Origin of the sequence: Proteus sp. G2618 (assembly GCF_009915995.1) — a bacterium.
In the GTDB taxonomy this organism is placed as follows: domain Bacteria; phylum Pseudomonadota; class Gammaproteobacteria; order Enterobacterales; family Enterobacteriaceae; genus Proteus; species Proteus terrae.
In genome coordinates this window covers 57,672-115,342 of record NZ_JAABNI010000005.1, presented here as the reverse complement: position 1 = coordinate 115,342, position 57,671 = coordinate 57,672, and the positions used below count along the sequence as shown (strand labels likewise).

The 57,671-nt window shown below is 38.8% G+C and carries 47 protein-coding genes, 1 tRNA gene and 1 pseudogene (2 of these 49 cut by a window edge); 17 read left to right on the top strand and 32 right to left on the bottom strand.

Features of this window, described 5'->3' with window-relative positions:
- Positions 1-430: the 5' portion of a two-component system response regulator BtsR gene (gene btsR / locus GWJ01_RS01770; RefSeq protein ID WP_023583566.1), read on the bottom strand. Its footprint begins 287 nt before the window's first position; only the first 430 of its 717 coding nucleotides appear in the window; it begins with the start codon at positions 428-430; its stop codon lies beyond the left edge, outside the window.
- 2 nt (positions 431-432) lie between these two features.
- Positions 433-2,136 carry a sensor histidine kinase gene (locus GWJ01_RS01765; protein WP_161710630.1) on the bottom strand — a complete coding sequence of 568 codons (1,704 nt, stop codon included), beginning with the start codon at positions 2,134-2,136 and terminating at the stop codon, positions 433-435.
- A 234-nt stretch (positions 2,137-2,370) separates the two neighbouring features.
- Here GWJ01_RS01765 and GWJ01_RS01760 point away from each other — a divergent pair, with 234 nt between their 5' ends.
- Genes GWJ01_RS01760 through GWJ01_RS01750 form a run of 3 tightly spaced genes read left to right on the top strand, consistent with a single transcriptional unit; the run spans position 2,371 to position 5,660 of the window.
- On the top strand, positions 2,371-3,342 hold the full coding sequence (locus tag GWJ01_RS01760; protein ID WP_075673615.1) for an HlyD family secretion protein: 972 nt from the start codon (positions 2,371-2,373) through the stop codon (positions 3,340-3,342).
- Between the two features lie 9 nt (positions 3,343-3,351).
- On the top strand, positions 3,352-4,497 hold the full coding sequence (locus GWJ01_RS01755) for an ABC transporter permease (RefSeq protein WP_109394652.1): 1,146 nt from the start codon (positions 3,352-3,354) through the stop codon (positions 4,495-4,497).
- Positions 4,497-5,660 (top strand): ABC transporter permease, encoded by a 1,164-nt coding sequence (locus tag GWJ01_RS01750; protein ID WP_109401971.1) that lies wholly within the window; start codon positions 4,497-4,499, stop codon positions 5,658-5,660. The genes GWJ01_RS01755 and GWJ01_RS01750 overlap by 1 nt, the downstream gene beginning before the upstream one ends.
- Positions 5,661-5,712: 52 nt before the next feature.
- Here the strand turns inward: GWJ01_RS01750 and GWJ01_RS01745 are convergent, their stop codons facing one another.
- On the bottom strand, positions 5,713-6,591 hold the full coding sequence (locus GWJ01_RS01745; RefSeq protein WP_109401970.1) for a U32 family peptidase: 879 nt from the start codon (positions 6,589-6,591) through the stop codon (positions 5,713-5,715).
- Positions 6,592-6,604: 13 nt separating this feature from the next.
- Positions 6,605-7,600: a ubiquinone anaerobic biosynthesis protein UbiU gene (ubiU, locus tag GWJ01_RS01740; protein WP_075673611.1), complete on the bottom strand. Its 996-nt coding sequence runs from the start codon at positions 7,598-7,600 to the stop codon at positions 6,605-6,607.
- A gap of 216 nt (positions 7,601-7,816) precedes the next feature.
- Here ubiU and ubiT point away from each other — a divergent pair, with 216 nt between their 5' ends.
- Positions 7,817-8,350, top strand: coding sequence for a ubiquinone anaerobic biosynthesis accessory factor UbiT (ubiT, locus tag GWJ01_RS01735; RefSeq protein ID WP_109401969.1), 534 nt, complete (start codon positions 7,817-7,819; stop codon positions 8,348-8,350).
- Positions 8,344-8,850, top strand: a complete 507-nt coding sequence (locus tag GWJ01_RS01730; protein ID WP_109401968.1) for a GNAT family N-acetyltransferase — start codon at positions 8,344-8,346, stop codon at positions 8,848-8,850. The genes ubiT and GWJ01_RS01730 overlap by 7 nt, the downstream gene beginning before the upstream one ends.
- 2 nt (positions 8,851-8,852) lie before the next feature.
- On the opposite strand, the gene GWJ01_RS01725 is transcribed toward GWJ01_RS01730, so the two are convergent.
- Positions 8,853-9,143 carry a GIY-YIG nuclease family protein gene (locus GWJ01_RS01725; RefSeq protein WP_109394644.1) on the bottom strand — a complete coding sequence of 97 codons (291 nt, stop codon included), beginning with the start codon at positions 9,141-9,143 and terminating at the stop codon, positions 8,853-8,855.
- Positions 9,144-9,429: 286 nt separating this feature from the next.
- Here GWJ01_RS01725 and GWJ01_RS01720 point away from each other — a divergent pair, with 286 nt between their 5' ends.
- Together GWJ01_RS01720 and GWJ01_RS01715 are read left to right on the top strand one after the other, a co-directional pair.
- Positions 9,430-9,681 carry a YdgH/BhsA/McbA-like domain containing protein gene (locus tag GWJ01_RS01720; protein ID WP_075673608.1) on the top strand — a complete coding sequence of 84 codons (252 nt, stop codon included), beginning with the start codon at positions 9,430-9,432 and terminating at the stop codon, positions 9,679-9,681.
- A gap of 114 nt (positions 9,682-9,795) precedes the next feature.
- Positions 9,796-10,236, top strand: coding sequence for a YhbP family protein (locus GWJ01_RS01715; protein ID WP_109394642.1), 441 nt, complete (start codon positions 9,796-9,798; stop codon positions 10,234-10,236).
- Between the two features lie 25 nt (positions 10,237-10,261).
- Here the strand turns inward: GWJ01_RS01715 and GWJ01_RS01710 are convergent, their stop codons facing one another.
- The 9 genes from GWJ01_RS01710 to argF form a co-directional block, all read right to left on the bottom strand.
- Entirely contained in the window at positions 10,262-10,624 is a 363-nt protein-coding gene (locus GWJ01_RS01710) for a membrane lipoprotein lipid attachment site-containing protein (RefSeq protein WP_109394640.1), read from the bottom strand.
- Between the two features lie 163 nt (positions 10,625-10,787).
- Positions 10,788-10,997, bottom strand: coding sequence for a hypothetical protein (locus tag GWJ01_RS01705; protein WP_075673606.1), 210 nt, complete (start codon positions 10,995-10,997; stop codon positions 10,788-10,790).
- 26 nt (positions 10,998-11,023) lie between these two features.
- Positions 11,024-11,488, bottom strand: a complete 465-nt coding sequence (gene nrdG, locus GWJ01_RS01700; protein WP_161710629.1) for an anaerobic ribonucleoside-triphosphate reductase-activating protein — start codon at positions 11,486-11,488, stop codon at positions 11,024-11,026.
- A 4-nt stretch (positions 11,489-11,492) separates the two neighbouring features.
- Positions 11,493-13,631 (bottom strand): anaerobic ribonucleoside-triphosphate reductase, encoded by a 2,139-nt coding sequence (nrdD, locus tag GWJ01_RS01695; protein WP_109401967.1) that lies wholly within the window; start codon positions 13,629-13,631, stop codon positions 11,493-11,495.
- A 344-nt stretch (positions 13,632-13,975) separates the two neighbouring features.
- The gene (locus tag GWJ01_RS01690; protein WP_006535650.1) at positions 13,976-14,362 is read right to left on the bottom strand and encodes a RidA family protein; all 387 of its coding nucleotides are present in this window, start codon (positions 14,360-14,362) and stop codon (positions 13,976-13,978) included.
- A gap of 500 nt (positions 14,363-14,862) precedes the next feature.
- The gene (pyrI, locus tag GWJ01_RS01685) at positions 14,863-15,321 is read right to left on the bottom strand and encodes an aspartate carbamoyltransferase regulatory subunit (RefSeq protein WP_006535648.1); all 459 of its coding nucleotides are present in this window, start codon (positions 15,319-15,321) and stop codon (positions 14,863-14,865) included.
- A 13-nt stretch (positions 15,322-15,334) separates the two neighbouring features.
- A complete protein-coding gene (gene pyrB / locus GWJ01_RS01680) occupies positions 15,335-16,270 on the bottom strand; it encodes an aspartate carbamoyltransferase (RefSeq protein WP_109401966.1) in 936 nt (311 codons plus the stop codon).
- Entirely contained in the window at positions 16,270-16,440 is a 171-nt protein-coding gene (locus GWJ01_RS18665; protein ID WP_162556530.1) for a hypothetical protein, read from the bottom strand. Before GWJ01_RS18665 ends, pyrB begins: the two co-directional genes overlap by 1 nt.
- 177 nt (positions 16,441-16,617) lie before the next feature.
- Positions 16,618-17,622, bottom strand: a complete 1,005-nt coding sequence (argF, locus tag GWJ01_RS01675; RefSeq protein ID WP_109401965.1) for an ornithine carbamoyltransferase — start codon at positions 17,620-17,622, stop codon at positions 16,618-16,620.
- Between the two features lie 183 nt (positions 17,623-17,805).
- Between argF and rraB the strand changes: the two genes are divergently transcribed.
- A complete protein-coding gene (gene rraB / locus GWJ01_RS01670) occupies positions 17,806-18,237 on the top strand; it encodes a ribonuclease E inhibitor RraB (RefSeq protein ID WP_109394630.1) in 432 nt (143 codons plus the stop codon).
- Positions 18,238-18,343: 106 nt separating this feature from the next.
- Here the strand turns inward: rraB and GWJ01_RS01665 are convergent, their stop codons facing one another.
- From GWJ01_RS01665 to pepA, 6 genes are all read right to left on the bottom strand, one after another.
- Positions 18,344-19,213, bottom strand: a complete 870-nt coding sequence (locus GWJ01_RS01665; protein ID WP_161710628.1) for a pirin family protein — start codon at positions 19,211-19,213, stop codon at positions 18,344-18,346.
- Between the two features lie 358 nt (positions 19,214-19,571).
- Positions 19,572-19,739: a YhfL family protein gene (locus tag GWJ01_RS01660; protein ID WP_036914671.1), complete on the bottom strand. Its 168-nt coding sequence runs from the start codon at positions 19,737-19,739 to the stop codon at positions 19,572-19,574.
- A gap of 422 nt (positions 19,740-20,161) precedes the next feature.
- A complete protein-coding gene (locus GWJ01_RS01655; RefSeq protein WP_109394761.1) occupies positions 20,162-20,671 on the bottom strand; it encodes a GNAT family N-acetyltransferase in 510 nt (169 codons plus the stop codon).
- A 376-nt stretch (positions 20,672-21,047) separates the two neighbouring features.
- The gene (locus tag GWJ01_RS01650; RefSeq protein ID WP_109394626.1) at positions 21,048-23,936 is read right to left on the bottom strand and encodes a valine--tRNA ligase; all 2,889 of its coding nucleotides are present in this window, start codon (positions 23,934-23,936) and stop codon (positions 21,048-21,050) included.
- Positions 23,937-23,949: 13 nt separating this feature from the next.
- Positions 23,950-24,399, bottom strand: coding sequence for a DNA polymerase III subunit chi (locus GWJ01_RS01645; protein WP_109401961.1), 450 nt, complete (start codon positions 24,397-24,399; stop codon positions 23,950-23,952).
- A 105-nt stretch (positions 24,400-24,504) separates the two neighbouring features.
- Entirely contained in the window at positions 24,505-26,013 is a 1,509-nt protein-coding gene (gene pepA / locus GWJ01_RS01640) for a leucyl aminopeptidase (RefSeq protein ID WP_088493953.1), read from the bottom strand.
- Positions 26,014-26,299: 286 nt separating this feature from the next.
- On the opposite strand from pepA, the gene lptF reads away from it, so the two are divergent.
- Together lptF and lptG are read left to right on the top strand one after the other, a co-directional pair.
- Entirely contained in the window at positions 26,300-27,397 is a 1,098-nt protein-coding gene (gene lptF / locus GWJ01_RS01635) for an LPS export ABC transporter permease LptF (protein WP_088493952.1), read from the top strand.
- Positions 27,397-28,476, top strand: a complete 1,080-nt coding sequence (gene lptG, locus GWJ01_RS01630) for an LPS export ABC transporter permease LptG (RefSeq protein WP_109394624.1) — start codon at positions 27,397-27,399, stop codon at positions 28,474-28,476. The genes lptF and lptG overlap by 1 nt, the downstream gene beginning before the upstream one ends.
- Positions 28,477-28,543: 67 nt before the next feature.
- On the opposite strand, the gene ampH is transcribed toward lptG, so the two are convergent.
- Positions 28,544-29,773, bottom strand: a complete 1,230-nt coding sequence (gene ampH / locus GWJ01_RS01625) for a D-alanyl-D-alanine-carboxypeptidase/endopeptidase AmpH (protein WP_161710627.1) — start codon at positions 29,771-29,773, stop codon at positions 28,544-28,546.
- Between the two features lie 1,509 nt (positions 29,774-31,282).
- Between ampH and GWJ01_RS01620 the strand changes: the two genes are divergently transcribed.
- From GWJ01_RS01620 to dptH, 5 genes and pseudogenes are all read left to right on the top strand, one after another.
- Positions 31,283-31,367 (top strand) — tRNA-Leu (locus GWJ01_RS01620).
- A gap of 182 nt (positions 31,368-31,549) precedes the next feature.
- Positions 31,550-32,693: pseudogene (locus GWJ01_RS01615) on the top strand (tyrosine-type recombinase/integrase); the annotation flags it as partial.
- A 126-nt stretch (positions 32,694-32,819) separates the two neighbouring features.
- Complete coding sequence (dptF, locus tag GWJ01_RS01610) at positions 32,820-34,418, top strand: DNA phosphorothioation-dependent restriction protein DptF (protein WP_161710626.1); 1,599 nt, start codon at positions 32,820-32,822, stop codon at positions 34,416-34,418.
- The gene (gene dptG, locus GWJ01_RS01605; RefSeq protein WP_161710625.1) at positions 34,418-35,773 is read left to right on the top strand and encodes a DNA phosphorothioation-dependent restriction protein DptG; all 1,356 of its coding nucleotides are present in this window, start codon (positions 34,418-34,420) and stop codon (positions 35,771-35,773) included. The genes dptF and dptG overlap by 1 nt, the downstream gene beginning before the upstream one ends.
- Positions 35,754-40,802: a DNA phosphorothioation-dependent restriction protein DptH gene (dptH, locus tag GWJ01_RS01600; RefSeq protein WP_161710624.1), complete on the top strand. Its 5,049-nt coding sequence runs from the start codon at positions 35,754-35,756 to the stop codon at positions 40,800-40,802. The genes dptG and dptH overlap by 20 nt, the downstream gene beginning before the upstream one ends.
- Before the next feature lie 433 nt (positions 40,803-41,235).
- On the opposite strand, the gene dndE is transcribed toward dptH, so the two are convergent.
- From dndE to GWJ01_RS01545, 11 genes are all read right to left on the bottom strand, one after another.
- Positions 41,236-41,589, bottom strand: coding sequence for a DNA sulfur modification protein DndE (gene dndE / locus GWJ01_RS01595; protein ID WP_161710623.1), 354 nt, complete (start codon positions 41,587-41,589; stop codon positions 41,236-41,238).
- Positions 41,589-43,589 carry a DNA sulfur modification protein DndD gene (dndD, locus tag GWJ01_RS01590; protein ID WP_161710622.1) on the bottom strand — a complete coding sequence of 667 codons (2,001 nt, stop codon included), beginning with the start codon at positions 43,587-43,589 and terminating at the stop codon, positions 41,589-41,591. Before dndD ends, dndE begins: the two co-directional genes overlap by 1 nt.
- The gene (dndC, locus tag GWJ01_RS01585) at positions 43,579-45,213 is read right to left on the bottom strand and encodes a DNA phosphorothioation system sulfurtransferase DndC (protein ID WP_161710621.1); all 1,635 of its coding nucleotides are present in this window, start codon (positions 45,211-45,213) and stop codon (positions 43,579-43,581) included. Before dndC ends, dndD begins: the two co-directional genes overlap by 11 nt.
- Positions 45,210-46,295: a DNA sulfur modification protein DndB gene (gene dndB / locus GWJ01_RS01580; RefSeq protein WP_161710620.1), complete on the bottom strand. Its 1,086-nt coding sequence runs from the start codon at positions 46,293-46,295 to the stop codon at positions 45,210-45,212. The genes dndC and dndB overlap by 4 nt, the downstream gene beginning before the upstream one ends.
- A 611-nt stretch (positions 46,296-46,906) precedes the next feature.
- Positions 46,907-47,182 carry a helix-turn-helix transcriptional regulator gene (locus GWJ01_RS01575; RefSeq protein WP_228766770.1) on the bottom strand — a complete coding sequence of 92 codons (276 nt, stop codon included), beginning with the start codon at positions 47,180-47,182 and terminating at the stop codon, positions 46,907-46,909.
- Between the two features lie 34 nt (positions 47,183-47,216).
- Positions 47,217-47,561, bottom strand: a complete 345-nt coding sequence (locus tag GWJ01_RS18760; RefSeq protein WP_157957600.1) for a cell envelope integrity TolA C-terminal domain-containing protein — start codon at positions 47,559-47,561, stop codon at positions 47,217-47,219.
- Positions 47,562-47,767: 206 nt separating this feature from the next.
- Positions 47,768-48,826 carry a fimbrial protein gene (locus tag GWJ01_RS01565; protein WP_109401941.1) on the bottom strand — a complete coding sequence of 353 codons (1,059 nt, stop codon included), beginning with the start codon at positions 48,824-48,826 and terminating at the stop codon, positions 47,768-47,770.
- A gap of 9 nt (positions 48,827-48,835) precedes the next feature.
- Positions 48,836-51,337 (bottom strand): fimbria/pilus outer membrane usher protein, encoded by a 2,502-nt coding sequence (locus tag GWJ01_RS01560; RefSeq protein ID WP_231135712.1) that lies wholly within the window; start codon positions 51,335-51,337, stop codon positions 48,836-48,838.
- A gap of 19 nt (positions 51,338-51,356) precedes the next feature.
- Positions 51,357-52,037, bottom strand: coding sequence for a fimbrial biogenesis chaperone (locus GWJ01_RS01555; RefSeq protein ID WP_109394612.1), 681 nt, complete (start codon positions 52,035-52,037; stop codon positions 51,357-51,359).
- 57 nt (positions 52,038-52,094) lie between these two features.
- Complete coding sequence (locus GWJ01_RS01550; protein WP_109401940.1) at positions 52,095-52,673, bottom strand: fimbrial protein; 579 nt, start codon at positions 52,671-52,673, stop codon at positions 52,095-52,097.
- 638 nt (positions 52,674-53,311) lie between these two features.
- Positions 53,312-55,120 carry a sigma-54 interaction domain-containing protein gene (locus tag GWJ01_RS01545; protein ID WP_272927634.1) on the bottom strand — a complete coding sequence of 603 codons (1,809 nt, stop codon included), beginning with the start codon at positions 55,118-55,120 and terminating at the stop codon, positions 53,312-53,314.
- 361 nt (positions 55,121-55,481) lie between these two features.
- Between GWJ01_RS01545 and dpaL the strand changes: the two genes are divergently transcribed.
- Together dpaL and GWJ01_RS01535 are read left to right on the top strand one after the other, a co-directional pair.
- On the top strand, positions 55,482-56,699 hold the full coding sequence (gene dpaL, locus GWJ01_RS01540) for a diaminopropionate ammonia-lyase (protein ID WP_109394606.1): 1,218 nt from the start codon (positions 55,482-55,484) through the stop codon (positions 56,697-56,699).
- A 30-nt stretch (positions 56,700-56,729) separates the two neighbouring features.
- On the top strand, positions 56,730-57,671 hold the 5' portion of the coding sequence (locus GWJ01_RS01535) for a YgeY family selenium metabolism-linked hydrolase (protein ID WP_161710619.1). It continues 243 nt past the right edge of the window; 942 of the gene's 1,185 nt are visible here — the first part of the coding sequence; its start codon is at positions 56,730-56,732; its stop codon lies beyond the right edge, outside the window.

Here is a 57,671-nt window from a genome sequence, read left to right as displayed (position 1 = left end):
AAATACGGCTATGCCCTGTACATGGAATGCACTTTAAACGCTCTTCAGGTGGTGTTAAGAGATCGATATTTTGCTTATTACCTTGGCGTAAGCGGTTTAATGTTTTTGTTAAACGCTCTTGCTCTAATGGCTTAAGTAAATAATCAAAAGCGTGTTCTTCAAAAGCTTGAATCGCATACTCTTCAAACGCGGTTAAAAAAACAATATAAGGGCGATGTTCAGGATCAAGCATAGTGACCATTTCAAGCCCTGTAATCCGAGGCATTTGGATATCAAGAAAAACAACATCAGGTTTTTTACGATGTATCTCGCCTATAGCTTCAATCGCATTACTGCATTCACCAACAATATGAATATCTTTTTCTACTTCAAGTAAACAACGTAAGTTTTCACGAGCTAATGGCTCATCATCAACGATTAATATATTCATTGTTAGGTAGCGTTATCCGTACTTTTTTCTAGAGGTAAGCAAATTTTCACTTTTGTGTATTCATCAGGTTGGCATTCGACTAAAACACCATAAAGTTCGCCATAGCGTAATTTTAATCGTTTATCCACCAGCCTCATTCCCAGCCCTAATTCATGTGATAGGCATTGAGGTCGATAGAGCCCAGCATTATCGCAAATTTCAACAATGATCAAATGATGCTCTTGATGCGCTCTAATTGTAATCTTTCCTGTGTCTAATAACTGTGATGTTCCATGTTTAATTGCATTTTCTACCATTGGCTGAAGCGAGAAAGCGGGTAAACGTGCATTTGCTAAGTTTTCAGGGATTTGAATATCAATCTGTAAATGTTCTTGAAAGCGCGCTTTTTCAATTTGTAAATAGGCATTCACATGTTCGATTTCATCACTTAATGTCACAACTGCTTCTGGTCTTTTTAAATTTTTACGGAAAAAGGTAGAGAGAAATTGCACTAATTGTTTCGCCTGTTCACTATCTCGGCGAATGACCGCTTGTAGTGTATTTAGTGCATTAAAAAGAAAGTGAGGATTAACCTGAGCATGTAAGAGTTTAATCTCTGATTCCAAAAGTGATTGCTTATTTCGCTCATATTGCCCTGCCAGAATTTGTGCAGATAATAGACTTGCAATCCCTTCCCCTAAAGTACGGTTAATAGAACTAAATAGGCGATTTTTAGCCTCATAAAGTTTTATTGTGCCAATAACTTGATTATTTTCACCTCTTAACGGAATAACTAAAGTTGAACCTAGTTTGCAATGAGGGGAAAGAGTGCAACGATAGGGCGTTTCATTACCATCAGCATAAACAACTTCATTATTATTAATGGCTTGTTTAGATTGATCCGATGAAATAGGTGTACCTGGTAAATGGTGATCAGCGCCGATGCCAATAAAGGCGAGTAGCTTTTCTCTATCTGTAATGGCAACTGCACTGACTCTTAATTCCTGATAAATTACTTTTGCTACACGGGTACTATTATCTTGGTTAAATCCTTTACGTAAAATACCTTCGGTACAAACGGCAATTTTTAATGCTTGTGCTGAGAAAGCGCTAGTGTATTTTTCAAATATTGCCCGTCTATCTTGTAATATTCGAATAAACATTGCCGCACCAATGGTGTTTGCGACAATCATTGGTGCAGCAATATCTTTAACTAAGGCAAGTGCTTCATTAAATGGTCGTGCTAATAATAAGATGATGCTCATTTGTATGATTTCGGCAAAGAAAGTCACAGATGCAGCAGTCCAAGGATTAAATATGCGGTGCATTTGTCCGCGTTTGACATAATAACGGTGAACTAATCCGCCAATTAATCCTTCTGCTATAGTTGACACCATACAGCTGAATGCGGTCATCCCACCAAGAGAATAACGGTGTAAGCCTCCCGTAAAGCCAACAAGAAAACCGACATAAGGGCCACCTAATAATCCGCCTAATACGGATCCAATAGCTCGCGTATTGGCAATAGAATCATTAATATGTAGCCCAAAATAGGTACCCATAATGCAGAAAATGGAGAATATGACATAGCACATCAACTTATGGGGAAGTTTTATTGTGACCTGTAAAAGTGGCGTAAATAGCGGTGTTTTGCTTAAAAACCAAGCAATAATTAAATAAACGCACATTTGCTGTAATAACAGCAAAATAAGATCAAATTCATACATAAGTATTGAGTACCGTTCTCTTTTCTATCTGAATAATATAAAAAGTTCAGATAAAACGGGGATATTAATTAGGCGATAAAGTTTGATATAAGAATAACTTAATCGCACTATCAAAGAAAATATTCCTTTGCGTCAGTGATCTAGCGCACAAAATTCTTAAAGAAATTCTGAGTTATTGTGTAATATAACTCTGTCAGTGAGTGTTCTACTTCACTATTAAGGTCTAATCGTTATATGAAAAAAAGAGCCATTTATCTTATTTTATTAATGCTAATACTAATTGCATTAGCCGTACTTTTCCGCGCGCATAATCAATATTTATTATTGCAAGGAGAAGTTGATGCTCCAGAAGTGATTGTTGCCTCTAAAGCCAAAGGCCGAGTTATTGAACGCCATATAGAGCGAGGTGATGATGTCAAAAAAGGGCAATTAATGATCACATTAGAAAGCCCTGAACTTAATGCGCAAGTTGCTGCACTTGAAGCCGCCAAAGCACAAGCTCAAGCTCAATTAGATTTGTCATTACATGGCACAAGAGAAGAGAGCATTCGGAATCTAGAAGCGGTTTTATCTCAAGCTAAAGTAGAAGCTGCAAATGCGGCAAGAGATTATCAGCGTATTAGCGCTGTGGCTAACCAAGGTTATGTCTCAGCAACCGAACTGGATAATGCGCGCCGTAGTCGTGATGTTGCATCACAACGTGTCAGAGGTGCTCAAGCCGAATTGGATGAAGCCAAAAATGGCGATCGCATTGAATTACGCCATAAATACACCGCAGCAGTGCAACAGGCTGAACAACAACTTATTGAGTTGAAGATCCAACAAAACGACTTACAAGTTAAAGCACCAGTAGATGGTGAAGTCGGTCCTATTCCTGCGGAAATAGGTGAACTTTTTAATGCCAATAGTCCACTTGCTACCCTTATTCGTATTCCTGATGCTTATTTTGTTTATAACCTTCGTGAAGACATCTTAGCGGATATTCGCAAAGGTGATCGTATTACTATCACGGTTCCTGCATTAGGTAATAAAGAGGTAGAAGCTGAAATTCGCTATATCGCTCCAATGGGTGACTACGCAACAAAAAGAGCGACAAGAGCAACGGGTGATTTCGATTTAAAAACGTTTGAGATCCGACTGTATCCTGTGACGCCAATTGAAGGGCTTCGCCCCGGTATGAGTGCATTATGGCGTTGGGATAAATAAGGACAAACAATGAGAGTAAAGGCAGCTTGGCGTGGCTTTAGTAGCGCATTTTCACGAGAAACTCATATGGCAGTACGTAGCCCCGTTTTTCACTGGCTAAGCTGGCTATTTCCATTGATGTTGTTCACGTTAATTAGTGCTAACTTTTCTGAAGGTACACTGCTGAATTTACCCGTTTCGGTGATCAATAACGATAATAGCCCGTTATCAAGAACACTGATCAGAGACTTAAATGCAGGCTCTCATGCGCAATTAAATACGTTAGATGGTAATCCTCGAACAGCAATGGAACGGCTTGGTAGTGCAAAAGATTATGCGATACTCACCATTCCTCGACACTTTGAAAGCAAGGTATTAGCAGGAAAGCAACCTACCACACGTATGTATTACAACGGGTTGTATTATGCAGCAGGAAGTTATGCAATACAGGATTTTAGTGGATTAATTGCAGAGCTTAATGCGCAATATCGCACTGTTTTAGCTCAAGAGATGAATAAACCTGTTCCTCCATTGGCAAAAGTGACGCTCTCTTATGACAGCTTGTTTAATGCCAGTGGCAGCTATATTTATTATCAGCAATTTGCAGCTACTATTCATATGCTCCAGCTATTTGTCGTGACTTGTACGATTTATTCGTTATCACGCGGTAATATGCTATTGAATATTAAGCCTTTCACCTGTGCCCTTATTGGTAAACTCAGCCCTTACACCTTGTTTTTCTTAACCTTGTTAATTGTTGAATTGGCGGCATTAGTACATTTTTCGGGGGCGAAGGTGAACGGTAATCCGCTATATATGGTGTTGGTGGGGTTCTTCTATATTATTGCAGCTCAAAGTGTGGGGTTACTGCTCTTTGCATTTACCAATAGTGCAATAACAGCATACAGTATGATAGGTATGTTGGTGAGTATTGCATTGGCATTTTCAGGTATGGCTGTACCTGAGCTTTCAATGATCTTACCTGCACAGATTATTTCTAATTTAGAGCCATTAACTCACGCCTTAAATGCCATGTTTGATATCTTCTTAAGAGAAGTATCACTACAAGGTATTTTATATGTTTGTTCGCTCTTGCTGATTTATCCTTTTGCCATCGCCTTCTTAGTTCGCAAACGTATTTTTAAACGATTGGAATTACAGGTAGGTGTTGCATGATGCAGATGTATTTCCAAACTTTTAAGCGCGTTCTACTGGGGATGTTAGAAAAACCGATGTGGATGCTACTTATCGTTTCCCTATGTATTATGAGTTTGGTGTATGCCAAACCAGTTCTATGGGATTTACCTGTGGCAGTGATTAATCAAGATCATAGCCCTGCAAGTTATTCACTTATTCGGGCATTAAATTCCACACCTAAATTAAGCATTAAAAATTACGATAATTTAGATGAAGCTCGTCACGATATGATTATGCGTGAGCTTTTTGCCATCATTATTGTTCCAACTGATTTCGAGAAGAAATTATTGAATGGTAAAGATGTCACTGTTCCGGTCTTTGGTGATGCTACAAACCGCCTTGCCAGTGGGCAAATTCAACAAGAATTGATGTTGGCATATCAACAGTTATTAGATTCTTACAATGGGCGCATTTTACAAAATGCGGGCTTTAGTGTTGAACAATCGAAAATTCTATTAAAGCCTATTCAGGGTGAAACCATAGCGATGTATAACCCAGGGGTAAGTTTTGCTGCAATTATTTTCCCGGGCTTATTAGTCATGTTATTACAACACTCGCTTTTAATTGCTTGTGTCCGAGTCAGTATTGCTGTGAGAAGTACGCCAAAAGGAAAGCCACCATTAGCGGTTTATTTAGGGGCGTTATCTGCACTTATTCCTATTTGGTTATTTTTATCTGCCGTATTCTTTGCATTATGGCCTTGGGTATTAGGCTATCGCCAAGAAGCTCCCCTTTACCAAGTATGGATGCTCACTTTCCCATTCCTATTGGCTGTATTAGGTCTTGGCAAGTTAATTACAGAGTGCTTACGCAGTGTTGAGATGATTTATCTGACATTGGCATTTGTTACAACACCGGTATTCTATATTTCTGGTACGATTTGGCCATTACAAGCGATGCCTGACTGGGTATTTGCAATCTCATCTGCACTACCTTCTACATGGGCAGTAAACGCCATGGCAGGTATAAATCAAATGGGATTATCATTCCAAAGCATATTAGGCGATATTGTGATGATGCTGGTTTTAGGTGTGATTTACACCGTGTTAGGCGTACTGGTGGGTATGTTACGTAATGGTGAGTTAAGACATATTACGCACCAATTTAAACATTGGTTACATCATCGCGGTGAGCCAAAATAAAAAGCCCGTACGGGCTTTTTATTTAATCATATTATGATGTGCTAAAATATTTTTATTCCACTAACTCCAACCCGGCTAACTTACGCCAATAGCCATTACAGTCATGGTGATGAATTGTTGTCAGTGGTTGTTGACCTTGTTCATTTTGGCGAAATTGTTGCAAGGTATCAAAAATAGCATCAGATTCAGGAGATAAACGGATAATATCCACTAAACCTGCCATTGATGTTTGATCATTACCCAAGTTATAACAATAGCCACTTTGTGTTTGAATACCATTAAGAACAAATACTTGCTGATTTTCTTGTGAGAGTACTTCACGGCCTTGAGGGTATTTTTGGCAGCAGGTCTCACAATCATCTTTAGAGCGATTTTCAGAACGAGCAGTAAAACAGCGCGCTGAATAAGCCAAAGGAAGATGTCCATAAGCTAGGACTTCAACCTCGAATTTATCTCTAATACCTAATGTTTCACATTGGGTTAGAAGGTTGCTTAACCATTCGCGAGAAAGCTCAACAGGCATACACCAACGCATCATTCCTTGTTTATGCAACAAACGTAACGCATAAGCGTTGTAGCAATTAAGCCCGTGGCCAGCCACAAAAGGAAGATGACGTTCGTAAAGCATATTGATCACGCCAAAATCATGCGCTTCAACTAAAAACTCACCGTTATCAACTAACTTAGCAATTTCTTTTAATTCAGAAGGTGCTTGTAATAACGCTAAGGTAGAAAGAACCACTTGCTTACCACTTTTAGCCACTTCTTTGGCGAGGTTGATCCAATCTTGAGGCTTGGTTTCTCGGCGTTTACTACAAACTGTTTCACCTAGATAAATAATATCAGCATCACTATGTTTTGCTTTTTCATAGAACGCTTCAAGTGCTTCTTTTTGCCAATAATAAAGTACAGAGCCTAATGCATATTTCATTTTCTTATCCTTATTATTGCCATTTACGGTGATAAGCACCCAATGTCGTTTGTGTCCCTTCTGAAATTTTTCCTAATGCATTCATCCAACGAGGGTTAGTACTAAAGCCTTGAGGATCTTTTTTGCATTGATCGATAGCTGCACGCCAAACCCTTGCAACTTCAGTAACATAAGCAGGACTACGTTGACGACCTTCAATTTTGACAGATGCGATGTTCATCGCCATTAACTCTGGTAATAGTGAAAGAGTATTGAGGCTCGTAGGCTCTTCTAATGCGTGATAACAGTGATCATCAACAAAATAGCGTCCTTTGCACAATGTTGGATAACCTGCATTCTCATTAGGTGAATAGCGGTCGATAAGTACGTCATTAAGGCGAGACTCCATTCCTTGCGGTGTTTGTTGCCAACGTACAAAACGAGCAGGGGAGCAAGCCCCCACGGTATTAGGGGATTCACCAGTTAAATAAGAAGAGAGATAGCATCGACCTTCAGCCATAATACATAAGCTACCAAAGGCAAAAACTTCTAAAGGTACTGGACTAGTTTGTGCTAATTGTTTTACTTGATGAATAGATAGAACTCGAGGAAGAACAATACGGGCCACATCAAAGTTACGTTGATAAAATTCAATCGCTTGTGTATTGGTTGCAGAAGCTTGCACTGAAACATGGCGCTCAATATGAGGATAACGTTCTGCGGCGTATTCTAACATGGCGATATCCGCCAAAATAAGAGCATCAGCACCTAAAGATGCTGCCATATCAACCGCTTTTTGCCAGCGTTCAAACCCATCAGGGTGAGCAAAAGTGTTTATTGCAATATGCAATTTTCGCTGGTGGCGGTGAACATAATTAACCGCTTCTTGTAACTTCTTTTCTGTGAAATTCAAACCCGCAAAATGTCTTGCATTCGTATCATCTTTTAAACCGATATAAACGGCATCCGCGCCATTATCTATGGCCGCTTTTAAGGCAGGTAAATTACCCGCTGGGCACAGTAATTCCATCTTCACTTCCCTTTAGAAATTAAGAATGATCGGAAATTGTAATGAGCAAGATAAAAAAAGGTTTTGATTTAGGGCAGAGAACTCTGTTTTTTGCTTAAGTAAAATCAAAGAACTCAAAATGTGAACAACGGATTAACCGAATATTGATATAGGATCGCAGAATATCTGTCTATATCTGGCACAATAGCCCGTAATTTTATTTATAGGAGTCCGAACGTGTTTAACAAAATTCGTACCCATTTGGTTAAAGAAGGGCCTCGTTTTTTACGTTACCCTTTACAAGTTACCCCATTTGCTCTGCAACGGGACATCTTAGAACAGTTTTTAAGTTGGCAGTTTCGTGAGTCGTTAGCTGAAGGTGACTTACACTTTTTAGAAGAGAAATGGCTAAAAGTCGAGATAAGAGACTTACATTTACAGTGGTTTATCAGTGTTCGTGATGATAAATTAGTGGTTAGTCGCTTAGAAAAAGAAGATGTCAGCTTTAGCGGAAATGCTAATGATCTTATTTTAATTGCTGCTCGCAAAGAAGATCCTGACACCTTATTTTTCCAACGTCGTCTACAAATTGAGGGTGATACAGAACTCGGGTTATATGTTAAGAACCTGATGGATGCAATTGAATTAGACTCAATGCCATCTGTGTTGCGTTTTGGTTTATTACAACTGGCTGAGTTTGTAAAAAGTGGGCTTCAAGAAGAAAAAGAAGACACTCTGCACAGCCATGAACTGAGCTCAACTTCATGCTAATACGTGTTGAAATTCCCGTTGATATTCCTGCAATTGATAACCTTTTACGCCAAGCGTTTCCGACAGGTAGTGAAGCTGATTTAGTCGGGCATTTACGTGAAGAAGGGTTATTAACATTAGGCATGGTAGCAATTAGCGATGAAGGCCAATTGATTGGCTATATCGGTTTTACACCTGTTGATATTGATGGAAAAGATTGCCAGTGGGTAGGACTTGCACCACTTGCTGTTGCACCTGATTTCCAAAACCAAGGTATTGGACGTCAACTGATTAATGAAGGGTTAGATAGCTTAAATGAATTTGGTTACGGTGCAGTTGTGGTGTTGGGGGAGCCTGAGTATTATCAAAAATTAGGTTTTATCCCAGCTAAGTCACAGGGCTTACATTGCAAATGGCCTGATACAGAAGAGGCTTTTCAGCTTTATGCGTTAGAAAATGGCAATGTTGATGATATCCATGGTTTAGTCAACTATTCACCATTGTTTGACCAATTTAGCTAAATTTATTTATCCTGTATTAAATACAGTGTAATGTCTGAAGGCTGGTCAATGATCAGCTTTTCTTTTTGCGTCTTTTTCAACTGCTTTAATTGGTATTCAAGTTGAGAAGCTCGTTGCCTATTCCCTACCTGACAATAAAATTCTAGTAATAAAGGGCCTTTACCTTTCAGTGCTTTAGCACCCGTTCCATTCTGATGTTGTTGAAAACGTCTCTCAACATTTGTCGTGATCCCTGTATAAAGGGAACCGAGACGATTTCTAACAATATAGAGTGACCACATTGTCTCCGTCATCATTTTTCCTTTTCGTGCTATTTTCTCTTTTGATAAATAATATTTCTTAATTTTTTAAGTGAGTAATTTATCGTTTTATCAAAACGAAATCTATCAAATATATCAATATGTTGTGAAATATTTGTGACAGTAAGTCCTATCATTTAAAAAAAGACATTCAATTTTTTTGAAAGTGAACAGCAATTATTGCTAATTTTAAATTTAAACTAAAGCGCATAATATGATCCACATCACAGAGAGACACTCCGCGATACCTAACAAAATTAGAATTTACTTGGAGTTTATTATGAAAAAATCTACATTAATCGCTGCTACATTAGCTTTAAGTGCTATTTCATTCGGTTCAATCGCATCTGATAGCGTATCAAAAAGTCCTTCGGTGAATGGTGAGTATATCACAATCACAGGTAGCGATACTTTAGATGGTTTAACAACTAAGATTGCCCAAATTGCAAAAGATGAAGGTGCAAAAGGCTTTAAAGTTGTCGGCGCTACAGGTGATGATTACCTCACTGTAAATGCTGAAATTTATCGTTAATTTTAACTATTCCCGATAAATAACCTGTAATAAGAGACACGCGGTAAGACGCTCGTTTTGATGATATAATTATCATCTAAACAGCGTCTCTTTTTGTTTCTATGCAGGTATGTTATGTCTTCATTAGATTCGATCAAAATAATTAAACAATATATACGTAACAACCATGTGTTTACCTTATGCACAACATGTTCATTGGGTGATATTTGGTGTGCTAATTGTTTTTATTGGTTTGATGAAAGTCAAATGAGGCTTGTTTTTCTTTCTGAAAAGAAAACACGCCATGCACAAATGATGCAGGAAAACTTATTAGTTGCCGGAAGTATCAGCACACAAGAAATTGCCGTATCAGATTTACAGGGTATTCAATTCACGGGGTCTGTTTCTTTACTGACTGGTAAAGACGACATCAACGCAAGAAAATATTATTGTTTACGTTTTCCTGTCGCATTAGCCGCCATCCATGTACCTTTATGGGAATTACAATTGCAAGAAATTAAGATGGTAAATAATCGGTTGGGCTTTGGGACCAAGCTTTATTGGCAACGTGATTAACTTTCTTATTCTTCTTAAATTTTCTTTATTCCCAAAAATAATGATTTTTTTGTTCCCATCCTTTTAAAGACATACATGAGGTATAGAAAGTGTATCTGTCAAGTTTATTAATGTCTTCAACATAACTTTCTGTCATTGGCACACGTTCAGTGTAGGTTTTATTATCACCACAGTGATATTTATCTTCTTTACGACACGTTTTTTCTACATCATGATAAACAGTACGTTGTAGCACTTCTTTGCGAATAGGATAGCGAGTATTCGCATCGAGTTCACAAAGCATTTTAGCTTCTTGTAATGTGTAATCTGATGCACCTGTGGGTTCCCAAGTACTGTTACAACCAGAAAGTAAAATTATTGAAAAAAAAAGAAAAAGTGTTCTTTTCATATTAAGTATCATCATAAAAAAGAATAGTTGATAGCGTTAATAATAAAACAAAACTAATCACTTTGACTATTATTTTTTGAAAATGATTCGTATTCGATAACGGAGGTGAGTAAATACGAATGATGAAAGAAAAAAGCCCATTATAAAAATGGGCTTTTAGATATTATTCAAATGATGAAAGATTTTTTTCTATCTCAGCATCTATTTCAGTATGTTGGAGATGTTTAGCGCCGAGTTTCTTTTTTAATTCAGCGCCTAGCTTCACGAGTTGTTCTCGATTCGCTTTAGACTGCTTTTTACCCCATTTTTTTAAATGGTAGTTCAGTTCATGATCTTCAGAAAAGCTTACATATTTATTATCACTTAAAGGCATACATCCTCCAGTTAATTCAATGTGTATTACTTCAATTTATGGATCACCTGATTACTACTACCACGCCACAGTAATGCGGGATCATAAAGTTCTTGTTCGAACTTCCCATCAATCAGCACGTTAATGTAACTAACGACTTCTTGCTGCTCTGGGGTCAAGTCTGCCAGCAAATAGCCTGTCCAAACCCAAATGTCTTTTTCAGGACATTCGGCTTTGACTCGTTTTACTAAGTGCAAAATTGTAGATAGATTTTGCGGATGTAAAGGATCACCCCCTGAAAGTGATAATCCTTGTCGTTTAATTCGACTATCTTGAAGATCGGCAATAATCTGATCTTCCATCTCTTGTGTAAATGGCTTGCCTGACGTTAATGACCACGTTGATTTGTTATAACAGCCTCGACATTGGTGTATGCACCCTGCAACAAACAGGGTGCAACGAGTACCGGGGCCATTGACAACATCAACAGGGTAATATTGATGGTAATTCACACTCTTAACCTAACTGACCATTTGCCAGATGTTTTACGCGACGTTTAACTTCTTCTTGTTTTCCCGCATTAAATGGGCGTGAATCTGGGCTACCTAAATATCCACATACACGGCGAATAACGGAAACTCTCGCTGGGTTGTGATTACCACAACGTGGGCAAGTAAAGCCTTTGCTAGTACAAGAGAATTCACCGGTATAACCACAGTCATAACATTCATCAATCGGAGTGTTTGTTCCATAATAAGGAACGCGGGTATAGCTGTAATCCCACACATCTTCTAACGCTTTAAGGTTATGCTGTAAGTTTGGATATTCGCCGTAACAAATGAAACCGCCATTGGCTAATGGAGGATAAGGCGCTTCAAAATCCAGTTTGTCGTATGGATTTACTTTCTTCTCAACATCTAAGTGGAAGCTATTGGTGTAATAACCTTTATCCGTTACACCCGGTAAAATACCGAATTCAGCTGCATCTAAGCGACAGAAACGATCACATAAGTTTTCACTTGGTGTGCTGTAAAGGCTAAAACCATAGCCAGTTTCTGTTTTCCACTGATCTGTTGCTTCACGCAGACGATTAATAATTGCGACAGCTTTTTCTCTTAAGGTCTCATCATCAAAAACGTGTTTTTGGGTACCAAACAGTGCATTAATGGTTTCATGAACACCGATATAACCTAATGAGATTGATGCTCTGCCATGTTTAAAGATTTCAGCTACATTATCATCTGCTTTTAAGCGAACACCACAAGCGCCTTCCATATAAAGGATTGGGGCAACACGTGCTTTGACGTTTTCTAAACGAGCAATACGTGTCATCAGTGCTTTTTTCGCTAACTCGAGGCGATCGTCAAGTAGCGACCAGAATGTCGCTTCATCACCTTGAGCTTCAATAGCAATACGTGGCAAGTTCAGGCTGATAACACCGAGGTTATTACGACCTTCATGGATCATCTCACCATTTTCTTCGTAAACACCTAAGAAGCTACGGCAACCCATTGGCGTTTTAAATGAACCTGTTACCTTAACAACTTGATCGTAATTTAAGATATCGGGATACATGCGTTTACTTGCACATTCAAGTGCAAGTTGTTTGATATCGTAGTTAGGATCGCCAAATTTATGGTTTAAACCATCTTTAATGGCAAAAACGAGTTTAGGGAAAACAGCTGTTTTACGGTTTTTGCCTAAACCAGCCATACGATTTTCAAGAATAGATCGTTGAATTAAACGCGCTTCTTTTGACGTACCAAGGCCAAAACCAAAAGTGACAAATGGTGTTTGCCCATTAGCTGTATGCAGTGTATTAACTTCATACTCTAAAGATTGAAATGCGTCATAACACTCTTTTTCAGTGCGCGCATTTGCATAGGCTTCTTTATCAGCAATTTGCCACTCTTGCGCTACTTTATAGTGTTTGTCATAACTTGATTTTACAAACGGCGCTAATACTTCATCGATACGATTTATCGTTGTACCGCCATAAATATGGCTTGCCACTTGTGCGATAATTTGTGCAGTTACTGCTGTTGCTGTTGAAATAGATTTAGGGGGTTCTATTTCCGCATTTCCCATTTTAAAGCCATTGTTTAACATGCCTTTAAGGTCAATTAGCATGCAGTTAAACATAGGGAAAAACGGTGAATAATCGAGATCATGATAATGAATTTCACCACGCTCATGAGCGAGTACCACATCTCTTGGCAGGATATGCAATTTTGCGTAATGTTTAGCCACAATACCCGCAAGTAAATCACGCTGGGTAGGGATAACCTTACTGTCTTTATTCGCATTTTCATGAAGAATAGAGACATCACTTTGTTCGATAAGACCTCGGATTTCCTGAGTTAGTCTTCCACGTTGCTCACGAGCAACATCTCGGTCATGACGGTATTCAATATAGGCTCTGGCGACATCTTTATGTTCACCAGCCATCAGCTGATTTTCTACGGCGTCTTGGATCTCACGGATATCGACATTCGAACGTCCTGCGAGAGATTGTGAAACAGATTCAGCGACGGATACGCAATAATCATCATCAGTGATCTCACAAGCTACGGCGGCTCTTTTGATAGCATCGCTGATGCGGGTTTGGTCAAAAGAGACTTTACATCCGTCTCGTTTTATCACTATGGTTTTCACAATCTTGCTCCTTAACTATTTATCCACAGGCTCAAATCCCATAAAAACAGGTGATGGCACAGCATTCAGGCTTATTGTGGATAAGATGTGTATAATTACTATATGTTGTAGGTCGATATGTATTAAAGCACAATATATAGTAATTGGAAGGGAAATAATCTTCATTAAAACTGATCTGCATCAAGGTATTTTTGCTACGTCAGGCATCAAGAGGGATTGGCTGAATTGTAAATATGTGCCAAAAACAGAAGTGATAAATTATTCATCAAAAAGTGAGAACATAAAAAAAGCAAAGTGCTCATAAAGAGACCTTTGCTTTTTTATGGCTTGCTATTGAGACGAAATTAACGGATAGCGATAACTTCGATTTCTACTTTTGCATCTTTTGGTAAACGTGCAACTTCAACACAAGAGCGAGCAGGGAATGCAGCGTTATGCTCTTTGAAGAATGCTTCATAAGCAGCATTGATCGTACCGAAATCATTTAAATCTTTTACGAAAACAGTGGTTTTGATGATATTAGCAACAGTTAAACCCGCTTTTTCAATGATTGCTTTTACGTTTTCTAAAGATTGACGAGCTTGTTCTGCTGCATTATCAGAAACAAATTCACCGGTTGCAGGATCAACTGGTAATTGACCTGAAGTGATCACTAAGTTACCTAAATCAACGCCTTGTACATAAGGACCAATCGCAGCTGGGGCTTTATCGGTATTAATTTCGTAAGACATTTAGAACTCCTGTTTTTATAAGATTAACGCTAACATTCGATTCGTGTGGCGCTATTATAGCCAGCGCTTCAGGTTAGCAATATGACAGATGTCAGGCTTTATCATAAAGTCTGCAATTATAAAAAGAAAATAAATGAAGAGCAGTAGTGCGGTTTGACGCTATTTTTAGCCCATAAAAGTGGTGAAGTTATAGTAAATTTTTTCATAAAAAAGAAAGGATATGCTATTTTCATTTTTAATATAAATAGCCTTGAAGCTTTTAATAGGTAATTATTCTATTTTTCTTAAAAAGTTTATACTTTTTGGGAGAAGTGTATCTATAGATGTCTATAAATAATCACGATAAAGAAAAAGAAGATGTTATTTTGATAGGTAGCTATTTTAGATTACATCTATTAATACCTGAAGTAAAAGTAGCTTTAGAAATTTTATTATATTACTCGAGCATAATTTAAATGCCTTTAAAACTATCTGCCCTCGCGAGCAGATAGTTAAAAGAATTAACGAATAACCGCGTGGCGTTCGAACTCTTTTTCACAGTACTTGCAGGTTAATACAACATCTGAGGCCAGTTTTTTGACACGGAAACTACTTTGTACTGGCTCGTTATGGCTAATACAGTTGCTATTAGGACAAGGCACCACATCTTCAAGCAATTCTGGCAAGCTTAATGCCATCTTATTAACGACTTGATAATCATCGATGATATTTACAGTTGCTTGAGGCGCATACATCGCTAAACGGTTTGCTTGCTCAGAGGTTAAAAAGACATTTTCGATTTTAATTAAGTCTTTTTTACCTAAATTTTCTGAAGGTAAATTAAAACCTACTGTTATTCTTTCATCAGTCTCTGTTAGGCGAAACAGTGAAAGAATTTTAAAGCCCACCTGCGCTGGAATATGATCAATAACAGTCCCACGTTTGATAGCTTCAACTTTTAGTTTGTGATCATGTGTCATGGTGTGCTCCTTATTAAAGAACTAAGTTTTTATTCAGAACTAAGGCAAGTAATGCCTGACGTGCGTAGATACCGTTGCCTGCTTGTTGGAAATAGTAAGCGTAAGGTGTTTTATCTACATCTGTCGTGATTTCATCGATACGTGGTAGTGGGTGTAGGATTTTGAGATTATCTTTTACATTCACTAAATCAGCGCTCGTTAAAACAAATTGAGCTTTAACATTTGCGTATTCAGATGGGTCTAAACGCTCTTTTTGTACGCGAGTCATATACAGAATATCTAGCTCTGGCATCACTTCATCTACTGTTTCATGCTGGCTATATTCAACACCATTTTCTTCCAGCAAGTGAAGAATATGTTCTGGCATGGCAAGCACTTTAGGGGCAATAAAATAGAGATGATTACCTTTAAATTTCGCCAATGCTTGTGCCAGTGAATGCACTGTTCTGCCATATTTTAAGTCACCGACCATCGCGATATTGAGATTATCCAATCGGTCTTGCGTTTCTTGGATGGTAAACAAGTCCAATAAAGTCTGAGTTGGATGCTGATTTGCACCATCACCTGCATTGAGTACTGGAATATCGCCAGCAAACTCAGAGGCTAAACGCGCTGCACCTTCTTGAGGATGGCGAATAACAATAGCATCAGCATAAGTACGAAGAACCGAAATGGTATCTGCTAATGTTTCACCTTTTTTACCCAGTGAAGTGTTGCTTCCATCAGAAAAACCGACAACTGATGCACCTAGGCGGTGAATAGCTGTCTCAAATGATAAACGAGTACGTGTTGATGCTTCAAAAAAACAGCTCGCAATCACTTTGTCTTTCAACAATTCGTTATTAGGTTGCTGTTTGAGTTTATTAGCAACGTGAAGAACAGACTCCAAATCTTCCCTGTCCAGATCATTGATGGAGATAATATGCTTTTGGTAGAGCGGATTAGTCATTAGAGTTCTCCTTTGGCGATGAATTGTGCGGTAGATGGTTTTTTATAGGCCAAAAAAAACCCCTCAATAAGAGGGGTTTTAAAAAATTGGGCTATTGGAAAAAAGAGAATGCGCTTGCGACCAGTTAAGGTGCTTGTTTTTGTTACGAATTGGAATAGGCGCTGTTTCATCTTTCCTCCTGACAAATTGTGGCGCATTATACGCATCTTAGAGTTGCACGCAAGCGTTTGCTTTTATTTTTTGCAAAAAAAATTTTTTTAATTTAAAAATCAATAAGCTTGAGATAAAACGAAGAAAACACCTATTTTTTATAAATAAAAAATAGGTGTTTTGCATGATTATGTATTTTAGAATGGATTTGCAAGGGTAGCGACCATCACCGCTTTTATGGTGTGAAGACGATTTTCTGCTTCATCAAACACAATGCTGTGTTTTGATTCAAAAACCTCATCAGTAACTTCAAAGCCACCATAGAGATTAAATTCTTCAGCTAATGCTTTACCCATCGTTGTTTCTTCATCATGAAAAGCGGGTAAACAGTGAAGGAATTTGACTTCTGGATTTCCGGTTAATTTTATAACACCCATATTGACCTGATAAGGCTTAAGTAAAGCAATACGCTCTTTCCACACCTCTTTAGGTTCGCCCATAGAAACCCACACATCAGTGTAAAGAAAATCAGCATTTTTAACGCCTTCAGCTACATTTTCAGTTAGCGTGATATTTCCACCATTTTTCTTGGCAATCTCTTGGCATTGAGCAACTAAACCTGCTTCAGGCCAACATGCTTTAGGTGCAACTAAACGTAAATCCATTCCTGTTAATGCTGCTGCTTCCAGCATGGTATTTCCCATGTTGTTACGAGCATCACCAAGGTAAGCAAATACCGTTTCTGATAATGGTTTAGTTTGATGTTCTGCGATAGTCAGTAAATCAGCTAATAATTGTGTTGGGTGAAATTCATTGGTTAAACCATTCCAAACAGGTACACCTGAATATTGTGCAAGTGCATCTACCGTTTTTTGTCCGTAGCCCCGATACTGAATGCCATCGTACATACGGCCTAATACACGCGCGGTATCTTTTATCGATTCTTTATGTCCAATTTGGCTTCCGCCTCCTAAATAAGTCACTCTTGCGCCTTGATCAAATGCAGCGACTTCAAATGCGCAACGGGTACGTGTTGAGTCTTTTTCAAAAATCAGTGCGATATTTTTTCCAGTAAGATATTGATTTTCTTGACCTGATTTTTTTGCTTTTTTCAATTGAGCTGACAATGTAAGCAGCTGTTGAATTTCAGCAGGTGAAAAATCAAGTAAACGTAAGAATGATTTTTGATAAAAAGGGTTCATGGGTGATATCCTGTTATTGAATTTATATTCAATTTATATTAATAAATATTCATCATCAACCCCTAAAGGAAAACTTTTAATTTAAACAGTATGCGATAAGGGCATCATATTAAGTATGGAGTGTTGATCCTGCCTGTGGGAGAATGAACAAGATACCTTTTCAGACTATTGCGGAGCATGATTATGGCGGACAGCAAAGAGTTAGCAGAACAACGTGAAGAAACACGTCTTATTATTGAAGAATTACTGGAAGATGGCAGTGATCCAGATGCACTGTATGCCATTGAGCATCATATTTCTTGTGAAAATTTTGAAACACTAGAAAAAGCAGCCGTTGAAGTTTTTAAATTAGGTTACGAAGTGACTGAGCCTGAGGAAATTGAAGTCGAATCAGGTGAGATTTTAGTTTGCTTTGATGCAGTAAGTGAAAGTGGTTTGAACGCTGAACTTATTGATGCTCAAGTTGAGCAACTAATGAATTTAGCTGAAAAAATGGGTGTTTATTACGATGGTTGGGGTACTTATTTTGAAGATCCTGACGCAGAGTATGATGATGAAGACGGTGAAGGCGAAGACGACGACGAAGAGTCTGATAAGTCATCACGTTTACATTAATTTTTGCTAAATGTTGTCCTTTTGTACCTGATTTATCAGTGCAATATAGCACCAGCCACAAAATTGTTGCTTTGTGACTGGTGTTATTGTTTTTAAGGTAATCTTATTAATCCATTACACCAAATTTACCATTGTCATAATCATCAAAAGCTTGTAGTAGCTCTTCTTGTGTGTTCATAACAAAAGGTCCTTGCCCTGCAATAGGCTCGTTAATCGGCTCACCTGTTAGAATTAAAACAATGGTGTCACCCATTGATTCTAATGTCAGTGTATCGCCATGATTATCTAACATCACCATATCGTGTTGACGTGCAATTTCACTGTCATTGATATGTGCGGCCCCTTTTACTACAAACAACATTGCATTATGACCTTCAGGAATACTGTGATGTGAAACACCTGCACGATTTAAACGCAGATCCCACACATTCAGCGGTGAGTAGGTCATTGCTACACCTTGTGTATCGGCATAATTACCAGCAATTACTCTTACATAACCTTGGTTATTCGATAATTCAACATGAGGGATATCCTCTGCTTTCAGTGCCTGATAACGAGGCTGTGTCATTTTGTACGCTGTCGGCAGATTCACCCAAAGTTGCACCATTTCCAATACACCGCCTTCTTTGGTCATTTTTTCAGAGTGATACTCTTTATGCAAAATGCCAGAAGCAGCGGTCATCCATTGCACATCACCTGCGGTAATCGTTCCAGCATGACCTTTAGAGTCATGATGAGAAACTTCACCTTGATAGGCGATTGTTACGGTTTCAAATCCACGATGAGGATGCGCTCCTACACCACGGGCATTGGTAACAGGTTTAAATAGTGTTGGCTCGGCATAATCCATCAGCAGAAACGGGCTATGTTTCTCACCATTTTCCTGATAGGAAAATAAGGTGCTGACAGGAAAGCCATTACCTACCCAGTGTGAATTTGGCGCCGAATAAATATGATTAATCTGTCTGATAGTCATGATTGTTCTCCGAGTTAAGGAAAGAAACCGCAATAACCAAGACACAGAAGGAGGTAATACAGATTATTGCGATTTCTTAATGAGGCTGATCATAAAGCGTTCGCGTGATGAATAAAATAGGGGGAATTTGTTGATGGTATTCAAAAAAAATGAATGACTTTGGATGGTGAAAAAGAAAGAAAAAGAATGTAATAAAGAGAGTAGGAATAATAAAGAGGCTATATTTAAATAATTGATGAAATAGCTCTTAGTGTAATTGATTTTTATTTGATTCTATTTTTAAAACTGAAAAAACTACATCCTTTCTTAGCAACAATAAGTCAGAATGTAGTTTATTAATACGTTTATTTCTTAAATCTTATTTGCTTGTGTCGCCACAACCGCCAATGATTTTAGAAATAGAAACTGCTGGGTGCAGTAAGTAGTCGTAGTTACAGTCTTTTTCTTTATTGTATACGCTTCCAGTACAACCAGTCATTACAGTAATTACAGAAGCAATAAGTGCAATTTTAACAAAGTTTTTCATGAAAAAATTCCTTTTAAATTTTAGAGTTATAAAAGCCAATGCATGACTTTATCTGCATAAAGATATTAAATTAGCTATAAATAGCAATATAAAAAAATCTCTTTTTTTAAATATAAAATAAGATAAATAATATTTTATTTAAGAAGGGAAATATAATTATCTAGAGTGGAATGAAAAACGATTTAAACTTGTAGGTTTTAATAAAATTTAAGATAAGAATTTTATTAATAATATTTTGATAATAATTAATTAAAAAATTAATTGTGAAAATAAGCATAGAAATATACTGTATTTATATCATTTTGATAAACAGGATTTGTGTTAATAGATGCTATTTTCTGCTAATAAAAACCCGCATAAAAAATGCGGGTAAAGTAGAGCTTATTTTATTTATTGTATTACGTAGGGAACAGCAAGAACGCTTAAAGTGGCTTCACCATACGGATCTCACAATCACTATGTCCAGTGTTGCCTAATGCTTCATCAATAAATTCGAATCCTAGTTTTTCGTATAAACCGACAGCCGCTTTTAAGATATCTGTGGTTTCTAAATAGCAACGGCTAAAGCCTTGCTCTTTACCAAATTCAAGAGATTGCAGAACGATTTTTTTCGCAATACCTTTGCCTCGTAATTTGGATGAAAGGTACATTTTTTGTAGTTCACAAGTATTGCCATCGCCACCAGCAAGTGGTGCGACACCACCCCCACCAACAACTTCTCCATCCATTTCAACAACCCAGTAAGCACTGCGTGGCTGATGATAAACTTCATAGAGAGTATCTAAAATTGGATCGGCAACCGCGAAGCCTTTATCGGCAGTTAAACCATGCTCTGCCGAGACTTCACGAATAACGCGTGCAATACCTGCGTTATCTTTTTCTTCAATGGCTCGGATAACAATATTTGAGGTTATAGCTTGGGTTGCAGTCATAGTTGCACTCATCGTTTTCACTTATTAGTAGAATATTTTTTGATTATTTATTGAGAGAGCACCGGAAAGGAACTTCTTCATTGAAAGTAGCTCGGATGGCCACAAAAACTATCTTAATTGATTAAGTGTGTTTGTAAACCGTTAACCCTTTCTCTTTGCTTACTTATTCCTTTTGTTTCTAGCGTTATATTTTAGTGAGTGATTAAATTTAAGTGAAAATAAGGAGGAGAAAGGCATATTACCGAGAATAGAACCGTGAATAATAAAAAATAAAGTGAAAAATGGTTTTATTTTTTAACAGGGATATACCAAGTAAAAAACCCGCGGTAAACGCGGGTTTTCATTATTAATCTCAGTGTCTTTAAAGCGATAGTGCTTATAAAGAGGCGATAGAGGCTTTCTGTGCGATTAGCTTCTCTTTTGCATTTAAGCATGTCGCTAAGCGTTCACGCTCTTTAGCAACAACCGCTTCTGGCGCACGGCTAACAAAGCCATCGTTAGATAATTTGCTGTCTAAAGTTGAGATATCTTTTTCTACTTTTTCAAGCTCTTTATCTAAACGTGCAAGCTCTGCATCTTTATCGATAAAGCCCGCCATTGGGATCAGCAATTCTGCACCGTTAACCAGTTTATTAACCGATAATGGCGCTTCTTCGCCTTCTGCTAATGGACGGATATCAGCTAAGCGACCCATTGCTTTTAAGAAACCAATATTGTCACTAACGCGGCGTTTCGCATTGTCATCGGCACCACGTAAGATAACTTCAAGTGGTTTACCCGGAGCAATATTCATTTCAGCACGGATATTACGAACCGCAACGATAACTTCTTTGATCCACTCAAGATCGTTAAGTGCTTGTTCGTCCACTAGTGAAGCATCGAACTCAGGGAAAGCTTGTAGCATGATGGTTTCACCTTCAATGCCTTTAACTTCCTTCACACGTTGCCAGATTGTCTCTGTGATAAATGGAATAATTGGGTGAGCAAGACGCAGTAAGCCTTCTAACACTTCAATCAGTGTATGACGTGCTGCGCGTTTTTGTGCATCATTACCTTTGTGTACCGCAGGTTTTGATAGCTCAAGATACCAGTCACAGAATTGGTTCCAAGTGAACTCATATAAAATACCGGCAGCGATATCGAAACGATAGTTATCTAATGCTTCGCGATAGGCTTTAACGGTATTATTAAATTCAGCTAAGATCCAACGGTCAGCCAGTGAGAATGTCATCTCACCACCTTGGTAGCCACAATCTTGATCTTCTGTATTCATCAGAACAAAGCGGCTTGCATTCCACAGCTTGTTACAGAAGTTACGGTAGCCTGATAGACGTTTCATATCCCAGTTAATATCGCGACCTGTTGAAGCTAATGCCGCTAAGGTAAAGCGCAGAGCATCTGTACCGTGTGCTTCAATACCTTCAGGGAATTCTTTGCTAGTACGTTTAGCAATTTTTTCAGCCATTTGTGGCTGCATCATATTACCAGTACGTTTTTCTAACAGGTTCTCTAATGAAATACCGTCAATCATATCCAGAGGATCAAGTACGTTACCTTTGGATTTTGACATCTTCTGGCCTTCTTCATCACGAATAAGACCTGTCATGTAAACCGTATTAAATGGAATTTGCGGTTTACCGTCTTCATCTTTGATAAAGTGCATGGTCATCATGATCATGCGGGCGATCCAGAAGAAAATAATATCGAATCCACTGACTAATACATTCGTTGGATGGAATGTTTTTAGTGCTTCTGTGTTTTCAGGCCAGCCTAATGTTGAGAATGTCCACAGTGCAGATGAGAACCACGTATCCAGTACGTCATCATCTTGGCGTAATGCGACATCAGCAGCGATATTGTTTTCACGACGAACTTCTTCTTCGTCACGACCAACATAAACGTTGCCTTGGTTGTCATACCAAGCAGGGATACGGTGACCCCACCACAGTTGACGAGAAATACACCAATCCTGGATATCATTCATCCATGAGAAGTACATGTTTTCGTATTGTTTTGGTACAAATTGGATATCACCATTTTTAACTGCTTCAACGGCAGGTTTCGCTAAAGGTGCTGCGCGAACATACCATTGGTCTGTTAATAAAGGTTCGATAACCACGCCACCACGGTCGCCGTAAGGTACGGTTAAATCGTGAGGTTTGATCTCTTCTAATAAACCTAGACGTTCAAATTCAGCGACCATTGCTTTACGTGCAGCAAAGCGTTCCATACCTTGGTAGGCTTCTGGAATTTCAGTGCTGTAAACGTCAGATTCAACACCGTTGGTGTCTAATACTTCTGCGCTGACTCGGATATTGCCGTCAAAATCCATGATATTAATCATTGGTAATTGATGACGACGTCCAACTTCATAGTCATTAAAGTCGTGAGCAGGGGTGATTTTTACGCAACCAGTCCCTTTTTCCATATCAGCGTGTTCGTCCGCTAAAATAGGGATACGACGGTTAACGATTGGTAGAATAATTTCTTTACCAATTAAATCTTTATAGCGAGGATCTTCAGGGTTAACAGCAACACCAGTATCACCTAACATGGTTTCAGGACGTGTTGTTGCAACAATCAGGTAATCTTTACCTTCAGCTGTTTTTGCCCCATCCGCTAGAGGATAACGCAAATGCCACATAGATCCTTTAACTTCACGGTTTTCAACTTCAAGATCAGAAATCGCTGTGTGTAATTTAGGATCCCAGTTTACAAGGCGTTTACCACGGTAGATGAGATCTTCTTTATGTAAGCGAACAAAAGCTTCTTTAACCGCTTTAGATAACCCTTCATCCATTGTGAAACGTTCACGTTCCCAATCAACAGAGTTACCTAAACGACGCATTTGGTTAGAAATGTTACCGCCTGATTCCGCTTTCCATTCCCAGATTTTGTCGATAAATGCATCACGACCATAGTCATGACGATTTTTACCTTCTTCAGCAGCAATTTTACGCTCAACGACCATTTGAGTCGCGATGCCCGCATGGTCAGTACCTGACTGCCATAAGGTATTTTTACCTTGCATGCGCTGGTAACGGATCATGGTATCCATGATGGTCTGCTGGAAAGCATGGCCCATATGTAGGCTACCCGTAACGTTTGGCGGTGGGATCACGATACAGAAGCTTTCTTTCGTTGTATCGCCATTGGCTTTAAAGTAGCCGTTTTTTTCCCAATGCTGATACAGAGGTTGTTCAATCTCTGCTGGATTATATGTTGTGTCGAGCGATGGCTCTTTTGGTGCGGATTTATTTTCCATATTCTTTACGTATTCAATAGGTTGGCGGCGTAGCCATTGTCAAAGTAAAGCCGACGCTACGATAAATTTTATATCGTTCACGCGCCAACTGTTTCAATTGTTCATCAATAGGTACAAAGTCTATCACTTCATGGAAAGCTGTGGCAAAGTCTACGAATTGCGATTGCAAATTAATCAAGAGATCACGAGGTGCATTACCACGTTTTCCAGGCCAACATAATTCAACAGGAGAGCCATAACGAGGGCCTTCACCTGCAAGATTATGAGGAACAAACTGATGAGGTTCTCTTGTCCATAATGCCTCATCAAGCAATTCAGCTTGAGCCTGAGACTCACAAACCAACAAAATACGTTTGCCTAATCGCCAATGTTCAGCGGTAAGTTGACAGGCAAGCCACTCATGAGCCTGTAAATCTTCGTGTATTGATGGGTGTTCCATTAAATAAAACGTGGCGTTTTTCATGATATCCCGATAACAGAAGGGTATTGCGTTGCAATACCCTTCTTGGAGTCTGCTCTATTTACCATAATAATAGGGTAATACCTTAACCCTGATAATTATGCGGTATTAATCGTCGCTATTCAAACCCGCGCGATTGAGTAAGAACTGAGACAATAAAGAAACAGGACGGCCTGTTGCGCCTTTTGCTTTGCCAGAACGCCATGCGGTACCTGCAATATCCAAGTGAGCCCAGTTATATTTAGTCGCAAAACGCGCTAAGAAACAACCGGCAGTAATTGCACCACCTAAACGGCCACCTGTATTTGCTAAGTCAGCAAAATTAGATTCGATTTGTTCATAGAACTCATCGCCTAATGGTAAACGCCAAGCGCGATCACCTGCTTGCTCTGATGCATTCATTAACTCATGTGCTAACGGATTATGATTAGACATTAATCCGCTGTAGTGATGACCTAAAGCCACCATACAAGCGCCTGTTAATGTTGCGATATCGACAACTAATTCAGGCTCGAAGCGCTCAACATAAGTTAACGTATCACACAGCACTAAACGGCCTTCAGCATCAGTATTTAATACTTCAACGGTTTGGCCTGACATGGTTGTTAAAATATCACCAGGGCGATACGCTTTTCCACCCGGCATGTTTTCACAGCCTGCAAGTACGCCAATAACGTTGATTGGCAACTGGAGTTCAGCCACAACACGCATCACACCGTAAACCGTTGCTGCACCACACATGTCGTATTTCATCTCATCCATGCCATCAGCAGGTTTGATAGAAATACCACCAGAGTCGAATGTCAGTCCTTTACCTACTAATACGATTGGGCGTGCTTCAGGATCTTTATTGCCTTTATATTCGATAATCGACATTAAAGATTCATTTTGAGAGCCTTGTCCTACCGCGAGGTAAGCATTCATATTGAGCTCTTTCATTTGTTCTTCGCCAATAACACGCGTAGATACATTTGAAGATGAGTCTGCTAATTGACGAGCTTGAGACGCTAAATAAGCGGCATTACAAATATTAGGTGGCATGTTAGCTAAATCTTTACATGCCTTAATACCTGATGCGATGGCTAAACCGTGTGCAATTGCGCGTTCACCACTTGGGAGTTCACGACGAGTAGGTACATTAAAGACCATTTTACGCAATGGACGACGTAATTCTGTTTTATTGCTTTTCAGTTGATCAAAGGTATAGAGGCAGTCTTTTGCAGTCTCAACCGCTTGACGTACTTTCCAGTAATTATTACGACCTTTAACATGCAACTCAGTCAGAAAGCATACAGCTTCCATCGAGCCAGTTTCATTGAGAGTGTTAATGGTTTTTTGAATGATCTGTTTATACTGGCGTTCATCCAATTCACGCTCTTTACCGCAACCAATCAGTAAAACGCGCTCAGAGAGAACATTTGGTACATGATGTAACAGCAATGATTGTCCGACTTTGCCTTCCAGTTCACCTCTGCGTAACAGGGCGCTGATATAGCCATCACTGATTTTATCAAGTTGCTCCGCGATCGGAGATAAACGACGAGGCTCAAACACCCCCACGATAATACAAGCGCTGCGTTGTTTCTCTGGGCTGCCGCTTTTTACATTAAACTCCATGCGTTCTCCTGAATATTAAAGACAAAAACGGAAAGTATCGTTTAGAATAGTGATCCGCATTAATCTACCCCATAGAAAGTTTACTTTTTATGTTAAGCTAAATGCATTAATTGAACACAACTAATTTAGCTAACTTATAAGCTTGTTCTTATTGGGAACCTGTTTATAGCATGTTTTGATATCATTTGGGCTGCAAGAATGTCTAACTGAGATGCACAAATGATAGATATACAACGAAGTTAGCGATTTTCCTGCAAAAAGACAAGTTTTCACAGGCATAACTAGCGTGATTATAATTCGATATTTAGCTCGGGAAACCCTTAAAAGTCAGATAGCCATCTTATTTATTTTGATGCTTATCTTCTTTAGCCAGAAACTGGTTGAAATTTTAGGGGCTGCTGTTGAAGGTAACATTCCTACAAACCTCGTGATTTCTCTGCTGTGGCTGGGAATTCCTGAGATGGCACAGCTTATTCTTCCATTAAGCCTTTTTCTTGGCCTTCTGATGACTTACAGCAAACTTTATGTTGAAAGTGAGATAACCGTCATGAATGCGTGCGGGATAGGTAAGAAAGCATTAGTGCAAGCTGCACTGTTGCTCTCACTACTGACCAGCGCATTAGCCGCAGGAAATGTCATTTGGCTGATTCCTTGGTCTTCGGTACATCAAGAGCAAGTCCTTGAGGATGCTAAAGCAAACCCAAGTTTAGCTGCATTGATGGAAGGGCAATTTAAAATGTCCAGTGACCGCAATATGGTGCTCTATCTTGGTAGTGTAAAAGGAAATCAATTCCAAGATGTGTTCCTTGCACAGTTGCGTCCAACGCAAGATCAGCGTCCTTCTGTCGTAGTGGCAGATAAAGGTTATACCAAAGAATTACCTAACGGGAATCAGATAGTCGTATTAAGTGAGGGAACTCGCTATGAAGGTACGGCTGTATTACGTGATTTTCGTATTACTGATTTTAATGACTACCAAGCTGTTATTGGGCACCGTGAATCTACTATTAGCAGTAACCGTGTAGAACAAAAAACGATGACTGAGCTTTGGCATTCTAATGAAACAGAGTCTATTGCTGAATTCCATTGGCGCTTAACCTTGATTTTCTCTGTTGTCATTATGGCTGTGATGGTCGTACCTTTAAGTGAGGTAAACCCGCGCCAAGGCCGTGTATTAAGTATGTTACCTGCCATGCTGCTTTATTTGGTGTTCTTCTTATTACAAAGTTCATTGCACTCTAATGGTGAAAAAGGAAAACTGGATCCGCTAATTGCAATGTGGAGTGTTAATGGCGTTTATCTTGCCTTGGCTATCTTATTGAATGTTTGGGATACCTTGCCTATGCGTAAATTCCGTGCTCGCTTTAAGAAAGGAGTTGCCTGATGTTTGGTGTATTAGATAAATATATCGGGCGTACTATTTTACAGTCAATTTTGATGACGTTATTTTTGCTGGTTTCACTCTCCGGCATTATCAAATTTGTTGATCAACTCCGTAAAGTAGGACAAGGGGATTTCACCACACTGGATGCGGGTATTTACGCCATTTTAAATATCCTTAAAGATGTGCAGATCTTTTTCCCCATGGCTGCGTTACTCGGCGCATTATTAGGATTAGGTGCATTGGCAACACGTAGTGAGCTAGTGGTGATGCAAGCTTCAGGGTTTACCCGTTTGCAAATTGCAGGCTCTGTGATGAAAACCGCGATCCCGTTAGTACTGTTAACCGTACTGATTGGTGAATGGGGCGCACCACAAGGTGAGCAATACGCACGTAACTATCGCGCTGAAAAAATCATGGGTAATTCTTTAGTTTCTACTAACCGTGGTATGTGGGCTAAAGATGGCAATCAATTTATTCATATCAACAGAATAAAGAGCCAAAATGAGATGCAAGGTATCACTCTGTATAATTTTAGTAATGATAGAAAATTAGAAACAGTACGTTATGCATCAAGTGCAATCTATGATGTGGATAAAAAAACGTGGATGTTGAAACAGGTTGATCAATCTGATTTAACTGATCCACAAAAGATTACAGGTAAAAAACAGGTATCACTTGAATGGCCAACTCGATTAACGCCAGAAAAATTAAGTGTTGTGGCGTTAGATCCGGATGCATTATCGATCAGCGGACTCTATCAGTACGTTAAATATTTAAAACAGAGTGGGCAAGAATCAGCAAACTATGAGCTGAACTTTTGGAAAAAAATCTTTGCTCCAGTCTCTGTTGCAGTAATGATGTTGATGGCATTGTCATTTATTTTTGGCCCATTACGTACAGTACCAATGGGATTAAGAGTCTTAACGGGTATCTCTTTTGGCTTCTTATTCTATATCGTCAATGAGGTTTCAGGGCGATTAAGTCTGGTTTATGGCATACCGGCAGTGATTGCAGCATTAGTACCGGGAATACTCTTCCTAACATTAAGTTTATGGTTATTGATGAAGCGTAACCGCTAAGTAATATCAGCCAAGAAAAACAAAAAGCGCCTTACAAGGCGCTTTTTTTATCGTTATTGGATTGCGATCACTGATAAAAATCTTTTGCTAGAGCACGAACAAGAGCATTAGTCCCCTGAGTGACTTCACTAAATTTAGTGCCGTTAGGTTTACGGGTGATCACCACAAATATACCGATATTTAATTCGGGAATGGTTGCCATATAAGTATTAAAGCCACCGCCGCCGCCAGTTTTTTGGTAAATCGCTGGAACGCCATTGGTTGGAGCCATATAAACCCAGCCTAAACCTACACCATCAGCACGACCTGCAACGTCCATACCTTCTATTGAAGAGAGTCGATTACGAGGAAAGTAGACAGACTGCTCTTTACTTGCCGTTGCTTTTCGCATGGCATTATGAGAACTCAAAAAGCCTTGCATCCAACGTTGCATATCGGCTGGTGTTGAGTACACACCGCCACTTCCGGCTGCTGCAATGGTGTCAGAGCATGGGCTTGGTTTATATCCTACTAATAGTCGTTGGCATTGTTCTGGAGTCGGCGTCAACGTGGTGCTAGTCATACCCGCAGGTCGAGTGACATATTGTTGTAAAAGTTGAGGATAACTTTTACCAGATGCTTTCACTAAGGCATCCGCTAATAGATCGTAAGCTAGGTTTGAATAAGCGGCTTGATCTCCAGCTGTTGATGTCAACGTTGCTTTTTTCAACCAGTTCCAGCGGTCACCATGTGTTGGCCATATAAAAACAGGCCTTCCCCATTTTCCTCCAGGTTGTTCTCGTGGGAAGCCACTAGTATGGCTTGCTAAATGATAAAGACGGATAGGGGATTGAGCGCTAACTAATGGGATATTTACGCCGTAGTAGCTGTATTTTTGTAGTGGATCGGTGACTAATAATTTTCCATCATCTTGTAACTTTAACATCACTTCACTGGTCATCAGCTTTGTGATAGAAGCGATACGGATCAGTGAGTTCATTGATGGTGTATTGCGACTTTCAGGTGTTGTCGTCCCAAAAGAACGGTTCAAGGTTTGAGAGTTATTGATCATGACAATAACCATGCCTTGAGGATTACTTTTTTGATAAATCTGTGAAGCGTATTTATCAAACAACGCACTTGCATTACGTACATTAGGGCTTAATGCTGTAGGCCATTGCGTCAGTTCAGGCACATTGTTCTGTTGATTTAACATAGACGGTTGTGTCGCTGGTGGTAATGACGAACGTTGGCTACACGCATTCAATGTCAGTAAAGCGACAGGGATCATAAGATACTTTAGAAAATGTTTTTTCATTTTTACTTTCAACAGAAGTCAGTGAGGTGAAAGGAATGCGATCAACATAAGATTATTTATGTTTTAATTTGGTGCCTTTCTTATCGCGCTATTTTTTCTTTATCATTTTTAATACGGCACCTAAGATAATACCAACAAATATGCCCGTTATAATCCAGCCAACAATGCCCATAACACCGCCTTCTAATCAGTTTTAAACCAAATTTTGATTATATTATCAGAAATAAGAATGTCTATCAGTGCAATAGTTAGTTATCAAAAAGTTGACATCAAATGTGTCAAATTGTCTCTAAGAAAAAGATAGTGAAGAAAAATTGCATCATAAAAAGACATTCCCCTCATATTTCTCCTCTAAAAATGAGGTAAGTATTACCGTTAAGTTACAATTTCTCTCGGTTTACCTTAGTTTTTAACCCTATTATTAGCTTTTCTTTATTATTAAGTTAGGATATGTATATCAAGAAAATGTTAACGAACGGTGTTATAGTCTTATGTTTATTACTTTTACAGTTTATTGTTCTGATATTTATTGTTTTTTGATTTTTTATTGAAATTTTATAAAGGTAATATAAGAGTGTGTCATATTTTGTAATAATTTACTGATTGTGGGATTGTGAAATTAAATTTATTATAGCTTCATCAAGTCGAGAGACTGAGAATATAAGAGTTACAGAGCAAAGATAACACAGCAATAATAGAGTGAAGTAATAAGAAGGCATATTATCAAATAGCCTCTTTAATAATAAATAAGTTATATATTAGTAGTAATATTTCAACACCATTATATTAAATAGTAGCACCTTCATTAAAGCAGTAAATAAGTACCTTTATATTAGATAGCAATACCTTCGTTAAAGTAGTAAATAAGTACCTTTATATTAGATAGCAGTACCTTCGTTAAAGCAGTAAATAAGTACCTTTGTGTTAAATAGTAATTTCCTATGTAGTAGTAAGAATTACCTTGTTAAAGTAGTAAATCCTTTATATCAATAATATGTAGTATAGATAAAGAAGTAAATTATATTAATAAAACATAACTACCTTCTTCCTCACACCAGGGAAGAAAAGGGCAATGACATGATAAAAATAACTTATAGTCATTAAAATAAAATTAAGCCCTCTATTAGCAGTACTGTTGGATCAAAACACTAACCCAAGTTTTGGTCCTTTTTTTATTTATCGTTATGTAATTTAAAACATACCGATTAGTTAAATTAGTTTTAATAAATTTATATAATGATGGTGTGATCTTAAAAAGAAGAATCAATAAGAAATAAAAAATAGAAATAAGATAATAAGTAAATTTAGATACAAGATAATTGATTTATCGATACATCATGATTAAAACATTCATGATAGGTACTTTGATGTAACCTATAAATGGTGTTTTATGATAACAACAAACCCCAAATGCACTTTTTTTCGCCAATCAAACTGAAAACTAACAATAATTGTTGCGAGGGTTGTTCACGCAAGTATAATGGGCAGGTTTTCCAGACACACTTCAGTGCCGGAGTGGCGAAATTGGTAGACGCAGTTGATTCAAAATCAACCGCCTTCGGGTGTGCCGGTTCGAGTCCGGCCTTCGGCACCAAAAATCAGACGCTAAAAGCGTCTTTTTTTATGCCTGAAATTTATGGTTTGTGGGGTGTTACCCCTCCACTTAGCCTTCCTCGCTATACTAAAATCAACTCACATCAAGTATCTGCTGTTGCATGTTGTGGGTATAAGCGTTTTGGTATTTCTCGATTCGATAATAGTTTGTACCAACGGCTCAAAATGTTGGTGCTGGATGTTTACCCTGATATTTCACTTGCAGATGCCAGAGAGAAAGTTAATTGCTAATGGTTTTGATCCCAATGAAAAATGCAAATAAGTGAAAGAAGAGCAACAAAAAGAATTTGATACATTTGAGAGAGTTGCTCGCGATTGGCACGCAACGAATAAGAAGCGGTCAGAAGGCCATAGCCATCGAGTCCCCAAAAGCCTTGAGGACAATATCTTTGCTGCTATTGGTAAACGCAATATTGCTGAACTGAAAACTCGCGATCTACTCGAACCCATTAAAGCCGTAGAGATCTTTGGACGTCTTGAGGTTGCGGCACGTTTACAACAGCGTGTGACAGCCATTATGCGTTACGTAGTACAAAGCGGTTTAATCGATTATAACCCCGCGCAAGATATGGCGGGTGCAGTTGCGACAGGTAAACGAGTTCACAGAGCGGCATTAGAACTTAAACGCTTACCTGAGTTCTTACAACGCATCGATGATTATAAGAGAAGGCCTTTAACTAAACTTGCAGTTAAACTTACCTTGTTAGTTTTCATTCGTTCTAGTGAACTGCGCTTTGCTCGTTGGGATGAAATCGATTTTGAAAATGCTATGTGGACGATCCCCGCTGAACGCGAAGCGATAGAAGGGGTTAAACACTCCCATCGTGGATCAAAAATGCGAACCCCTCATTTAGTGCCTTTAAGCAGACAAGCCATTGAGATCTTAAAACAGATCTATCAATTCAGCGGCAATCATGAGTTGATCTTTATCGGCGATCACAATCCTAGAAAACCCATGAGTGAAAACACGGTAAACAATGCATTACGTGTGATGGGCTATGACACTAAAACGGAGGTGTGTGGGCATGGTTTTAGAACGATGGCGTGTAGTTCGTTGATTGAGTCAGGGCTATGGTCGAAGGATGCGGTAGAAAGGCAAATGAGCGACCAAGAGCGTAATTCGGTGCGGGCGGCGTATATCCATAAAGCGGAACATCTGGATGAGCACAAATTGATGTTGCAGTGGTGGGCTGATTTTCTGGATGCGAACCGGGAGAAAGGGATTACGCCGTTTGACTATGCGAAGATCAACCGGGGAGCAGGTCACAGGAGAAACATATCAAAAACAGGCAGATACACAATTTAAATTACAGTCTCTTTCATCGATTTTTGTCCATTATGATGACACTCTATATTCGTATTGAGATCACAGTAATACAGTGCATTTATTAGTAATATTTAACCTACTGATTATTTTAAGGAATAATGACCGTTGAAATTTGCACAAGCTCTCAGCATTCTCTCAAAGTCTTCACCGTATGCGGTCAGTACCGAGAGAGAGCACTATCAAGATCACCTCGTCGGATTCAAGAGATACATATACATCATGACAGATATAGAAGCGGATTTTAAAAAAGCACTCCTATCTGCTAAGTCCAATCAAGTCATCTTCCTATGCGGAAGTAGTGGTGATGGCAAGTCTGAGATCTTGACGCAGTACAGCCAAAAGCACAAAGTGACTCATGACTTCCATTTGGATGCGACTCACAGCTTCAATCCAAGGCAGACAGCCATTCAAGCTCTTGATCAAAGATTCACCCAGTTCAAGCAAAGTCATAAACCACTTGTTGTGGGTATTAACGTTGGTATGCTCGGCAATTATGCAGAAGAAGGTTCCAAAGAGCATAGCGACATCAAAAAGGTGCTCAGAGACTTTCTCTCTCGTAAGCGATCAGCAATTCCAAAGCAGTACGTATTCTTGGATTTTGAAGACTATCCAAAATTCACCTTCAATGCTGAGGGCTGTGCATCAGACTTTGCAGAAAAATTTCTAAAAAGATTGACAGCACAAACGCTTGAGAATCCTTTCTATGCGCTTTATGACAAAGAGCTCAAATCTCTAGGTCATACTCGCCTGACGGCAAACTATGCGCTGCTGAGTCGCCCTTCAGTTCAGGAATCTCTGATCGGCTTATTACTCAAAGCCCGTCTTATCAAAGATCAGTTCCTCACGGCCCGAGCGTTACTGGATTTCATTTTCCAGTTGCTCGCGGCGGATGGCTACTTGTTCGACAACTTGTTTGCAGGCAGTGATAACGAGCTGTTATCCCGTATACAGGGTTTTGACCCAAGTAATCTGCACACGCGCACCGTCGATGAGTTTGTGCTTCAGCATGAGCTGGGCATTGAAGATGAGCGTTTCAATGCGTTTAGATCTAAAATTAACGAGCTTGGTTTTTACGAGGTAACCAAAGCAACGTCTTTTCTTCGCCTTTTCTATTTGCTTCGGGGTGACAAAGAGCTCAGCAATGAGTTTGTAACGCCTATCCAAAACGAGTTCACAAACAATCTGGTAGAAACCTATGCATCTGTCTGGATGCGACATCGTGATTTCGATGGTTCAGGAAAGATGCGCAAACTGCTTGGCAGTTTCTACAAAGAAACGCTGATCGCAGCGCTTCACCGCTATTGTAATCGTCATGCCCCAACACTCGACAAAGACGAGTATTTAGTTTCTGAGCTTAATGGCTACAAAACGGCGGTGTCTCTTGAAGTTAAGGCCGATTTTTCAGCAATACAAAACAGTACACTCGAAAAAATAGGCACCTTCAATGTGTATCTGAAAGTCGATGAACAATCGCTTAAGCCAATGCCAATTAGCGTCAAACTACTTGAGCTTTTGGTCAAGATTGGGCAGGGGTATCGCCCTAACAAGCACGACAAAAATGCTGTTTTGTTACTTGATGAAGCATTGGAACAGATGCTGACAGTAGCTAAGCAAAAAGAGACCTTTTTTATTCTCAAGGGTGATAAGCGCTACAAAATCGTGAAAGAAGAAAGTGACTATTTTGAAGTGAGTGGTATGCACTAATGACGACCGATAATTCCACATTACCGATAAAGGCCGGTTTGCCACAAACGGTAGCTGATAAGTTCCAAAATAAGAATACGTTGAGCAGTTACATTCCCATTCGTACGCAAGGCAATGATTTTGACTGGTCATCAGTCGTGGGCTTAGTCCTGCGAGGATTACTTTGTAAAAAAATAGAAAAGTACAATTACCAAGATTTTACTGCGGATTGCAAAAACAACTTACAAAATAAATTGGGTGAAGAGGAATTTTGGAGTGTACTTGAAGATATGTATTTCACTAATGAAAATATATTCTCGGTAACCCCTGAGTTTCTGTTGTTTAAGAGCCAGAAGAGTCAAGATAACAAGTACACGCGCGACATGCGAATGGCATCCTTGTTTATTAACTTACTTCAAGGACAGCAAATTGAACGATTTGAATCTAACTTGAACTTCCTCGAAGAGGAGTTTCTTAAAACGCTTTTAGACAAAACAAAGTCAGATCGTGACAAGGACTTCCAAGTGACCGAGTCACCATATTTGCCCTATATAGCAGAGGCGTTTAAACGTGACCTCGAGTTTTTAACTGGTTATCCGAAATACCTGTTGGATGAGTTCGAGCGTTTCTTGGCATTCTATGGCTTTGCTTACACGGCTCAATTAAGCCTATCGTTGTCGGATTGGAAAACAGGTGAAGCCCCAACCGCGAAACCGCTGTATTTCATCATGGATCATGAGCGCGCCAGCAGTGAACGTATCCATATCAAAAAGCACGGTTACAAGCTTTTTAGCGAATCGTCTTTCAAGCTGTTTCCCTTCCTCTCTATGCTGGAAAATCTTCAACCAAACCCAGAAAAATTAAAAAAACCTTTGTGGCAATTGGCAAAGGATATTAAGAGTTCAGAGCGGAGTGATCTAGCTGGGTATATTGAAAATTACGCAAAAATGTTTCGCCACAACAGAAAACTTGAAACAGCAATACCTGAAAAAGCAGAAACCGCAATTGATTGGTTGGAATATGCTTTGAAGCTTGCTGAAGAACAGTTCAGAGACCCTAAAACCGACCGTCCGGGGACTATCAAAAAATATATTAAAGCGGTTGAAGAAAACATGGCTACTGGCTTCGTGCAAGCTCGCGGTCGCTCTGGTCGGGTGTTAGTACTCACTCAAGACCACATTATTTTGCTTACTAACCTGGTGGTGGGTAAGGAAGAAAGGCTTCGCTTCCATGAGCTGATAATTGGCTTACAGCAAAGGGGGATTTTTGTTGATAAGCAGACAGAACAAGAGCTTATTAAGTTCTATGAGCGAATTGGCAACGTTGAACGCATGAGTGATAGTGGAGATGCAGTGTATGTGCGCAAAACAATTTGAATCGTTTCTGGTTGAGCAGTTTTTACTGCACGCGAAAGGAAACATCCGCGCAGGCTATCGCTACCAGTTTAATTCTCCTGACCATGCTAATAGTCAGCGACTTTTCGATGCGCTCTTAGCGCGAAAAGGAGGAGAGATCGAAGCTCGCAATGATGTAGCGCTGAGCTATTTAGACCTAGAAGACTGCAAAGTGGTGCCAGTGCTTCATAGCGAAGATGCGTGTGAAACGGGCTTTACCGAAAACTACATCTCTAATTTGCGTGACGAAATAGCAAGCCAGGAAGGTCCGTTGAAGGGCTGTGCACTGGTGGTAATTCACAATAGTCGCCTAGATACTCTCATCAACTCGGCGGAAGATCTTGGCCAGTCTGGCCAGGTGTGGAGTCCAGGGAAAATCAAATTCGCTCTTAGTGGCTTTATTGAGCAATCTGACAAATCTCGAGACGTTTCGCTTTGCCTTTTGGACGACCAATTTGACGCGATTTTGGAAGATGGTGCGACCATGTTCGGTTTCGAGTCTTTATACAAGGCAGTTGAGGATGGCGAGCTGTGTTTCAGCGAGCTAGGAATGTTTGAGGATCCTTTTGTTGCTGAGTTATCGGGCAATAAAAAACAGATCAAACAGCGCCTAGAAGAAAACCGTACGCTTTACCAAGAGTTGTCGTTTGAAGTAGAGCATTTTGGTCAGCAACTCGAAGAAAGGCTGAAAGGCTTTAGTAGTAGGTTTATCAAAGAACATTTTTCTGACGATGGTTGGAAAGATGTGGAGTTTGAAACTTATCGAGAAGAGATCAAAAGGAATAAGATTCAGAACCTTAAGCATGAAGGTGACGACGAGACCAATAATGCGCAAGTGATTGGTCGCTACCCAAAAGAAACTAAAGCAGGATTGCGTGACCGTCACTTGATTATTGCACTGGAAGAAGGGCAAAGTGAGTTTGAACTTAAACTGAGCTTTTCTGGCATCAGCGATTTAAGAAAAGAGCAGTTTAAAGTCTCGCCAGCGAATGCACTTGGCAAACAAGAAGTCATCAGCACGCGCCTAACTAGTAAAGGGGCAAACGCTACTCTAGCAGCTAGTTATGCCAATGAGCCTTTGTTTTTCACGCTAGCATTGAAGCGTGACAATACCTCTGAACACCATAACTTCCGTTGCTTGGTTGTCAGAAAAGGTGAGTTTCACCTCGAGGCATTCAAAAACATTTTCGCCGTTGAGCCTTCAAAAAAACGCCTTACCTTGAAAACGGTAGACAACAGCTTGGTTATTAACCCGGCGCTAACTGCAAACCGAAGCCTAGATGATGTCGGTGAAGTGGTTGACCGCGCAGAATTTGGTGTTGTCGATTTTGAATCTTTGGCCAACGAGTCAGAAGAAATCAGCTTTGTGGTGAAATCAGGTGATAATTCCCTGACATTTTATATTGAGGGTGAACAGGTAGAAAGCAGCCTGTCCTTCCCATTGCTGCTTAACCAATCTCGCTTCCACAAATTGTTTGACGATTGCGTGTTTGGCGAGCTTTATCCGAGTAAAGACGTTGTCGCGATCGATCATAGTGAATTTCGCGTCATGGAGCCGCGCATTAGCCTACTTCGTTGGGAAGAGTGTTTTGTTCAGCAAAAGCAAGTCTACCTAGCGGAATCCAACAGCATGGCGTTGGAACAGTTAAGGTCTATTGATGACGGTCTTCACTCAGCATACCAAGCACTGTTTGACTATCTAGCGAGCCGACGAACAACTATTTCGTTGGTTTCGTGGGGGCCTAAATTTACGGCACTCGTGAAAGCGACCGTGGATGCATTCCTTGATTATTTCAACGCGATCCCAACTGGTGGCATGCTTACCAAAGAGCAAAAGCTTGTGATGCAAATCGGTTTGGTTCGCGAGAATGGTGAAGAATATTACTCGCCATTCCACCCAATGGTGTTGGCTTACTACTTAACTCTTTGTAATGAAATGCAAAAAGATGACAGCTTTGCTGACTTGCCAACTGTCACGTTCAATCGCTTGGGGCCAAGTGGACTGCTTCCGTATGTCTATCATCCCAAGCATGGGTTTGCCTACAACCAGCAAGTAACAGAAAACGGGTTTTGGGTTAAAAGTGTCCCTCACCAGAAAAGTTGTCTGAAGTTCGTTCGCAAGCTGGTTAAAGAAAAGATCAACGAGTTCCAAAAAGCGTTTCGCCACTTGTTTACCGGCTCAGAGAAGAGTGTGTTGGTGAATGCCGTGAATCAAGATCGTGCAGAAGAGTTATTCCTCGGTTTGGTTGACTATGTAAAAGATAACCTCGATAAAGCGGCATCAATTCATGTCAACCTCTACGATGATGAGCTGGTTTTCAATGCATTTGACCAGTTTGCAGAAACGTTCAATTACGAAGAATTAAAGTCTTGGTTGGAATTGGACCGAGAGAAAGTGCGAGAAAATGCCGACACCATTATCGATATTCTGCGAACCCGGCTAACTTACAGCAAGTTTACCAATGCTCAAAGTGAACGCGAAGGGCAAGCCTACTCGCACCTGTCTTTTTTCAGAAACAACGACAACGTGAAGTTAACGACCTTGAGCGTTGACGACATGCCTAGTGGTATTGCGTGTGATGGTCTGCTGACGGGCGACGCTTCTAAAAGTGATGAAGGCTCATACTTCACTGCATTTGGTTTGCAAAACGTTCAATATAGTAACCAACCACACTTGGAAATAGCGAAGTATGTTGGCTCGTTAATAGAACCAGCATTTAAGCCCAGCACACAATACACGGGGGCCAATGCTCCTGCTCTTGCGGTCAGTGAAGACTTTAAATCTCTGCTAGCGCGCTCTTATGACAGCTCGATTTGGACCACCATCATCGACCCGAAAGTGACGCTGGACTTCTTCCACGCCAATCAATGTATCGTGCTTATTCATTATTCTGATCAGTACACCAGCTCAGCCAGCTACGATGCGATAACCGTGACGGCACAGCGTGGTTTGTTCGAAAGGGTGGTTGCACAAAGTGGCGGCAAGCAGATTAACGAGTTCAATGCCTTCAATGGTGATTGGCTACTGAAGATGTTGACTTGTAACGACACCATTCGCAAAGAGCGAACTGGCATTATCGGCGCCTATAAATTTGCGACGTGTCTGGTGCACCAATCTGATATCACCTGGGTTCCGCTCTCAGTTGGTGAAATGATCCGCGTGTCGGGTAACATCGGCCTGAAAATGACCGACAGTGACTTCTCACGCAATGTGCAGGGATATAAAAAAGGCGCGATTTCAGATGATATACTGCTGGTGGGCTTTAAAGAGGGTAACCTTTATTTGCTTCCTGTCGAAGTGAAAGCAGGCTCCACGCCAGACTACAAAAAAGCAGTACAGCAAGCGAATGAGCTTCGCCGCTATTTAACAGAGCTTTTGAGCGACGAGACACTGGCGTCGAAGCTATACCGAGGCTTGTTTATCCGCCAAGTGTTGATGCAAATCGACAAATACCGTCTGTACAACGTATTCAGCAATGACTATTTCGAAGCCCTGCTGGCAGAGAAAGAAGAGTGGCTACGCGGTAACTACGCGATTGCGGAGCTTGAGAACTATCCAGCAGGTCTAGTGGTTAGCCACCTTGAAAGCGGAAGCTGTTTCGAACCTGGCTATAACATGCAGGATGGCGTGTTGATGGTTGACCTTCCTATGTCTTTGCTGCCTTCACTGGTGCAACACCCGCTTCAAGTATTAATGAACGAAAAGGACATCGCACAGATCTGCCATGTGCCGGCGGAGTATATGTTGGTGGGGCAGACAGCTTTGAAAAAAAGAGAGTCGCTCGTTCCATTAGACGTTGTGGTCGATAAGCCAGAGGATTTAAAACCGAACCTCCAAACAGAGGAGCCGTCAAAGTTAGCTGCAGAGCCAACCCCAGATTATGCGAGTGAATGCCGAGTTGAAATTGGTCAGAATACGCTTACCGGCGAAAAAGTTTTCTGGGAGTACGGGCACAAGGATTTAGCAAACCGTCACCTGATCATTTTTGGTAGCTCAGGGCAGGGTAAGACTTACTGTATACAAGGTTTGTTGATGAGCTTGGCCGATGCTCAAATTCGGTCGCTGGTGATTGATTATACAAACGGATTCTTGCCGAATCACCTTGAGCCGGAGTTTATTGAACGAACAAATCCTAAATCCAATATTCTTTGTAATGAGCCATTTGGTATGTCGCCATTTAGAGCTCAAAAGCAAGATTTTGGCGGGATTTTTCTCGAAGAGAAGCCTCATATGGTGGCTGGAAGGGTAGCCTCTGTTTTTAACAAGGTATATTCGACAATTGGCGAGCGCCAGATCGCAGTGCTCAATGAAGTGATTGAATCTGGTGTCCAACGATATGGTAGTGCTTATAGCTTACAGAATATGTTGGATGACCTAAACGAGGAAGAAACTGCAGGACCAGCACTTGCAAGCAAGCTGGCTCCTCTTGTTAAGTCTAACTTGTTTTCATCTGACAGTGATAAAAGTTGGAATGATGTGTTTGAGAGTGAACATCACCGCTCAACAATTATGCAACTTGCGTCGCTTAACCACGATATTTCAATGCTTTGTACTGAGTTTTTACTTTGGGATCTATACTCCTACGCATGTAGTTACGGTAGTAAGGAAAAACCGATTCCTATTGTATTGGATGAAGTGCAGAACCTAGATCATCGCCTGGAGAGCCCATTGGGCAAAATGTTAACGGAAGGACGCAAGTTTGGGGTATCCCTAATTCTGGCGACTCAAACGCTAAGTATGCTGCGTAAAGATGAGCAAGATCGTTTATTCCAGGCGTGTCACAAGCTGATTTTTGCACCAGCAAAAACAGAGACAAAGACGTACGCGAAAATTCTTGAACTGAGCATGCCAGGTACAAAGCAGGCTGAGTGGGAAAAGCAACTAGGAGACCTATCCAAAGGACAGTGTTTATCAGTTGGCTACCATTTGGATAACAGTCAGTTGAAGATGAGTGTTAAGAAAGTGAAGGTTTCCTCCATGTTATCCCGCCTGAACAATTCTAAGGGTTGAGCCTGGTAGGTCTATGGATTTTAGCTTTCTGAAAAATTTAGTTAATTTCGTGCTGGCGGCGAGGGGACTAAAGGGCCCCTCATAATCCTTTGATGTTGTTATATGCACTGGTAATCCCCCCTGCATTCAGGTTAGGAAAAAATTCTACTTATGCCTGCATCGATTTTTCGGGGGGATTACCATATGTCAGATCAAGTCGCGACTAATACAGATTACCGTTGTTAGTGTGCCATTTTCATGCTTTGTTAGCAAAGATGGGGTGAATATCGACTTATTATTTTCCATTATTTGTATACTCCATATACAAAATCTTTTACCGAGCGATAGTTTCTTAACCGAGACTGTAATTTAAATTGTGTATTTGCCTAATTTTTTAGGTTCAATTCTTTATTTTAATCTCTGCTACTGAACATCTAATTGGTTATTTTTTAAGCTATATGGCATTAACAAAACTGCTAAGGCTTCTATGGGTACGTAGTGCTGCAATCCCATCTTCAACATGTGTGGCCCATGCCTTAACAATATCCTTTTGTGCCATTTGAGGATAAAGCATTTTCAGTACCAATTCCGTAGTATGCAATGTTTCTCCCAGCCATGTAATTTTATCAAGAACAAGAGAGCCATCCAGTTTTATATTATTTCGTTCTGGCGAATAACGAAATTCACTTTCTACTGAACGGAAAAATGCTAAACGCGCAGCTACATTGGGAGTGATTCCTGTGTATCCTTTTAATTTTTTTAATTGTTCTTCAGTCTGACGGCTGAGTTGCATTCTATTAGGGAGCATCAAAGTACCTCCTTAGTTAATTCCCAAAAATAGCCAGATTTTAGTTTTGATGATTTTGTATGCGCATTAAACACGATTTCATACGCGTGGGAAATATCGTCACGTAATTGATCCACAAAGTAACGCTCATCTACTTCTGTATCTGTTGATAGTAACACCACCTGATGGCTAGCGAATGGGAAGTAATGGTTAATTAATTTATCTCTATGTTGAGAATCCAAGCGACCTAGAGGGGTATCTATGATCACAGGTAAATCACGGCCAGAGGTTTTTGCCAGAGCTTCAAGAATCGCAATTGCATAGATCTGTTTTTCGCCTGCGGAGAGAAGCTTGCGGTTGATTACTGCGCCAGTTTCATCGATTAATTCCACATCAAATGTTTCAGGATTTATGTGTGCATTAAGTTGTAAATCTTCTTTGCGAGCAAGCTTGTGATAAGCAACTTCAAAATTAGTAGAAAGTGTTTTTACTCTCGCCTTAGTTAAGAGCTCGGTATAGCTATCAAGTAAGTTGATGGTTTCATGAGCATTCTTGAACGCACTGCTATAGTTGTGCAGGCTACGTGCGGTATCATGTACTTTTTGTACTTGGCGAGCGCAGTCTAATTGTTGCTGTTTCGTTTGTTTAGCTTCTTCTAATAGTGAGCTATATTCCAAACGTTTTGATTCTCGCTGACGGTCTAGCTCACGAAGTTTTTCGAATATACTCATTAGCTGGTCATCTTCTGGTGCACGGGCAATGTTAGCTGCTGCTTGCTCTAATTGTTCTTCAATTTCAGCTAGTTGATCACGATACAAATCAAAGCGCTGCCAAGCTTTTTTGCTGTCTTGCTCGATTGACTGCTGGATCATTCCCGCTTCACGCTCTGAGATATCAAACAGTAGTTCACCTTTAGGTTTACCAGCAAGGTATTCCTGCAAGTTATCTTCTATTGCTTCAGCTGCGATTTTTCCTGTGCTTCCTGAACGAAAAGAAATATCTTGTTTGAGCTGAGTTAAGAATTGATTTAACTCTTTCTTAAAGCTATTTGCTTGTTTTAACTGCATTTCAGAGTTGATTTGATCAAGTAAATGGCTCAGTGTTTTTGGTGCTAGAGCATAAGGTAAAGAGCTATCACACTCATGGCGAAGGGCTTTTTCTAGGCGATCTTTCTCTTTTATAAAGGTTTCAACTTTCTGCATTTCTTGGGTTTTTGTTTGAGCAAATGCACCACCTTGTGAGTTCAAAAGTGTCTCATACTGCATGATTTCTTTTGAAATTAAATCAATACGGATCTTTGCTGTATCAGCTTTTTCAAGAATTTGTTCTGTTTTGAAAGCAAATTCTTTTATCTTTAGTTCTAAAATAGAAAGGTTTTGCTGTTGAGATTCAGCAAGTTGACCAGATTGTTGACGCTTCACGAAGATCATCAAATCATTACGAAGTTTTTCAATAAGATCCAAACCTAATAAGCGTCGTACTGCGGTACGTAGAATAGTACCGGATTCATCTTCAGCAAGCTCTGCAATTTTTTCACCATCGAAGAAAAATAGATCAGCAATCCCATGTGGTATCAATTCATTCAAAAACCCTTGGCATTGATCGTAGTTCAGCCCTTGAATGACTTTGCCATCTTGTTGAAGAGAAAGTTTATCTCGCTTTCCTTTTTGCCAAGTACGGGTAACTGTGAACTCGGCTTCTTGGCCACCTTTATTGTATGTAAAAACTAGTTCTATTGAGGCTTCATTAGGTTGCTCGCCTGAAGATGAACCGTTATGCACTAGAGTGCTGAGTTCCTCCACATATTCTTGCTGCTGAGTTGTAGAGCCAAATGCAAACCTTCCGTACAATGCTAACCGAATTGCAGACAATATTGATGTTTTTCCTGCACCATTTAATCCACCAAATAAGACAATGGGACGAGGATTATCATCGTGTTGACGTTTTTTTGGAGCTAAATCGATAACATGGGTTCCGTTGAAAACTCGAAAATTACGTAGTACCAGTTGTTTAATTAACACGTTCTTTTTCCTCATTGGAAAATATATTTGGTTCACTTACATCGGCAATTCTACGCTGTAATACCTGCAGTTCGTTTTCCAATTTCACAATTTCTTCTTGATGAACATCTCTGTCATTGCGTTTTTGTAAGGTTTCTTGTTGCTGTTTAATTTCCTCAAGGCTGCCCCAGTCTTGTTTTAATATTGTACCGAGTTTATCGAATATACCCTGACGGCGGCTTAATCCTTCCATAGAAACTTCCAGCTCAATTAGTTTCATTACCATTTCTGGAGCCACATCAAATCCTTGGGCTATTTGCTCAAGAAGTTCTGCATCACTAGCATTGAAACGAGATTGATCATCGATAACCCAGTCAAGATCGTTTCCGTAAACTTCGTGATAAATACCCGGTAAAGTATCGTACCAATCGGGTTCATTAGGATCTTTCAGCCACTCTTGGCGGATAGCATGTAGTTCTGGGGGAGTAATTAATGTAATCTTGTGCCCTTGAGCATTCATATCTCGTTCAATGGTGAGTAAGTCTTTTAACCATTGCTGACGATATTTGAGCCAGTATGGGCCGGGAACATGCTTACGTTCAGCTGTAAGTTCTTCCCCATCTTTAGCATATTGATAGCTTACTTTTCCAGAGCGGCGTTTATAGTTACGGAAAGTATTTTTGTTTTCTGGATCAGTAGTAAATGCCAACAAATCACGGTATTTCAGCAATGGAGACATCCACTCTTCACCGTTCTTGATCAGGCTTTCCATCGCTTTATCTTTAGTGACAACTGTACAAGTCCAACATCCAAAACGGGAATTTCCGCATGAAGGTGTGCTTTCATCAATAACTAATGGACATTCACCTTGGGCAGATGAGTCCATATATAAAGTCCAAAGAGGTCGATTATTACCTCCCCATGGTGATTCCCACTCTTCTATATCTTCTGACGCATAACGGAATGCGCCTCTAAGTAACTTCCAAACATCTTCAACATCCCAAGTATCTATAGGGGTATAAATAAATGCATTAGATAATGTGGTGTGTCTTGCGAGCCTAGAACCATCAATTTTATGTTTGGCGATCACTTGCGCACGAGATGCACTTTCGCTGCTACGTGAACCTAAAACTACAATAACTTCCTCAAACTGGGATACTTTATCTTTGATAAATTCACTAACAGGATTGATCTTCATCCGCTCAGTACACCAGCGGAAACTTCTAGTCGGAGCAGGGTATCCTTTACCTAAAAGGTTTACCCAGAATGTTTCTTGAGTTTTTGGTGTAACAGCATGCTGTGTGATCGGCAAGCCATCACGTTTTGCTCCCGATTCAATTTGTAGCATTGTTTTTTTTATTAGGTCGACTACAACAGGGGTTTCAACGAGTGTGTCGGAGGAAACCACGAATATGTCCTTGGTCCTCATTTCAGGAGGGAGGCCTAATAATGCAAGGTATACAAGGGTAATCACTGCGGAAGAATCTTTTCCACCGCTATAACCAATTACCCATGGGCGATTATCGGAGCAATATATGCGTTGCACTTCAGATACGTAAAGTGACAAAGGTTGCCCTGCAAAATTTTCTTGATTGATAAAATCTTCATAGTCGGCTAAATCATATGCCTGTATTAATTTACTCATGAGGCTACCATTTGTATTTCTAATTCTTTTTCTTCAGCGGTGAGAGGAATTGATAGTGCTAATTTTATTGCATTACAAGTCAGCTGTATTGCTGTGCTGGATTTACTTAATTTGCCATGAGACATTGCCCGCTTAATCATTTCAGGATTACTTCTACGCCAGTCAAAATTTTTCAGACTGGATAATTTTTCTTTCCAGTTGTCTGGGTACTCTAACAATACTGAGTGGCCTAATAACCCTAAAGCTTGCAATCCAATTCCATGAGCATGAACATATTCCTGGCGTAGTTGTGATGGTGATACTTCTTTTTTTGCTGCTAGTTGCCAGTCTGGCATCACATGAAAAATTACTTTCCAAAAAGAGGCTGCAACATTTAGGTATTCCACAAAATTTTCTTTTTTAGGTTGCTTTCCAAACAAAGCTCTATTGGCTTGCTTAATGCTACTTAAGGTAAATAATTTGTTTGAATAAATACTAATACTAGATTTTTCTAGTTCGGTTAAGCCTATAAAAGGTTCTATAGACATTGCTAATTCACGCGCTAGATTGGAGCTTATATCTCTATGATCGTATAAGGTGGAAAGTGATGGACTAGGGCGAATAGCATACTTATTTAAGTCCGCAAACATTTGTTGGCTACGAACTAACCCTTCATCAACAAAAAACAACACAGGGATATTATCTTGTCCCAATTCTGGGCGTTCTTCTAATGCATCTTCAATAGCCTTACGTCGATGCTGACCATCATTTATCAGAATTTGAGCTTCCATCGGTACTCGAAGGATTCCTAAATTATTTGAACTTGGAAATTCATCAAACTGCACGTTGACAGCTATAGATGCAGTCAATGCAGAAAAAATATAATCTTTAGGATTTTCAAGTAAATATTTAACCATCTCTGGTATGCGAGCTTTATTTAATATTCGCTGTGCTCTCAATTCCGGCGGGACTTCCGTTTCATCGAAGCTAAAAATTTTGGGAATTATACGCATAGGACACATAGCTATATAAAATGCTCTTCCGGCCTGAATTCCTCGCGCAGCAGGGAAAGAATAGCAATAGTCAGAATCTTGTTGAAGCATTATTCTATTTCCTATATTTCAAAATTACGTTAATTATAACGTAAAATATGGGCTGCTTTAAGTCTTTTTTTACGTAATTTTATAGGTATGGAACGAATAATGCTCAGTTTGCTACTGATATATGCCTACTATGATTTAATTTGGCATTTGTCGGTTACATGGAGCATGGAAACATGTTAGTTCATGTCTTAGCAAATTCACTTTACTCGTTCTGTTACAAACAACAAATAATCACCCATTACCTTCGTCAGCCTCCAGTTCTCCATTCCACCAGATGTTCTTCAGTTTTCATCTTCAAGGAATTTAGCCAATCATCTAACAGAAAATCCAGCATCAAATCATACCAGTACAGCCACATCACTTTATGGCGTAGATCAGAGTCATTGAACTGGTTTAATAGGCTAATCAGCTTATTAGAAAATGAACGTTATCCAATCCTCAGGTACTTGTTAAGAAAGATCCCCCCAGCATCGGGGGGATCTTAGCAGGGGGTTATCGATGATTAAGCTGGTGGCTATTTTCGATAGGAATGACTCCTTCCCCGATAAATGGTGATTTTGGTAAAGTCATCCAGTCAACTCTAGTCGTGGCGTAGCTATGTCTTATGAAAATCATGATACTTTTTTATTGTTGAATTTTCGGTGAGATTTAAAAGCTGGTGCTATTGATACGGAAGGAGGGGGGATGGACTCGGTAATACGTACTTGTAACCAATTTTTAACCTCGCTCTTTAACCAGCGAGGGCTACGTCCCAGTTTGATAGGCTTGTGAAACTCTTCATCTTGTAACAATTTACAAAACCACTTATCTGTTAATCCAGTTAAACGGGTTATAAATATCATATCAACGCATTGGTCATCTAATAAGAGAATCGCTTGAGTGCTCATTATTATCACTGCATCAACCATTATTACTCATAATCTACGGCCTAAACTCAAGATAAAACGTATTTTTATTGCTGATCCTCTTATCTTCTGGAGGTGCAGTAAATGTTGTCTCTTTAATAATTTCAATTCCAGCATCACAAAGTGCTTGATCATTTTTTTCATTTCTACCATCTACAACAGCTGAAAATAATTCCCCATCATTAGATAGTGTCACCTTAATCATGCACTCTTTACCTTTATAGCTTTCTGAATTATGAAAATTAGCACTAACTGATTTTTGGGTTTTTTCTACAAAATTTATTATAGGGCTATTATCGATGGAAGAGGCACTTAAAGATCCAGAGAAAAAAAGACTGAAAAGTAGAATGAATTTTTTCACGACAATTAATTTCCTTTAAAATCATTTTGTTACTTATTTTTATGATTGATTATATTTTTATAACTATCAGCATTAGTTAGAATATTATATCTAATTAATAACTTGTTTACTGTGTTGCTAATAAAAAAACGCCATTAAATCTAATTTAATGACGTTATTAATCGGTGAGTTTAATTTTTAACTTGGTTTGCTTATCGTGTATTTTATTAATTAAACTCCAACACAAAGTTTGCAGAGGCATTTACTTTGCCCGGTTTTACTTCATTACCATAACGAAAATACTCTGCTTTTAATGGTACATTGGTAGAGCCATTAGTTAAATCAGCCAGCTTAACAAATTGATTATTCACTAAACGTGTATCATTGCTTAATGGCGATGTGACAACAAAGCCGATACCTTTTGCATTATCTTGGCTGCCTTCATTATCCGCTTTAATAACTGATTCTTGCCCTTCATAGCTTGCGGTATTATTTGCCATAAGTTTTATCTTGGCAGAAACGTTACCAGTACAATTAATTTTTAGATGATCTTCAGCATAAGCCTGTTCAGTTGGAAAACCTATTTTAGGAAATGCAGAGGTCGATATTCTGGGAAGATTCATAATAAGGTTAGTATTTTCAGCGCTGCATGATGTTGGAGCACTAACAATATTGACTGTTACACGATAACTAAAGCCTACGGCTGTTGTACCACCACTAGGATTAAAGCGGTCAACTAATATCGATCCAATATATTGAGTATGATAACTTTTTGATTTAGGGTTATCTTTATTAGAATAGATGATAACCGTTGCATCTCGAGTATTTAGCTCGCTATCCATTACAGGGAACTCTTGCCCTGGTTGGCTTCTAAATGAAGCTCCTGATCTATTTTCAATTAAGACATAAACATAATCATCATAAGTATTAGGTGGTCTTGTAAAGTAATAAGCGGGTCTTCCATCAATATCACCATAATAACTTGCAATAATTCCACTACTTTCACTGTATGTTGCGTAAGCAAAAGCTTCAGCACCATCAGGACAAGTTGCAACCGCGGTATTACCTCCATCTCGTTTGAACCCAAACCGGGCCACTTCTTGATTTTTTTTAATAAAGCCACTTAAATTTATGGTGCCCCCCCTAGCATCCATTGTTCCATGATTAATACCACCCCCGCGCCCATCACATGTGGGGGCGGCTTGGCTATAAAATGGTATTGAAAATAAACCTAGTGTAAAAATTAAAAATAATAAATTATTTGAGCTATTTTTTTGTTTTTTCATGTTATTGCCTTATTTACACTCAGTATTTAAAATATACAAGCCATTATTGGGGATTTTATTATTTGTAGTATAGGAAGCATGACAGACTTTTTCTTCACCATTCATCTTCCATGAAATTTTAATCTTACCGTCAGGTTTTTCAGCAACAAAATAAAGCTGATTAAAGTTTGCGACTAATTGATCATCTGCATTTTCTATTTCAGCTTTTGCACCCATAGGGATCGTACTATTATTAATTGGTTGTAATGTAAGAAAGAATTTGAACCCTTTTTTAGCATCAAAATCAGCAAGAATTAATGCCCCCTTAGTTGGGATCATATTGCTGATAATATTGTTGCTAATTTCGGTATCAGCAGGGATAGATTTAGTATCAATGCTAATATTATTTTTTTGATAAGGTGACATTCCTGAAACAATAGCTAAGCCACGGCTGTTTGTTTTCACTGATTGACCATTAATAACTTCAATATCAGCTGTATCTTTAGTGAGAATTAAAGCGTTAGTCTGTTGTAATGATGGTGTTAGTACTGCACCATATTGTGTTGCAACTAAAGCACCGCTAAGACCATAGTTAAAATTCTGTCTATCTTTTGAATATGAGTAACCCGCATTGATAATAGCTGACGAGGTTTTATAAGAGCTATTTAGTCCGCCACTATAATTAATGCCTTTATTGCCATAGCCTTGATAAACATCCCAGCTGGCTTGATTTTTCTCACCATAAGTTCCGCTTAAACGTGCGGTATGTAAGGTTTGGTCGTTATTATTGGTCGAGACAGCGTAATTTGCCCACACATAATTTTCATTCCATGTTAATGGAATACTGATATTCATACTCAAGTCGTAGGTGTTCTTATCGTTATTTTTATATCGATTACCTTCGTAATAAGTATAATAAATACTGTAATTAACTTTATTTATAGAGCTATTAAATCCAACATTGTAAGAGCTGATATTTTTTCCGTCAGCATACTTATAGATAATAGAATTTAAATTTATTGAGGAAGTATTTGAAAATAATGGTTGGCTAATTGACATAGTATATTCATTTTTTAGTCCCTCATGTGTTTTATATTCTTTATCTTTATATTCCATCGCATCGTTGAAGTTAAGAAAATTAGCATCAAAATGGCGATAGCCTACTACAGAAATATTTGTATTGGTTAGTTCAATATTTTTAGAATAATTAACTCTAAAGGCATTACCGTTTAAAGAGTTATCATGATTAACGGTTGATTTTGCATAGAGCCAATCAGCTGTAATTGCACCATAACTACCAATATTGATCCCGCTTCCTAAACCAAAAGAGTGATACTTTTCGGCAACGAATAAACCACTATAGAGTGTGACATAATCGGTTAAACCATAAAAAGCTTCAGCTTGAGTTAAATAAGTACCATCACCAGCATTATGGCTATCGTATTTTCCTGTTGAAAAACTATATTTTATTTCACCTTTTCGTTCTAAGCTAGCGATAGAAGAAAAAGGCACAATAAAATTCTTTTCAGAACCATCAGATCCTTTAACATTAATATATAGATTTCCTCCACTACTCATAGGAGAATAATCGATTATATTAAAAGGTCCCGCTGGTACACTCTTCTTGTAGATAACTTGTCCATTTTGCATAATGCTAACAATAGATTCAGAGTTAGCAATACCGACAATACTCGGTGCATAGGTTCTATTTTGGTAAGGTGTCATTAGGCGATCTGTCATTAACTTCAACCCACGATATTTAACTGAGTCAAATAACTGAGATGAACTGTAAAGATCACCAACCTGTAATTCACTTTTTAGAGCATAAATATCTCTAGAAAGAACATTACTTAATGTATTCCATTTATTTTCACCATTCTCATTTCTTGCCCATGTCGAATAATTATAAAAACGCCATGCATCAACATTAATTTGGCTTTGGATATTGCCATAATAACTATTGTTTGTTTCACCGTTACTGCGACGATTAAATGATGAAAATGAATAGTTAACCAAAGCTGCAGGAATACCCGAATCCCAATTATTAATTTCGTTCAGTTGGAGTCTATTCTCATTAATATATTTTTGCGGTAAAGTCAGCACATACTGGTTTCTATTTAAATCTAGCATACCAATAGAGTGTTCAATCAGACTAATGTTAATAAACTTTTCATCTTTTTTAATTAATTCACTGGGAATATCAACACCTGCTTGATACCATTCATCAGCGGTTAATAAAGGGACTAGATTCTTTTTATTTTCTGAGTTATCCATTAACGCAAATTCAACCTCACGATTGAAAATACGATTTTTATTAATAAAAAAATCGATATGATAATAGCCTGGAGCAATAGAGGACTCCCTAAACACACTCAGATCTTCATTTGTTACCTGTTGTAAATGACCTTCAATATTCAACAGGTTAGGTGGATAATAATCATCTGCTGAAGAATTTAGAGAGGTAATTAAACCTCCAACTAAAAATAAATAGAGTGAAGATTTATTAAAATAATAACCCTTTTCCATTTTCATATTGAAATAAATCTCTCAGTTATAATGTAAAATCAACTGGAACGCCTTTACCAAAATCATCAATATAAATGAGTTGGATCTTATTCTGACTACTTTGTACTTTATTGATTTTTATAATGGTTTCAGATTTTGGAGGTAAATAACCAGGATTATCTTGGATCTCATTATTGTTAAGAACTATTTTTCCAATATTTACGAAGAAAGGGGTATTATTAGTAACCACCATATTGCCATTTTTTAATGACCATTTAAGCTTTTTTACTTCATCTTCAATATTTATATTACTGAGTAATTGCGGGCGATAAATTAATTTTATTTTATTTGTCATGGAATAACGTAAAACATTTTCTAAATTCTCATTGCTTGGGGCTACAAATTTAACGTTAATCCAATACATCGACTCAATATCATTTGGTAATGTAATATTTTTAGTGACTTGTAATGTGTTTTTTTGCTGTGCAACAAGTTTTAATAAAGGGGGAGTGATAACAAAATTTTGGGTAACTTCACCGTTAAGATCTTCAATCCAAGATTGTAATAAATAATTTGTGTCTTTATCAGTATTAAAAGCTACAAAGCCTTCATTATTACTTTGTTCATTATAAATAACACGAGTTGTCTCTAAGCCAAAACCTGCAAAGCTTGAGGTTACGGTACTTAATAGCAACCCTAACCCTAAAAATACGTTTTTAAAAGACATATAAACACAACCTTTATATAAGAGCGTAGGCTAAAGCTTTAGCCTACGCTTAAATTATTATTGATAAGTAATGGTATAGTTTAGAGTTGCATCTGCTTGACCTGGGCTAACAGTGCTGGCAGTACTGATATATTTAGCAACAAACTCTACATTCCAAGATGTATCAGCGCCTTCGACATCAATGGATTCAGTTTTGCTTCCATTAATAACTAATGGTTTACTCATATCTTTAATGTTGTAAATACGAATACCTATATTTTTAGCTGTATCTGAGCTAGTTGGATTATCTAATGCTAAAGTTTGGTCAGAACTACTATCCGCTTTACCATTTAATTTCAGTGTCACTTTTCCTACTGGTGGGCAATTTTCTAAGGTAATCTCAATTTTGCCATTACCATTTTCACCACCCACTTCAGAATCTTTTCCATCAAATGCACTAGTAGGGTAACGACCCATTAGTATGTTCGCATTTGGAGAGTTAGTATCGTTAATATCGATACTGCAAGAAGAGGAATATATTAATCCTTTAAAAGTTAAAGTACCTGTCTGTGTTTCTGCTGCTAATGCACCACTACTTGCTGTTATTACGGAAAAAAATAGAGCGATTGGAAGTCGTTTTTTTGTCGAAATAGTCATTTTGTGATCTCTATAGATTTATATAAATAGTAGTTGTTTTCTTAATGAAAACAGATTAAATGCTATTTAATTTATAGATTAACTTACTATTACCAACTATAAATCTAGTAAAAGCATCCGAATATACAAGAGCTTTAAAAAGATAAATTAAATAACAAGATATAATCTTTTATAAAATAGCTTGTTAGTATAAATTAATTAGATAAAATTCATATTTAGCTGAATGTATCGTGTTTTAATTAATACTGATTACTTTATGATATCTACATTGGCTTTGAGTGGAAAGGAGTTTAGTGATTTTATTGAATGATGTCTTATAAAGAGTGTTACAAAATTTTCTTATGAAAAATAAAGTATTTGTTAATATTATAATAAAATTAAAGAAAAAAACTTAATGTTTTCATTTGCTTACTCTGGTGTAAAACGATGGTGTCACGATAAGATAGTTTAAGTTTATTTTATTGATAATATATTTAGTTACAAATACGGAGTAATTTTACATAGTAAAATTACAAAAATTCAAATAATTAAGTATATAGAGTAATTTTTCGTATATATATAAGTAAAAACTTATGAAATATCAATCTAAAAACGAAAGTCAAAAATTGATGAATTAAAATAAAGATAGGTAGTTATCGTTATTGCGAATTATTTATTCTTCTATATAGCGTGGCAATACTTATTCCTAATATTTCTGCAGCTTTTTTCTTCCCATCAAGAGTATGTCCAGTTTTATCTAATACTTGCATGATTGTTTGGTGTTCTAATCGGTGTCTCTTTATTTTTAAATTATGTTTTTCTTTATTTAATTGAGATGATTCCTCGTTATTTTTTTTGTTCTCTGTTATAGGTTCCAATAGGTATTCATTTTTATTATTTATCGTTTTTGTTTTTTCTAGCAGATAAGGAGGAAGGTGGCTGAGGTTTAAATCAACGGTATCGCCTTGCATAACATACATATACTCAATCACATTGCGTAGCTCTCTGATATTGCCGGGCCAATCATAGGAATATAAGTAGTTAATAATAGAGTTGGGGATCTTCGCTACAGGTCGCTGATAGGTTAATGCTAAATCGTCGGCAAAAAATTGCGCAAGCTCTGCGATGTCTTCCCGATGATCACGTAATGCGGGAGTGTGGATCGGAACAACATTCAGGCGATAAAACAGATCTTCACGAAATTGTCCTTTATTTACCATTTCACGCAGATCTTTATTGGTGGCGGCAATGATCCTCACATCAATATTGATCATATTATTAGAGCCAACACGAGTAATGCTTTTTTCTTGAAGTACGCGTAAAAGCTTGGCTTGTAAATGCAAAGGCATATCCCCAATTTCATCTAGGAATAGGCTTCCACCATGCGCTAATTCAAATTTACCAATACGCCCTTTAGGATCAGCGCCACTAAATGCACCACGTACATAACCAAAGAGCTCACTTTCCAGTAATTGTTCTGGGATAGCTGCACAGTTAATGGTAATAAAAGGTTGTTTTGTGCGTAGGCTTTGTTGGTGAATAGTGTAAGCAACCACTTCTTTACCTGAACCGCTTTCTCCGGTGATAAGTACGCTGGCGTGACTAACGGCGACTTTGCTTAACATGCTTTTTAATTGAAGCATATTTTGTGAGTTGCCAATTAAAGGGGAGTGGGGATTTTCATCAACAGAGAGGGTATTTACTTGTGTCATATAATCACGAGCATCATGAAAGATAACCATGCTGAGTTGGTCATTATCAACCGATGAAAATGTAATTTTTTTACACAGAACATGATAGCGTTGTTGGTTTAATACCAACCATGCTTCTTCATCGCCATAAAGAATATCGCCTGTCATCTGGATATCGAGAGATTGACCAATCAATTCACAATCAAAAAAGCGTAAAGCAGAAAGATTGGCGTGCCAAATTTTGCCTTGGCTATCGATCGCAATAACACCTCTATCCATTACATCAATCAAGTTACGGAAAGTACCAAATCGTTCTTGCTCTCTAAGCCTTTCAAGGCATTCAAAAACACGGCTTGAGATCATCTCTGAAAATTGTTCTATAAAGGTAATAAAAGCCTGCTTTTGTTTCATCAGGAATTTTTTTTGTTCTCGGTTAGAACAGATAATACCAATGACACCAATAACTTGATTATTAAGAAAAATTGGCGCATTTAGATCAAGCTCTTCGGTACAGGTTAAGCGATTTTGACAGAGTTGGCAGAGATCGTTCTCTTTTGGATCTTCAATCAGAATGGTTTTTTGAACCTGTAGTACATGGCGATAAATATACCCATTACTGGAGACGTCTTGATTGAGCATATAGCGATAACGACCTGTACCAGCAATACGAATTAAGTTGTTATCAATAATTTCAACATCGGTACCGGTGATACCGGCAATGGCATCAGTGTACTTGCTGATTTCATCTTGTAGGGTACTGAGTAATGAGTGCATCATATTCTCACCTTAAAATTATCAATTTTGATAATAAATTATCACCACCTGTTTATGGCGTTAAATTTAGTTGTTATTTATTAGTTTGTTATGTGATTTTTGTATAAAGCTCACACAGTTTATTATTATTGATAATTTATCACTTAAATAAAACCGCCTAGATCACAGCTTTTCTGCACCATTAATTTCATCTCTTAATCGTTAAAACAATAAAAATATTTAAAATCAAATTGTTATGTTTTTATTCAATGCTTTTTGAGTGAGTTGGCATACATATTGCGATATAGGGGATAACCCTATGTATTCCGATTAATCGCGATATTGGGTTATCGCGAATTTTAAAGTGTGATTAAGAGGTAATTCCATGCAGGAGCAATTGCAGTACCTGATTAACCAAAGTTCATTTACGCGAAAACCAACCGCTGAGCTTGTCCCTTTTCGTTATGAAGAGTTAGCCAAAGCGTTAGATTTTCACAGAACTATTCCAGGATACGCACCTACACCGTTATTTCATTTACCCCAGTTAGCCAAAACCTTAGGGGTTGGTGAGTTATATCTCAAAGACGAGTCTTTCCGTTTTGGTTTAAAAGCATTTAAAGCGTTAGGTGGTGCTTATGCGATGGCACGCCATATTGCTGATTTCCTCGAAATGGACATAAGTGAATTACCTTATGAGGTAATGATCAGTGATGAGATCAGGAAAAAGTTAAATGGCGTAACTTTTGCGACAACCACTGACGGGAATCATGGACGCGGTGTTGCTTGGATGGCAAGACAGTTAAAGCAAAAAGCTGTGGTCTATATGCCAAAAGGATCATCGCAAGAACGTTTGGATGCCATTTTACGTGAAGGTGCCGTCGCTGAAATCGTTGATATGAACTATGACGATGCAGTGAGAATGACGGCTGAAATGGCTGAAAAATACGGCTGGATAGTGGTTCAAGATACTGCGTGGGATGGTTATGAAGAGATCCCACTTTGGATCATGCAAGGCTACGGCACTTTAATGCTGGAATCTCTCGCGCAATTACATGAAGTACCTCCGACGCATATTTTTGTGCAAGCCGGTGTAGGCTCTTTTGCGGGTATGGTACAAGGCATGGTAACTGCGGCTTATGGTAAACAAGCACCGAAAGTGATTGTGGCTGAAGCGCGTATTGCTGATTGCTTATATCAATCTGCGGTATCAGGTAAAGCGGATGCTATTCCTGTTGGTGGGGATCTACAAACTGTGATGGCAGGGCTTGCTTGTGGTGAAGCGAATAGTATTGGTTGGAATTTATTACGCGATTATTCAGCGGCATTTTTCTCTTGCCCTGATGCCGTCGCGACTAGGGGAATGCGGATTTTAGGGAACCCTTTACCCGGTGATCCGCATATCATTTCTGGTGAATCTGGCGCAGTGACAACAGGTTTGCTCTCTATTTTGATGCAATCGCCTGTTTATCAGAGCGCGAAAGAAGAGCTGGGATTAGATGAAAATGCAAGAGTGCTTGTGATAAGCACTGAAGGTGACACCGATCCTGAACGTTATCGCGATATCGTGTGGGATGGTGAGTTGCCTAGCTTCAAACAATTTTAAAAAACAAATAAGTCTTTTGGAGTGAACAGTATGTTATCAGCAAACCGATTTGATGAAGTTATTAAGAATTGCCAATTATTAATCCAACAAAAAAGCTATTCAGGTGAAGAAGGTAACGTTGTTAAGGTCATAGAAGAGATGATGAAAAACTATGATTTTGACGATATTCATATTGATAAATACGGCAATATCATTGGCGGAATTATAGGTCAACATCCAGGGAAAACCCTTGTTTTTGATGGTCATATCGACACCGTACCGGTTAGTGAGCGTGACTGGAAAGAAAAGCCTTATGGTGCAGAAATAAAAGACGGCAAGATTTATGGCCGTGGCACCAGTGATATGAAAGGTGCTGTCGCTGCTATGATTTCGGCGATAGGTTTTTATGGTCAAGATAATCAGCGTAACTTTGCTGGCCGCATTTATGTCTCTTGTATTGTGCATGAAGAGTGTTTTGAAGGTGTTGCCGCAAGACTCGTTTCTGAGCGCTATAAACCAGACTATGTGGTGATTGGTGAAGCCTCCGAATTAAACCTCAAGATTGGGCAACGTGGTCGTGCTGAAATTGTTGTTGAAACTTTTGGTAAACCCGCTCACTCCGCTAATCCAGATGCTGGGATCAACTCTGTTTATAAAATGGCAAAACTGATCGAGAAGATCAGAACATTAACGCCATCGGTTCATCCTGTATTAGGAAAAGGGATCTTAGAACTAACGGATATTAAATCATCACCTTATCCTGGCGCTTCGGTTGTACCTGAGTATTGTCGTGCCACTTACGATCGCCGTTTATTAGTGGGTGAAACTAAAGAGCAAGTGCTTGCACCATTACAAAAAGCGATTGATGAACTTTCTTCTCAAGATGCTGATTTTAAAGCTAAAGTCTCTTATGCCTACGGTACTGAAAAATGTTACACCGGAGCCACTATTGAAGGTGAACGTTTCTTCCCTGGTTGGGTATTAGAAGAGAGC

What these genes read in the sequence shown, in the direction of transcription:
- GWJ01_RS01765 (WP_161710630.1), bottom strand. Translation starts at nt 2,136, where the DNA reads ATGTATGAATTTGATCTTATTTTGCTGTTATTACAGCAAATGTGCGTT.
- GWJ01_RS01760 (WP_075673615.1), top strand. Translation starts at nt 2,371, where the DNA reads ATGAAAAAAAGAGCCATTTATCTTATTTTATTAATGCTAATACTAATT.
- GWJ01_RS01755 (WP_109394652.1), top strand. Translation starts at nt 3,352, where the DNA reads ATGAGAGTAAAGGCAGCTTGGCGTGGCTTTAGTAGCGCATTTTCACGA.
- GWJ01_RS01750 (WP_109401971.1), top strand. Translation starts at nt 4,497, where the DNA reads ATGCAGATGTATTTCCAAACTTTTAAGCGCGTTCTACTGGGGATGTTA.
- GWJ01_RS01745 (WP_109401970.1), bottom strand. Translation starts at nt 6,591, where the DNA reads ATGAAATATGCATTAGGCTCTGTACTTTATTATTGGCAAAAAGAAGCA.
- ubiU (WP_075673611.1), bottom strand. Translation starts at nt 7,600, where the DNA reads ATGGAATTACTGTGCCCAGCGGGTAATTTACCTGCCTTAAAAGCGGCC.
- GWJ01_RS01730 (WP_109401968.1), top strand. Translation starts at nt 8,344, where the DNA reads ATGCTAATACGTGTTGAAATTCCCGTTGATATTCCTGCAATTGATAAC.
- GWJ01_RS01725 (WP_109394644.1), bottom strand. Translation starts at nt 9,143, where the DNA reads ATGACGGAGACAATGTGGTCACTCTATATTGTTAGAAATCGTCTCGGT.
- GWJ01_RS01720 (WP_075673608.1), top strand. Translation starts at nt 9,430, where the DNA reads ATGAAAAAATCTACATTAATCGCTGCTACATTAGCTTTAAGTGCTATT.
- GWJ01_RS01715 (WP_109394642.1), top strand. Translation starts at nt 9,796, where the DNA reads ATGTCTTCATTAGATTCGATCAAAATAATTAAACAATATATACGTAAC.
- GWJ01_RS01710 (WP_109394640.1), bottom strand. Translation starts at nt 10,624, where the DNA reads ATGAAAAGAACACTTTTTCTTTTTTTTTCAATAATTTTACTTTCTGGT.
- GWJ01_RS01705 (WP_075673606.1), bottom strand. Translation starts at nt 10,997, where the DNA reads ATGCCTTTAAGTGATAATAAATATGTAAGCTTTTCTGAAGATCATGAA.
- GWJ01_RS01690 (WP_006535650.1), bottom strand. Translation starts at nt 14,362, where the DNA reads ATGTCTTACGAAATTAATACCGATAAAGCCCCAGCTGCGATTGGTCCT.
- pyrI (WP_006535648.1), bottom strand. Translation starts at nt 15,321, where the DNA reads ATGACACATGATCACAAACTAAAAGTTGAAGCTATCAAACGTGGGACT.
- pyrB (WP_109401966.1), bottom strand. Translation starts at nt 16,270, where the DNA reads ATGACTAATCCGCTCTACCAAAAGCATATTATCTCCATCAATGATCTG.
- GWJ01_RS18665 (WP_162556530.1), bottom strand. Translation starts at nt 16,440, where the DNA reads ATGAAACAGCGCCTATTCCAATTCGTAACAAAAACAAGCACCTTAACT.
- argF (WP_109401965.1), bottom strand. Translation starts at nt 17,622, where the DNA reads ATGAACCCTTTTTATCAAAAATCATTCTTACGTTTACTTGATTTTTCA.
- rraB (WP_109394630.1), top strand. Translation starts at nt 17,806, where the DNA reads ATGGCGGACAGCAAAGAGTTAGCAGAACAACGTGAAGAAACACGTCTT.
- GWJ01_RS01665 (WP_161710628.1), bottom strand. Translation starts at nt 19,213, where the DNA reads ATGACTATCAGACAGATTAATCATATTTATTCGGCGCCAAATTCACAC.
- GWJ01_RS01660 (WP_036914671.1), bottom strand. Translation starts at nt 19,739, where the DNA reads ATGAAAAACTTTGTTAAAATTGCACTTATTGCTTCTGTAATTACTGTA.
- GWJ01_RS01655 (WP_109394761.1), bottom strand. Translation starts at nt 20,671, where the DNA reads ATGACTGCAACCCAAGCTATAACCTCAAATATTGTTATCCGAGCCATT.
- GWJ01_RS01650 (WP_109394626.1), bottom strand. Translation starts at nt 23,936, where the DNA reads ATGGAAAATAAATCCGCACCAAAAGAGCCATCGCTCGACACAACATAT.
- GWJ01_RS01645 (WP_109401961.1), bottom strand. Translation starts at nt 24,399, where the DNA reads ATGAAAAACGCCACGTTTTATTTAATGGAACACCCATCAATACACGAA.
- pepA (WP_088493953.1), bottom strand. Translation starts at nt 26,013, where the DNA reads ATGGAGTTTAATGTAAAAAGCGGCAGCCCAGAGAAACAACGCAGCGCT.
- lptG (WP_109394624.1), top strand. Translation starts at nt 27,397, where the DNA reads ATGTTTGGTGTATTAGATAAATATATCGGGCGTACTATTTTACAGTCA.
- ampH (WP_161710627.1), bottom strand. Translation starts at nt 29,773, where the DNA reads ATGAAAAAACATTTTCTAAAGTATCTTATGATCCCTGTCGCTTTACTG.
- dptG (WP_161710625.1), top strand. Translation starts at nt 34,418, where the DNA reads ATGACGACCGATAATTCCACATTACCGATAAAGGCCGGTTTGCCACAA.
- dptH (WP_161710624.1), top strand. Translation starts at nt 35,754, where the DNA reads ATGTGCGCAAAACAATTTGAATCGTTTCTGGTTGAGCAGTTTTTACTG.
- dndE (WP_161710623.1), bottom strand. Translation starts at nt 41,589, where the DNA reads ATGCTCCCTAATAGAATGCAACTCAGCCGTCAGACTGAAGAACAATTA.
- dndC (WP_161710621.1), bottom strand. Translation starts at nt 45,213, where the DNA reads ATGAGTAAATTAATACAGGCATATGATTTAGCCGACTATGAAGATTTT.
- dndB (WP_161710620.1), bottom strand. Translation starts at nt 46,295, where the DNA reads ATGCTTCAACAAGATTCTGACTATTGCTATTCTTTCCCTGCTGCGCGA.
- GWJ01_RS01575 (WP_228766770.1), bottom strand. Translation starts at nt 47,182, where the DNA reads ATGAGCACTCAAGCGATTCTCTTATTAGATGACCAATGCGTTGATATG.
- GWJ01_RS01565 (WP_109401941.1), bottom strand. Translation starts at nt 48,826, where the DNA reads ATGAAAAAACAAAAAAATAGCTCAAATAATTTATTATTTTTAATTTTT.
- GWJ01_RS01560 (WP_231135712.1), bottom strand. Translation starts at nt 51,337, where the DNA reads ATGAAAATGGAAAAGGGTTATTATTTTAATAAATCTTCACTCTATTTA.
- GWJ01_RS01555 (WP_109394612.1), bottom strand. Translation starts at nt 52,037, where the DNA reads ATGTCTTTTAAAAACGTATTTTTAGGGTTAGGGTTGCTATTAAGTACC.
- GWJ01_RS01550 (WP_109401940.1), bottom strand. Translation starts at nt 52,673, where the DNA reads ATGACTATTTCGACAAAAAAACGACTTCCAATCGCTCTATTTTTTTCC.
- GWJ01_RS01545 (WP_272927634.1), bottom strand. Translation starts at nt 55,120, where the DNA reads ATGATGCACTCATTACTCAGTACCCTACAAGATGAAATCAGCAAGTAC.
- dpaL (WP_109394606.1), top strand. Translation starts at nt 55,482, where the DNA reads ATGCAGGAGCAATTGCAGTACCTGATTAACCAAAGTTCATTTACGCGA.